Source organism: Paenibacillus rhizolycopersici (assembly GCF_014947195.2).
GTDB classification, from domain to species: Bacteria; Bacillota; Bacilli; order Paenibacillales; family Paenibacillaceae; genus Fontibacillus; species Fontibacillus rhizolycopersici.
Genome location: NZ_JADCNN020000018.1, coordinates 1 through 56,031, shown reverse-complemented (window position 1 = coordinate 56,031; position 56,031 = coordinate 1). Strand labels below are relative to the sequence as shown.

Below are 56,031 nucleotides of genomic sequence, written 5' to 3'. Positions count from 1 at the left end.
TGTTGTTCGCCGAAATGTCGTAGTAAATCGCATCCACGTCCGCTTCCCGTTGAAGCGCTTCGTCCCGGCGCCGATGAAACTCTCGGGTAAAGGGGGCTGCCGGACAGAGGAAAGGGAACCGGTAAGCATCGATGCTCTTTTTGTCCTCCGGAAAACGTTGGGCGGCCGCTCTGGCCCGTTCCCCGTCCGCCCCGCCGAAATTGAACAGATAATCGAATTCGAACGGAGCAAACCGATCGCCTTGCTCGCGGATACAAGCGATGTTGTCCGGGTTGAAGCGGGTCGGGAACCAGTCGTCATAGCCGCCGGGCACTCCCCGACCGAACGTCTGCGGCGCATTGCTCCAATCCGGACCGAGGATATGGAATAGCGGCGTCCCGATCCGCTCGCGGTACTTACGCAGCCACTTCGTCCGGTCGTAGCCGGCATTGATGCCGAACGTGGCCGCGCCCGCCTCCTCGTACAACCAGCGGAACAACTCCACATCGCCGCGGTCCCGCCGCTCCGCCAAAGTTCCTCTCGCGCACCACGGCTGTTGAACTGCCCAAGCCTTATAGAGACCGGCTGCTTCAGGCCAACCCCGGCCGCGTAGCAGCCGCATCTCCATCGCGTAAGGAACCTCGATACCTTTGCCGGCACCGATATCCTCGCAGGCGTGAATGAAGGACGCTTCCAGCCGGCCGCAATCGTTCTTGTAGAAGTTGAGCCACTTGGCATAACCCTCCGGATCCAGCGCCGCAAAATACAAACCGCCGCGTCCCTTGCCATAATAGGCAAAAAACTGCATCGCCGCGCCGGAGAAGCTCTCCGGATAAGGCATGTAGCGGAAGCCCATTCCATCCTGCCGGAAATGCTTTAACGGATTTCGGACCTGAAATCCCGTGGCAAAGCTGTGGATGACAACGTCGTCCTCGCCTCCGTCCGTGATCGCCCCGAGACCCGAAAGGATCGGATACTCCAAGCTGATGACAGGCGGTCCGTCTGCGGCGTTATCCACCCCGCAGCGAAATTCCAGCTGATCCGCATCCTCCCGCAACCGGATCGTTCCGGTAACCACCGGCCCTGCCTCGCTTTGCCAGCGGAGCAGGCACTCCCGATATCCCTCACCTTGCCGGACTTCGTAAGTAAATCCGCGAAACCCGCCCGAGGTACCGGCTTCGGTCTCCAGCCGAAAGACGTCGTCCCCGAGGCGTCCCGCTTCGACGTATTCCCGTCCATTTGAAGGATCGCGCAGGGAAACGATCGCGCCGTTCTCCTCTCTGAGTCCCACGTACAGATGGGAGTTTTCCAATTCGATCACTCAAACTTCCTCCTTTCGCCGTCGTTACTTCAACCCGGAAATTTTGATGCCGCGAATAATGTATTTCTGGAAGATCAGGAAGAGCACGATCGTCGGCACGGCCGCCAGGCTCGATCCGGCCATCAGCATCCCCATCTCCGTCCCGCGCTCCGAGCGGAAGGTGGCCAGATACTGCATGATTTGAAACAGGTTGACGTTCGTAACCGTCATCGTCGGCCAAACGAAGGAGTTCCAGTAACCTAGATACGAGCCGATGCCGACGATAACGAACACCGGATACGACATCGGCAAGAAGATATGCGTGAAAATTTTGAAGCGTCCCGCTCCGTCGATCAAAGCCGCTTCCTCCAGCGCCAGCGGAATATTGAGGTAAAACTGGCGAATGAAAAACATGTGTCCGGCAGAAGCAACGCCCGGCAGCACGAGTACCGCCAGCGTATCCAGCATCTGCAGCTTGGTCACGACGATAAACGAAGTCACCAGAATCGCCATGCCGGGGATGAACATCGTCATGATGACGTACACCCATAGCACCCGCTTGAAGCGGAACTCCAGACGGGCGAACACATAAGCGGCAGAGGCGTTAATCGCCAGGCTTAACGCGGCGAATAACACCGCCCCGCCGAACGTAATGATCATCGATTTGAGAAACATGTTGTCCTGCAGTATGGAGATGTAATTGCCGACCAACCACCGCTCCGGGAAAAACCGGAACGGCGTGGACAGCACCTCCGTTTTGGCCTTGAATCCGGCGATCGCCATCCACAGCAAGGGAAACAATGCGATACAGGCGACCAGAATGCCGGCGGCATGCAGGACGATTTTGCCGAACAACGCTTTGTTGTTATTCATCGTCTCTTAGTCCTCCATCCGGGTTGAATTTAACCGTCCACCGCTTTATCCGAATTCAGCACCTTGAAGATGATCGCGGAGATGCTGCCCAGCACGAGGAACAACAGCAGCGCCGAAGCGATGGAGTGACCTACGAGTACGTCGTTCCGGAAATGGTTGAAAATGTACAGGTTCGGTGTTTGCGTCTCGTTGAGCGGTCCGCCGCCGGTCATGACGAGTGGCAGCTCGAACTGCTGAACGGCCCCGGTGAAGCCGGTGATCAGCAGGTACAAAATGACGTTTTTCAGCAGCGGCAGCGTTATCCGCAGCATTTTCGTCAGCCCGCCGGCTCCTTCCAGTTCGGCCGCTTCGTAGTAGCTATCCGGGATGTCAAGCAATCCGGCCAGCATGATCAGCGTCGTAATTCCGAAGCCGAGCCATACGACCGGCACCGCGAGGCTCGCGAGCGCCGTCCGGATGTCGGCAATCCAAGCCAACTTCTCCAGCCCGAACAACCCGAGCAGGTAATTAGCCAAGCCGGCGTCGTAATCGTAAATAAACGCGAAGACGATCGAGGCGATGATGCCGGAGATGATCGTCGGAATGTAGATCGACGTTTTCACGAACCCGGACCAGCGTCTACCCATGCCTTTGATCACGTGAGCGAACAGGAAGGCCAGCACCAGTTGGGCCGGAACGACCATCAGCGAGAAGCGAAGGCCGATCAGTATCGACTTCGTAAACAGCGGATCGGTCAATACGTTCGCGAAATTGCGGAAACCGACGTAAACCGAATCCTGATAAAAACTCCAATCGTAGAAACTGACCTGGATGGCATACGCGAACGGGATAATGACGAATACGGTGAGCAGCGCCAGAATCGGCAGCAGCATCGCGTACGCCACTTTGTTCTCATAACGATGCTTGGCACGATGCATCCTTATTCACCGCCGTTAGCTCTCGGGTTCGTCCCTGCCAGTTTCTGTTTCTCGATGAAATTGTTGATTTCTTTCTCCGCGGTCGCGAGCGCCTTATCAACGTCCTCGCCTTTCATGGCCTTTTCAATCGCAGTGGCAAAGAACATGCTGATGTCCCAAGGATACACCGGCTCCGCTTCGGAATAAGGCACGATTTTCTCGGAAATCAGCTTGCGCCACTCGTCGGTTTTCGCGTCTGGATCCTGGTTCATCGCTTCGTCTACCGATTTGCGCGGCGAGAACTTGGAGAATTGGCTCGTTCTGAAGAAGTCGATCATTATATTCGGATCGCCGGCCAGCAGCCAGCCGATATATTCCGCAGCCGCTTCGGGATGTTTGGACTTACCGTCGACGACCAGCGTCCAGCCGCCCAGTGTAGCGGTCGTTTTGGTCTGATCACCGTCGATCGAAGGCATCGGGGCGACGCCAATATTGTCCAGCATGTTTTTGTATTCGTTGCGGAACAAGCCGATCGACCACGATCCACTGATCTGCATTGCGGTCTTCCCTTGCCCGAACGGCGCCGCATCCGCGTAACCGGCCAATTGCTGCTTCGGCATGATCCCTTCCTGGTACAGCGTCTTGTAGAAGTTCAGCAGCTCCTTGTAGCCGTCGACCATGACATCCGCTTTGGACCAGTCGTCCGTGATCGGAAGATGCCCGGCTGCGTTATATTGCAGGCCCCAACTCGACCATCCGAGGTCACCGGCGGTTTGGGCCGTCGATAAGCCGTACACGCCGTTTTTGGTGAGTTTCTTTCCATAATCGATCAACTCGGCCCACGTCACCGGCGGCTTAGCTGGATCCAGCCCGGCGGCTTCGAATAAATCTTTCCGGTAATACAACACCGCCGAAGGCTCAACCAGCATCGGATAAGCATAATACTTCCCCTCCACCGTGACGAAACCCTTGACATTGTCGTGCAGGTCATCGATCAAGCTAGGGTCCAGATAGTCGTTCAGCGGCAAGATCTGGCTTTGCTTCGCCGACGGCGCGAGATTGCTGTAGTTCATCGTCATCACGTCGGGCGCCTTGCCGGCCGCTTGCGCCGCTTTCAGCTTTTGCGCCCAGGCGTCTCCCGGCACGATCGTCAGCTTGACTTCGATATCGTCATGTGTCTTGTTGAATTCGTCCGTCCATTTCTTGAACCAGGCATCGGTCGTCTCCTCGAACTTATTAGCCCAAAACTCGATCTTGACCTTCTCCTTCGGAGCCGCGTTATCGCCGGTCGTCGTTTCCTCGGCGGCGTTTCCTCCAGCCGTTTCCGCATTTCCACCCGAAGCGGCATTCCCGCCGTTCCCCGCACCCCCGCAGCCGGTTACGAGCATGGCTACGATCAGCAGCAATCCCAATGTCCACGACAATCCTTTCAAACGACGCTGTTTCATTTGGTTAACCTCCCTTTTTTATTCGGCAAAACTTCTATTTAAACGCCTTCAGGCGCTTAAACCTTAGCGGAACACCCTTATGGGCTCAATCGCCGGGGCCGGATTCTTCCAGCGTGGCTTTGAACCAGAACACGTTATACGGATCCCAAAGCGATAAGGTAAAATAGATCGTCCGCCCGTCGTCCGCAAGAAACCGGTCATTCATGAAAGGCGCGTACAATCCCGGATAATCGGCAGCCGGAACCAAATCAAGCGCGTCACCCCACGGCCCCCAGGGGGTTAAGCCTTCTCGGAGGACGACGCCCTGGCCTTCCTTCAAATAAGTCATCAGCCACCGCTCCACCCCGGGGTTCCAGATCACGGACAGCTCCCCGACGGTGTCGTCCACCACGAGCTTGGCTTGGTCCATGTCCTTGCTCCATCTCGGTTCTCCTTGTTCGTCCTCGCCCGCAAAATATTCGTAGCTGCTGAGGTCCTCGAGGTTTTGTTCCTTGACCCGCATCAGCTTGACGCCGCCGAAACGGCCCGACGGGATCGTCCAGAAATAGATTTCTGCCTCCTCGCCGTCCCCGGTCTTGAACGGGCTCACCTGGATAAACCCGCTGTCTCCCGGCCACTGGAGCCCTTCCACGACCGACCAATGCTTCCCGCCGTCTTCCGATTTAGCCACTCCGGAGTGATTGACATCCCATGTTCCGGGATCCCCCCAATGTTGGACCGACATATAGTAAAGGTACATGGCTTTGTTTGCGGCCAAACCATGCGTAGGGATCACGGTCATCTCGTCGTAATCGAGCTTCTTCGACGGGATCAGTTCTTTGGCCAGCCCGACCTCATCCGTAATCATCCCGTCGAACGTGATCCCGTCGGTCGGATCGGTGTCCGAGCTGTAGGCCATGACGTTGGATCTCCAAAAGCTACCGCCCCCTCCCGTCATCCCATCCGGCCTTTCGCCAAACGTATCGCCGAAGACGAAGTAGGTTTGATCCCCCATCGTGAACATCGAACCTAAATCGGTTCCGTAAACGGCGTACCGATCCGTATGGTTCAGCGAATCCTTGCCGGTCAGCTGGGCGATTTGCTGCAGATTGGCAGTGTTCTTTAAAATAAACGTTTCCCCCACGGGCGCCGTCGTCCGAGGGATTCCAGACGGCTCCTTGCCGCAGGAAGCGGTCAATAGGAGCATCGCGGAGAGCAACATCAACGACAAGCTGCGCAACGGTATTCATCCCCTTATCGTCGTCCCCTTAGGGCGCTTGAAAATGGCTTTCTCGCTATTCTGCAATCGATTGCAGATTGTGGAAACATGCTCCTTCGCCTGGGCGAAATCGTTGGCTTCGCTTCCACCACGTTAAGCCCCCTTTCGATTCGGTTTTAACCATGATATATTGAAAGCGATTACATATTTGAATTTTACATGATCCTCCCGCCTAGTTCTATGTTGGGATTTGTGATTTTTTATCCATTCTTGCTATTGTGTCCCAATCAAGATCTCATCTCTAGCAGCGACCCTATCAAATTGCGGAAATTCTATATATGATTAGAAGATCATTAAGTTTCCATGGATGGAGGATTTGTTTCCAATCTTGCTACACAGGAGGAACGGATGGACAATCAGCCAATGACGCTTCAGGACTTGATTCATCGTTTATCGCCCAACGTTCGGAGAGCCTGGAATCACCGGGTCGACGAGATGACGCTGGCGCCTCGCATCATTTTTGACTATGAGCTGCTGTATATGGAAAAGGGGGAGCTCACCATCCGCGTGGAGAACGAAACGTTCGTCGCCGAGCCCGGGGATATTCTGCTGTTCAAACCAGGACTGGAGCATGCGTTCGTGGAATCGCGGGGAGAGTGCTGGATGCCGCACATTCATTTTGACGTGCTGTATTACGAGGATTTTGAACAGGTGCCGATCAATTTCAAAAATCGCAGCGAATGCACCGAAGAAGAGTTGGCTTGGCTCCGCCCCGACATCCTGGGGAGGGCCTTCGGATTTCCCAACGTCCTGCGCATCGGCAACCATGCCGAGGTGCACAAAACGCTGATGCAGATCATTCATGCCTACGAACGGCGCGACGCCGACTATCCGTTAATGCAGAAATCGCTGGTGCTGCGCATTCTTTATTTGTTGCAGAAAGGGCTGAAGGCGAACGACAATGCGCATCTTGTCATGCACCAACGCGCGATGGAACGGGCGGTCACCTATATCATGGAGCATTACAACGAGACGGTCCCGCTGGAGACGTTGTCCAAGATCGCTTGCCTCAGCTTATTCCATTTCTCCCGCATCTTCAAGCAGACGTTCGACCTGACGCCCCATCAGTTCCAAATCCGCTACCGGATCGAGAAGTCGAAGGAACTAATGATGTTTAACCGCTTGTCCTTGTCCACGATCGCCGAAAAGGTCGGTTACAGTAATGTATACTCCTTCAGCAAAGCGTTCAAACAGACCGAGGGTATGTCCCCCCGCCAGTTCATGCGCACGAATTCAAAATCGACCTAAGCCAGACTGGCCGCCCGGCAAGTCGTACGCCAGGCAGCCCGAGATGGATTGGAGGCGAAAACATCGTCCCACGCCACTTAAGGACGCAAATGCTCGCGCAAGAAGGCATAGGCTTTCAGACGATGCTCGTCGGGCCCTTCCTCGTGCCCCATGAACGGGTAAAGCAGCAGCTCCTTGCCCGCTGCGGGGTTACGGTTGTAGGCGGCAGCGATCGTTTCCGGCCAGCAGATCAAATCCTTGAAGCCCGCCGAGTATAGCACGGGAACCTTTATTTTCTCGGCTAAATTCAAATTGTCGAAATAACTCAGCGTCGTAAGTACCTGCTCCAACGCTCCCGGAGTTCGGGCTACGAACTCGGCGATTTCCGAGACAGAACCGGTCGAATTCATCAACGCGAATTCCAGGTGGCACAAGTTCGGGACATTGGCGACGGCCACGCGGGGAACTTCGCTTAGCGCCGCCATCTGTAACGCTAACCCTCCGCCTTGGCTCGTTCCATACACCCCGATCCGCTCCGCATCAATCTCGGGTTGAGCGCTCACCCATTGCAGTGCTTTCCAGGCGTCAATCGTCATGGCCAATCCGTAGAAGTTCTCCGGTTCCAGCACCCCTTGAGTCATCCAACCTTTGATAGTACCTCGGGCAGAGGACAGATGATTCCCCGTTTCTCCGGTCTGTCCCCGTGTATCCACTGCAAAAACAGCATAGCCCATCTGCAGCCAAATCGCATAATTCTCCGGATTTCCCCGGTGACATTGGTACCCTTGGTAAATCACCAGACAAGCGTGCTTACGCCCTTGCCTTTCCGTGCCCTTTGGGACCAAATACCAACCGTGCAGCGGCGTATCGTCGTACCCTTCAAACTGCACGCGCTCCGCGTCAACCCCCTGCATAAACGTGGCAACTGACTCCCGACGGTCGTGCAGCGGCTTGGCCACAACCCGTTCCAGGGTCCGGCTCCAAAACTCGTCAAAGTCCTCCCTTGCCGTACCCTCCGCCCGATAACGTGCCACATCCGCCATGCGTTCCTGAATCGCTCCCATGATCCGCCTCCTTTTGTGATGGAATAAATAGGCTGGTTTTATTCTACCAAAAAAATCCGCACCCGAGACATGGATCGTTAGATCGCCTCGAGTAGCGGATTTTTACGTCTGTTTATTCCATCATTTCGGTTTCTTCACAAACGGTGCAGCCTTCTCCAGCACCTCGTCTTCTGTCGGTGCGCTGACGTATCTGCCGTTAATATATACGAACGCTCTTTTGCCGCACGGACCGCAATACGATTTGCAGCCGACTTTGATCTCGGCGTCCGGCGCGAGCTTTTGCAGCTTCGGTACAAACGTCTTCATGCGGATATGATTGCATTTATCGCAAATCCGAATATCGTTAGCCATGCCTGGTCCCTTCTTTATCGTTAGCTAAAGCTTAGTGATCCCCGTGATTGCCTTTGGATGGGTTGGTGATAACGAAACCTTCCTCCGGGAAATACAAGTAATCGATCTTCACGCCGTCAAGTAACGGATCGGTACCTTCCACGATCACATCGATCTCCTTGTCGGTTTTGACGATTTGGTCGGCGTCGGCCGGCTTGGCCAAATCCAGTCCGTAGTGGGCATGGTCGCCGTGAGAATGGGTGATGAATACCTTCAACACCATTCCTTGGTTCTCTTCCTTCGCCAGTTCCTTTTGTATCACTTTCGCCGCATTGCGGGTAATTTTGACGTTCATATGATCTCTCCTATCGCACAAAAATATCTTCCTCTAACATTCCTATTGTAAAGAAACGCCGCCCAACAAGCAAGGCCAAACGCTAAGCCTTTGGGATTTTACGCTCCGCCCGGGTGACGAACCAATCCATCAACAGCATCGTCACGGCCATGTCGTCGATGGGAATCCACGGAAGCACATCCGGCAGAACCCAATAGAGCAGCGCCGGTACGACCAACAACAGCTTGTCGGTAAACGGTATTTCACCCGAAGTCAACAGCGGGAGAGTCCGACGAAAAATATGGGACCAATGACGAAGCGACCACCAGCTTTTCCATTTCATCTCCATCCCTCCCTGTCATCAGCTAGTCATTTCTATCCCCCTTAAGATACCCTATTTTAACATGTTTCATGGCACAAAAAAATCCGGGTCATCCCCGGATCCTTCTTTCATATCCCCTGGCTCCAACGGTTACAACAGGTACACAAGCAAAGCCAATACCACCAAATGCGCAGGATAGAAAGCCCTCCATACCCATCGGGGAAGCCGCCAGGTTTCGAGTTTTCGCCACAATCCTGGCCCATATGCAATCACGATCGTTGGCAGAATGCTGGCCAATTGAATCACCCATCCATAGGCGAACAAGTAGACAAGGTTCAAAAGCAGGTGCATCGTCACTGCTTTACCCTGTTCGGCATATTTGAAAATCAGGACTAACAGCAGCCCATACGCTCCGTAATCAAACGGAAGCACTTCCATCATTACGCAGACGCCGGCGATGATCACTGCGGATAGCGGTCCCGGTTTGGCTGCATCAAGCATACGTATAACCAAGGAGGAGACAAACAAGGTGGCCACAACGTTTAACCCGTTCGTATCGAAAGCCAATTGATAAGGAATTTGCGATAAGACAGCGAGCAGAAACAAACGAAGTGCGTATTTCCGGTAATTGGAGGTATGCACATGACCCTGGACAAGCGCATAGGCATAGATTGGAAAGGCAATCCGCCCGATAATACGCCACAGCACTTCTCCGGGAAAAAACAGCAGCCCGACATGGTCGATCAGCATGGTGATCATGGCGATCAGTTGCATGGCCTACACTCCTTTCGTCCATCCAAGAGGTTTACAAAAATTTTGATTTTCATTTATTCAAAACTTCAGTAGACTGAAATTACGCCGCTATGGCGCTTCCAACATAGATAGGGGAGTCATCATGTATTTGTTTATCGTGAATCCAAATGCAGGCAATGGCGAAGGCCGCCGAGTTTGGAACAAAATCAGTAAACTGCTGCGCCGACGGGGGATCCCTTACGAGCATGCCTTTACGGACAGCCGGGAGCAAGCGCATACATTTCTTCGGGGCCGATTGTCCGGCCAGGAGACTTGGAAAGCGGTGGGCGTCGTTGGCGGTGATGGCACGATCCATAGCCTGCTGCCTTCGCTGCGACACTCCGGTGTACCGTTAGCCGTATTCTCGGCTGGCTCGGGCAATGATACCGCCCGTGGATTTGGGATCCCGCGTCGTCCGCGTGCCGCGCTCGAGGTGATGCTAAGCGGACGATCGGTTACAGCCGATTTGATTACCGTCGAGGATCGCAGCACCTTAACCGCACTGGCCGTGGGCTTCGACGCCGAGGTGGCCCGGAACGTGAACCAGAGCCGCTACAAGAAAATATGCAATGCCCTTGGACTCGGCAGACTGGCATATATTATCGGCATCTTTCATACCCTTCTCACTTTCCGTCCGGGTCCATTGAATATTGACTGTGATGGGATTGCTTATCATTTCGAGTCAGCCTGGCTGACGGCCGTCAACAATGTGGACAGCTATGGCGGCGGACTGTCCATCTGTCCTGACGCCAAGCCGGATGACGGCGTTCTCGATCTCTGTATCGTGCATGATTGCTCGAAATTGAAACTGCTGCTATTGTTTCCCACCGTATTATTCGGTGCTCATACCAAGTTTTCGTTCGTCACGATGCTGAGGGGCCGGAACATTACGGTGTCCAGCCCGATCCCGCGCCTAGCCCTGGGGGACGGAGAAGATGTTGCCGCCACGCCGCTTAACGCATCGGCGGATCCGGGTGCCATTCAAATTCTGCGGCCCGTGCCGGAAATGAGCTAACACGTCCGGTCTGTGGTCAAAAAAACCTTTGGACGGGGCAAAGGACCACCCGCCAAAGGTTTTTTTATGGCTTACCCCGTCGGGCTGGACACCTGCCATACGACCGGTGTCAGCTCGATTTGCTCGCCCAGCCACTGGCGGGCGATCTTACGAAACAATTCCGCATCCCCGCTGCAGAAGAACTGGTGTACGGGTACCCGGTTGCCTCGAGCCAAACAACCGCGCTGATGTAGCACGGTACTGATCTCCCTTGCGGTTTCATCCGCTGAACTGATTAACTTCACTTTATTCCCCATCACCTGTTGGATGGGATCTTTTAGAAAAGGATAATGAGTACAGCCAAGGATTAGACAATCGATAGGGTGTTCCTTCATTCCCCGGAGCGACTGCTGTACCACTTGCAGCGCTTCTTTCGTTTCATATAACCCATGCTCAACTAGGGGAACAAACTCGGGACAAGCCTCACTGATGATTTCGGTTTGCGGATTAAGCTCTCGCAATGCAGCGGTATACGCCCCGCTTCGGATCGTCCCCAATGTTCCGATCACACCGATTTTACCGGTTTGGGTGGCGCTGATGGCTGCTCTTGCCCCGGGGTGGATCACGCCGATCACGGGGATATCCACTTTCGCTTTAATGAAATCGAGCGCGGCCGCCGTTGCCGTATTACAGGCGATTACGATCAATTTAGGTTGAAACTGAATCAAATAATCGACGATTTGCTCGGTAAACAAGCGGACTTCTTCAGGCGATCTTGGACCGTAGGGAGCTCGGGCCGTATCTCCGAAGTAAATGATCTTTTCTCTGGGAAGCTGTCTCATGACTTCCTTGCAGACGGTGAGGCCTCCCACTCCCGAGTCTAGTATAGCGATGGCTTGCTGCACGAACATACCGCATCCTTCATGTTTTAGTTTAATTCCCTCTCGTTAATTTATGACTCCGTTCTGCAAAGGGTACCTAAATCTTAACTCAATTTGCAGTGTGGAACAAGAAAACCTACTATGATGGCAAAAAAGGGAAAAAGACCCGGAAGCGGGCCTTTTTCGGGTGATCGTGTACGTACGAGTTATTTGTCTTCTTCGCTTTCGCTGGTTGCTGCCGCTTCTGAAGTTGCGACTTCCAGCACGTCGGCTTCAGTCGTTTCTTCCCCCGCTACAACGCCGAGGACCACCGTCTCCTCATCGGCCACGGACTCCTCATCCGCTGCAAATTCAGAGACTTGAGCCATATTCTCTTCCTCTGCATCCTTCGCAGGCAGACGGCTTTGAATTTCGCTGATCAAGCCTCCCGCCGCTTCCTTCACCTTACCTACTAGAACGGTGCTCTGCTCCGACACCTTACCGGCAACCTCTTGTGTCTTCTCGCCAACCTGACGAGCACCGTCGGCAATATCCTTGCGTAGTTCTTTCCCGGCTTTGGGAGCAAACAGCAGCGCCGTTACCGCACCGGCAACCGTACCGATGGCAGCACCCCATAACCAACCCTTATTTCCTTTGCTCACGACTCATCTCTCCTTTTCGGCATCTCTCCGCGAATGCCTATATCGATAATGCATTATAAGCAGCGACGGCCCGTCTGGTCACACCTGTATAGAATTATTTTTGGGCTTGTCCAGACCGGATCAAACACCTTCCTGATCAAGGTACTTCAGCACTTTTGCCGAGAAATCCTGCAAGACGTCGGGCAGTCGCTCCCTCAACCCGATCACCTCTTGCCGGTCCCAAGCGAAATAATCCTGCACTAGCGGTTTCCGCAGACGAACCAACTCAATCAGCGTGGCATGCAGCGTGGCATCTATCACTTTCTCGTCCAGCAGGATGTCTACGATATCTTCATAACTACTCGCATCGCGCATGATGAAGCCGTCGATCAAATAGCTACCCACATCCGTTACGATCTCGATGGCTAAATGCAGCGCTCGTTCTTCGGCATACCGCCCCAACAAGGTCGAAGCGGACAACGCGGATTCATGTAACGCCTGCAGCAATTCCGGTAGCAGCTCCAGCCTGCGTTCGATTTGTTCCCGGTTTACATAATACACGGGTATTCCCTCCTCCGGCCCAACCTAGAATTCGAAATCGACCGCAACCTGGCTTTCACGTACCTCGTTCATGTGCTCAATGACTTTTTTATGCTCCGGATGAACCTGGTAACCGTCCAAATCAGCGAGCGAGTCAAAGGTTGCAATTAACGCAATGTCATAGGAACGAGGGGAACGGATCACATCCGTGCCCACCTCCAGGCTTCTCAGTTGCTCCACTTTGCCCTGCAAGCCACGCAGCACCTCAACCGTACGTCCAACACTCTCCGGCGACGCATCTTTCAGTTTGAACAAGACGATATGTTTGATCATGGATGAATCCTCTCCTCACGTAACTTTTCAGTATCTATTTTCAGCATAACATAAAGGATACCCGCCGGAAAGTAAGCCCCACCCGAACTCTATCAAACTATTTTCATATGATATATTGTCTCTTTGACTAGAGATGAAGTCTGATTGAAAAGAGGTGAAATGGATTGACGATCCTGCGTTTTCTGCTGCACGAACCGCTGCGAAGGCGAATTCGTCTGCTGCAAGCCGAGCTTGAGCTGCTGGCCAGCCGGGTGGAGCATCTGGAGCAAGCGCTCGAGGCTGCCTCCTTTCCGGATTCCGATACCCGCCAGCGGATTGAATCCTCGATCGGTCTTCGCATCACGATCGAGACGGCCGGATCCGATATTAACGGCACACTTGTCGCGGTTCGCCCAGATGCATTGGAGTTGATCGATGAATCGGGGCGACAAGTTATCGCACCGACCGCAAAAATCACGGCGATGAAGGTGTAAGCGATAGTGTTATGCCGGGTTCCCTTTCCGGCAACCCTTAGTTGCCGGAAATTGGGGGGCCGCATTTTTTTGCAATGGGATATTGACAGCCCGGCCGCATTTTAATAAAATGAAATAGTCGCTCACGGGGCCTTAGCTCAGCTGGGAGAGCGCATCGCTGGCAGCGATGAGGTCAGGGGTTCGATCCCCCTAGGCTCCACCATACATAAAGTCTAACAGCTCATTTGGAGCTGTTTTTTATTTATACCACGTGTCAAAAGACGCCTCGGATCCTGATCTCCAATCAGGTTTTCCCGGGGCGTTTTTGTATCTGACTTCCTCACTCCGTGCGAAGATCTTCCATTTCAATCACCTCGTACAACCGGCTAAGTGCTTTCACCTGAGCCAGAAGCGTCTTGTTTAAATGAGCGGACATCTGATGGGCATATGTTAAAAACTCCTCGACCTGATGGGAATTTATTCTTTTCAGCGAACGTTTAAGCGCTACGGTTTCCTCCGAATAAACGCAGCTTTGCAACACCTGCATCAACCTGATTTTGAATAGAAGCACCCCGTCGTATAAGCGATATCCGTTCGCGGGATTTCGTTCTACCGTAAGAACCCCTTCCTTTTCCCAATATCGAATCGTTGATTTAGGGACTCCCGTTTTAAGGGAGGCTTCATGAATATTGAAAAGTTGTTCCCGGTCAAATTCTTTAGTTCCGTCGGTATAAAGCTCCAATTCGCGTATGAGTCCGGCTAATCTCTCTCTTTCTTCGTAGAGAATGATTTCCTTTTCCCTAACGATCCAGAGTGCGATGTCCCATTCGTTTTTTTGCAGGTGGATGAGTACGGTTGTGGTTACTTCCATTCCAAATGCAACAGACATCGCTTGGATGCATGCCAAATAAGCTTCATGCCGCTCTGTATAGATGCGATATCCATTGGCTGAACGCGCAGAAGGAGGGATTAACCCTTTCGCTTCATAATTCCGCAATGTACTGGCGCTGATATGAAACTTATCCGCAGTTTTTCGTGGACGCAAAGTCACGGCTTCACCTCTTAACATTCATAGACTTATAAGGTTTTAAGTTAATAATGCAGTGATTTCAGCACTTAATTATGCTTAACCTTTCAATTTGCTTCTATGTTATACAATGGCTTTAAACAAAACAAGGAGGAGATGTAGATGAACCCGCAAGATCTGCCCCTTTTCCACCCCGACATGTCGATCGAGGAGATTGGCGAAGAAGGGAATCGGTATATCGGCACCGTATGGAAGTCTCTTTATGACTCAATGCATGAGGAGCTAACGAAGGCTTTTCTCGAAATCGAGGATGCGGCATATGCGCTGTATTTAAACCAACTGATGCCGCCGTTGTTCAATCGCTTAATGGAGACCGGATTCGAGGTTATAGCCCCTGTGGAAGATGATGATTTCGTCATCGGTCAATGCTTGATTTTCAGAAATTCCCTTGAAAAGTGGGGCTCCGAGGAGAACAGATCGAGAATATTCTGGAACATTATCCATCGAAAGGGGACGCTTCCCCTCGGGACTTTGTTAACGGAAATTCCCCATTCCCATTTGAAATTCGACATTCCGGAAACTCCGAAGCTTTATACGTTGAGGGAGAGCGTTAAAGATCGTATTTTGCATGGAATTCGCCACATCAAAGACAAATGAAATCGTTGCGGGAGGAAAATCATGATCACAGGCCCAAACCCTAATGTGAAATATCCGATCCCTGGAAATTCCAATCTGCAGTTTATTAAAAATACCATTACCAAGCCGAATATTATTGCTGGCGAGTACTCTTATTATGAAGCCTCCAACGGGGAAGCGTTCGATGATCAAGTCTTGTACCATTATGAAGTTATCGGAACGAAGTTGATCATTGGCAAGTTTTGCTCCATCGCTCCTGAAGTTCGATTTATGATGGATGGAGGAACCCATCGAATGAATGGATCGACGTACCCTTTTAACCTTTTCGGAAACGGGTGGGAAGCCTTTACTCCTACCTTGGAGGATTTGCCGATTAAAGGGGATACGGTGGTCGGCAATGATGTTTGGATCGGCAGACACGCGACCATTATGCCTGGAGTAAAAATTGGCGACGGGGCCATCATTGCCGCCGAATCCGTCGTCGTTAAAGATGTGGACCCCTATACGATCGTCGGCGGCAATCCTGCTAAGGAAATTCGCAAACGCTTTGCGCCTGAAGTCATCCAAGCGTTGCTGGACATCCGATGGTGGGATGCCGACATTCAGGTCATTCATTCCTATATCGGCGCCATCGTCAGCGGGGATATCGAAACGTTAAGCAAGATGAAATACGCTCCATAAACTCTACATGAAGGAGGGAAATTCCAATAGCGCCACTTATCGCATTAGTAACGTCCTTCGTGATATTCCGTTCGGTCGGTTTGCTAGGTTGGACCTACTTTGATAGTTGGCACTCCTCGCTGCAAGCCGCAGTCGTTGTCATGTTGTTGCTTGCGGCTTCTGCTCATTGGGGAAAGAGGCGCCAGGATCTCAAACGTATGGTTCCTCCCGGCTTTCCCAACCCCGCTTGGGTAGTATCCGCAACAGGGGTTCTGGAAATCGCGGGGGCCATCGGAATCCTGATTCCCTCCCTTTCTCTCCTTGCCTCCATTTGCTTGGTTTTATTGTTAATCGCCATGTTTCCCGCCAATATTTATGCCGCAAAACAAGGGATAACCATCGGTGGACAGCCCGTACCGAAGTTGGGGGTACGCAGCTTGCTGCAGATTGTATTTATCGCAGCCATCCTCTTATCCTCACCGATCTTTGGGTAGTGAGACGGGGAATGGCTCCGTTAGGAAGAAAGAGGTTGATCCGTAGGGATCAGCCTCTTTCTTGAGATGTACTGTGGGTTCGCAAGCTGCTGCTCAAGGCTTAAAGCTCATAGTAATTACCGCGCCTTTACCATAGCGTTTACTTTCCCTCAAAAGCCCGTTGCAACTCCGCAAGGTCAAACTTCTTCATTTTCAAAAAGGCCTGCGTCACGCGATTGCGTTGCTCCAATGTTCCCTGGTTCATCATCTCGTCCAAGTCGGAAGAAGAGATTTGCCACGAGACGCCGAACCGATCCTTGAGCCAACCGCATTGTTCAGCCTCGGGAACGGCAGAAAGATTTTCCCAATAATGATCGATTTCCTCCTGCGTTTCGCAGTTTACCAAGAGAGAAATCGCTTCGTTAAAGCTGAACCCATGGTCATACGCGCTGTCCATCGCTGCGAACCAGGCGTTCTCCAACCTAAAATCAGAGAACATCACCGCCCCCTCTTGGTCCGGTTCTTGGCCGGGGCCATACTTGACGATCGTGCCCGGTTTCGCATTCCGGAATACGGAAAGATACAATTCACGTGCTTCTTCCGCCTTGCCACAGTTATCCCCTATGAACATCATGGACGGAACAATCGCTGGACGCGGCTCCCCCTCCGGATTTGTTAACATCAACTGCCATGTGAACCCATACTTGTCCTGAATCCAGCCATACCACTCGCTGAAAGGATATCGATCCAACGGCATAAGCGCAGTCCCGCCGTCAGACAGCTTGTTCCACACCTCATCAAGCATCTCTCTGGCGTTAGGGTCTCTGGAGGGGTCGAAATTGACGATGCACGAAATAGAAGGATTCGGTTGGAAGAACGGGCCTGCTGAGATCGCCATAAATGGAAACCCCCAAACCGTGAACGAAACCAACTCCGAATCACCCGAAGGGGTATCGTATATCGTCGTAGCACCCGTGATTCGGGAATCCGGAAATACAGAGCAATAGAACTCCGCCGCTTCTTTCGCCTCTTTGTCGAACCATAGATGCAAGGCAATGGATGAACTCATCTTTTTCCTCCTTTGCATGAATAAGGGTATTTTTCTTCATTCTAACACAGTTTATTCTCCTTGGCCTATCGATACCTAGGGGGCCTGGGGGGCCAACGTTTGCTTACGTATGCCTACGTTATCTTACGATTGCTTACGATTGCTTACGTTGGCCTCCTTTTACCCCCGGGTGTCTGCGGATGCCAACTATTAAGCCCATCCATCTAGTTCATATGCATCTAGCTCATCCATCTAGCCCATTCTACAATCCGCTAACGCTTGCCACTGATCTTATTTGCTCCAAAAATGGCACTTTACAATTCTAACGCTTACTACAGAGCCTATTCCCCTATTTCACTCCCATTTTTCTCGATTTTCGCGTTAATAGAGTGTCTCATCGTCGTTAGAATTTTTCCGAGACCAAATTTGGCGAGATAACGTGGCTCACAAGCGTTAGAGTTAGCAAGAGGGGGGCAGCTCGCATCAGCGTAGAGTAGCATCAGCATTAGAGTAACATCAGCGTAGAGTAGCATCACCATTAGAGTAACACCTGCATTAAAATTAGAGTTAGCATTAGCTTTAGCACCGGAAGTTGAGTTAGAGCTAGCCTTAGCCTAAGATCTCTCCTGCCATCCGTACTCCTTGCCCCTAACGGGCATTCGGAAGCCGGAACGTACGATACCGTTGTCTACCGTCCACGACTTCCAGCATCTTTCGGTCATACATAGCATGTAGAATGGCTCGTGTATGTTGCTTGGATAGAACGAGATGATCCGCAAGCTCTGCCGGAGTAAAGGGACGCAACAGTCGTCTGGCAAACCTCAAGGTTTCAGCTTCTGCCCAATGAAGGTCGGAAGAGGATATGGCATTGGACAGAAACTTGCCGACGAAGGATAGGACCAGCTGCTTGCAGACTCCCGGGTCTTCCCGAATGGATAGATAGGCAATCGGAAGGAACAACCAATCGTCTAGCGCCAGCAGAGCTTGCTTCATACACAAATCCTTAAACCGACCGGCTTCGATATCCCGAGCATGGCTTCGATAATCCTGAATCTCGATACAGCCTTTGGCGTTGCCCGGCCTATAGGCCAAATCGAGGTAGCGGAAGCCATTTATTAAAATCGCGAACCTCATACTCAGGATAGAGATCGTTGAAATTTCCGATGGTGGGATACCAAATGAATCGCAGAAAATCCGTGGTCCCCCGGCTCAATCCCTTTTGCAGAAACTCCCTCCTTCTCGGATTGGTTTCCTCATCGATCTGTCGTTCCAACCACTCCAAATAAACATCATCGAACTCACTCATCATTCACACTCCCTTTCTGAATCAATAAAAAAACCGCCTAGATCCCCCCTTGCTCCAAGAGCAAGTCTGATCTAAGCGGTATGTGCTTCATACCAAAACATCCACTATGGAAAATAATGTATCATAAGGAAGAGAAGTCTTCAAGCAGGACGTTTCCCGATTTTATCTCGCGGTAAGTCCCTCCAAACATAACTTCACCAAATTTTCAACGTAGCTTTCATCCAACCCATCGCTGAGGATCAAGAGTCTATAAAAGATCGGTCCATAGATTTGATCCAGGCATAACTCAAGATCGAGTTGGTACTTCAATTCTCCGCGTCGGATTCCCCGTTCAATAATCTGGCTTGCCTCAATCCTCCGGGGCTGAAAGTACCTAGAGCGATAAGTCTCAGCCAATCCGACATTAACCTGTCCCTCCCCAACCAGTTCCTTAATCACACTTCCTTCCCGGCTGGTCATAAACTGAACCAATCTCGTGACATGGATGATCAGGTCCTGGGATACCGAACCCGTATCTGGAACCGGAATTTTAGCCGTAGATGCCGATAGGAACCCATCCATGACTACTGCAGCTTTGTTGGGCCACCACTTATAGATCGTGGCTTTGCTGACTCCGGCCCGCTCCGCAATTTTCTCCACCGTGACCGATCCAAAGCCTTGTTCCAGCAACAAATCATAGGAAGCCGCAAGAATGGCGTTTTGCGTTTCCAGATTGCGCGGACGTCCTCTTTTGGTGTTCACTTGAACCTACTCCTTTACCGCAAAAAAACTATACGTTCATTATACTAAATATTCATCCTAGATCGAAAATATTTTTATTTACAAAACGATACGTTCAGTTTATTATTTGTTTATCAATAATTAGTGAACGATACGTTCAGTTTATTATTCAAGGAGGAGTTTTTATGATCATGGCGCACCAAACCCCTGAAAGAAAGCCGATTTCAAGCTGGATATTATTCTTGTTAGCCGCCGCTTGCGGACTTATCGTTGCCAATCTATATTATTCTCAAACTTTGATCGGACCGATCAGTGCCGCCACGGGGTTAACATCTGGGGCATCCGGATTCATTGTCACTTTAACGCAAATTGGGTATGTGTTAGGTCTGTTGTTTATCGTTCCGCTCAGCGACATCGTAGAAAACCGTCGTCTTGTGACCCTATTCCTGATCGTAGCGTTCTGCGCCTTGTTGACGGCATCCTTTGCCGTGAGTGCTCCCCTGTTCCTCGCTGCTTCCTTGTTTATCGGTCTGGGATCCGTGGTAGCCCAAATCCTTGTCCCCTATGCGACTTATTTGGCATCTGGACCCAATCAGGGCCGGGTGGTGGGAAATGTCATGAGCGGACTCTTGCTCGGAATCATGTTCGCCCGCCCTGTGGCCAGCTTCATTGCCGGCCTTTGGAAGTGGCAGGCGGTATTCGCCTTCTCTGCCGCAGCTATCGCACTTTTAACGATTGTATTGCACCGGGTACTTCCCGAACGCAAGCCGGAGCCCATCTTAAGTTACGGTAAGTTGATCATTTCTTTGGGAACTCTATTGAAACAAACGCCAATCCTCCGTCGCCGGGCCGCTTATCAAGCTTGTCTGTTTGGCGTTTTCAGTCTCTTTTGGACCGTGGTTCCACTCTATTTGGCGGACGAATTCGGCATGACGCAGCAAGGGATCGCCTGGTTCGCGTTGGCCGGCGTAGGAGGCGCAATTGCCGCACCGATTGCGGGCAGACTCGCAGATAAAGGCTGGACCAAGTTCTTGACGGGATTGGCCATGACCGTTGCCGCCTTCGCTTTTGTTATGACACATCTTGTTCCCGGTCATTCGATGACCTCCCTCGCCCTGCTCGTTGTTGCTGCGATTCTGCTGGACATGGCCGTTTCGGGAAATTTAGTCCTTGGACAGCGGGCAGTATATTCCCTTGGCAATGAAGCCAAGGGACGTCTCAACGGATTATTTATGGCTATCTTTTTCATTGGAGGAGCTGTTGGGTCGTCCGTTGGCGGCTGGTCTTATGCCCGTGGCGGCTGGAGTTTCACCTCCCTGATCGGCGTTATCGTACCACTGCTGGCTCTGGCTTACTTTTTTACTGAGAGTAGAGCCAGCCTCAAGGTGGGCTCCGCTCCTCGCTCCACGGATAGAAGGCCGCAAGAATGACCCAAGTTCCAAATTCGACGTTTAGGAGAGTGGCTGTACTCCAGAGTAGCTAATCATGCCGTTCGACAACAAGAGTCGTACCTCTTGCACACAAGCCTTCGTCTCTTTAACAGAGACGGAGGTTTATTTTTATTTTACGAAGAAGGGAATCCCATACGTTTGTTATTCACGTAAGTTGCTCCATCCACTCCCCCCTATCGTTCCTCCGGCACATTCCCTTCATGACCTTAGCCTCACTTTCCCTATGATCCAAAATAGAATCGGAAGTGCGATTCCGAAGATCATGGCGTACATTGGCCAAACCTGCATAAACTCGATCAGAAAGGCCATATTGGTCCAGATCATGCCGGAGAAAACGATGGCGATCAGTACAAGCGGAATAATCAACGTATCCTTGCTCCTCAATGCGAAGGCTTCGGACAGTCCTTGAATGGATACCTGCAACAAAAAAACCAGGCGGAAAAAGATCGAAGTGTACCAAAAAATCGTAATTACAATCTCGAATCGTTGAAAAAAATCGCCGATCGCGATCGTTCGTACCACGAAATAACTGGCAAACGTCAAATTGGCCATGACCCCCTCGCTGAGCGCCGCCGTGGTTATTAGCATCATAAGCAAGTACATGGTGCCGCTAAGGGCGGAACCCAAACAGACCGCCTTTCTCCAATTTACGGATTCGGGAATATGCGGAACTAGAAATAGAAACAAGACGGTTTCCAAGTAAGGAAAAGCTAACAACGGGAAGGAGCCTAGCAGTATCGGCTTCCAGCCATACTCCAGGAAAGGGGCTAGATTATGCCAATGGGTCTCGGACAACAGCGAGAGGGCAACCAACAAAAAAATCGCAGGCAGGAACAAGAATAAAATTTCCGAACTACGACCAATCGTTGGCACTCCCGACCTTAGGGCAAATACGACAGCAACAAGCATCAGCGCCAACAGAACGTAAGGAGGCGTTAACGGCATAACTGACGTCGTGATAAAATCGCTTAAATTTCGCAACGTGAAAATAAAGATTAAGTAAGGAAACAGAAAAACAAACAGGATCGACAGTACGGAGCCGGAGGTGTTGCCGAACAAACGACGAAGGTATTGGACAAATGAGTTCCCTCGCATTTGCCCGGCAAGTGCCGTCAGCAACGGGACGAGCAGATATTGAATACCTATGGCCACCACGACGCAGAGCCATGCATCGTGTCCCGCAACTGTGGCAAGACCCGATGGAATGAGGAGATAAGCGCTACCGATTTGATACATCGCCATCCACAATGCAAATTGCCGTACGGTTAAACCACGGTTGTTCATTCCGATACCCCTCAAGATAATAAATTGGCGAGCAGCTTGCCTGCCGGTCCGAATAAGGCTTGAATCGCCAGCGTTGGTGACGGAACTTGAATGTTAAGCAATTGAAGAACCAGGAGGACGATGCCTACGCACAGGAATGCCGCATGCACCACGATGTCCTTGAAATATTTTTTACGGTACATCCTACGGTATTCCCAGATCGATATAGCCACAGACGCGAATAAAATGGCGTAAAGCACGTTTTTCCTCACTCCTGTTTATTCTGCTTCATCCCGAAGGGACTGATGATTTTCCCGTTTCGCTGTATTTCCATATTCACGCTCACGGTAACATCCATTTCTTGAAACCGCCTGTCCCAATCGCCTTTCCATTCGTGCCATTTTGCCGGATAAGCCCGATGAAAAGCTTCGCCGAACCCAAAGATGTCCGCGCCCAGCGATTGCGCTTTCTGTATTCCAAGATTTAAGGTGTCCACAAACTGGTCTGCAGCTAGTTTCTGTAGCTTCAACAGGTCATCTTCTTTCTTGAGATCGATGTTATTGCAGCCCATCTCGTGAATATTGCTGACGATTTTGATCGAAGCCTCAAGGACCGGATTGTCGTTGACGACCCTTGGTTGAAGATTCGCGTTCGCATCAATGATTTCCAGCGTATATTGGAAGTTCGAATCCGGACAATCGATTTTATTAACACTGCTGACCACATGATTCGTCAAATAGTTATAGGCTCGACTTTCCGATTCATTCATCCACCCAACCAGGTGATCCTCCTGAAAAACACCTATGCCGCTATAATAATAGTTCGCATGCTGCGTGGATTTCTTTACATTATCCATCGTTTGCGCCCTATCGATCTGACTGCCCAGCTGTAATCCGGTAATAACAGGTTCGATCCCGTCCTTGCTTAAACTCTCCAGGAAATCCTTAGCCCGGCTGTATACTGTCGGGGCCCAGCTTTTGTAGGACAACTTTAATGCCTTATGCATATCCAGGGCAGGAAGAAGTTCCGTGGAGGTCACGAAGGATAACGCGTCTTTTGCCGTATGGTCCCTGACAATAACCAGGTCAAAGACAGGCCGTATTTCATAGTCGCGCAGCAGCCAGTCCATCGGCTCATTAATCCCTTGCTTGGCCGTGGCCTCATCCAAGAACAAAATTTGCAGATGGGACGTATATAATTTCCGTGATGACATGCCCGCCGTTTTTCGCAAGGCCTCACTGATGGATTCCGCACGTACCGAAAGTATGGACGTAGGCGTACGATCGGACGATCGGGTCCGTGACATCTGATTGGGATCAACGACCTGGAAGCTGACCTCATAATGGTGATCATCCATTTTATCGATCCCGATGGCTAACACGATAGAGAGTTCATTTAATTCATTGTGGTTCCAACAACCTGAGAGCAGCACGATCAACGCGAGGGATATGGGGAAGAGAACAAATCGTTTTCCCTGACGACACACGGGGATCATCTCCTTGGTTTCTACGGTCCTTTGGCTCCAGAATGATAGGGGAAACGGAGAATGGCATCCGCTTGCTTTCGCGACTTGAAGGGGGCGAAGGGCGATAAATAAGGAATGCCAAAGGAGTGGAGCCCGCTTAAATGCACGACAAGCATGATAAAAGCGACAGTCAACCCATAAATTCCAAGAGTTGATGCGATCGCCATGAAACCGAAACGCAGCATCCGGATCGGGATCGACATGGAATACGACGGAATGGCGAAACTGGAAATCGCAGTTATTGCAACCACAACAACCATGACGGTAGAAACGATGCCCGCTTCGACTGCGGCTTGTCCAATCACGATCGAACCGACGATGGACACGGCTTGTCCAATCGTTCTCGGCATCCGTAGCCCGGCTTCCCGCAAGATTTCAAACACCACTTCCATGATCAGCGCTTCGAGGAAGGCCGGAAACGGGACCCCTTCACGTTGTGCCATCAAATTCAATAACAACACCGTAGGAATTAAATCCTGATGATAGGTAGTCAACGCGATATACAGGGCAGGAGCTAATAAGCAAATCAACAGGCATAAATAGCGCAGTAACCGGGTAACGCTCCCGTATAGATACGATTGATAATTATCCTCGGCGGATTGAAGAAAATCGACGAACAAGGTTGGTGCTAGGAGAACGAATGGGGTTCCGTCAATAAAGAGGGCAATTCGGCCTTCCAATACACCCGCCGCGATCGTATCAGGACGATCCGTATTGTACATCATAGGGAAAATCGTAAGCTTATTGTCCTTGTTCAGCGTTTCCTCGATGTACTCGCCCTCCAGAACACGATCAACCCGGAGGTTGCTCAGTCTATCAATAAGTTCACTCACGAGCTGTTGATCCGCTAATCCGTGCATGTACATAAGAGCTAAATCCGTTTTGGTTTTACCGCCTGCCTGAATCGAATGTACGCGAACCCTTGCATCCTTCACCCTGTGACGTACCAAGGAGGTATTCGTGCGTATCGCCTCCGTAAATGAGTCCTGAGGCCCTCGGATAATCGGATGCGCCTTCGATTCGGCAATCGCACGTTCCTCTAACCCGGGAACCGAAACTAGCACGCCTTCGGCATACCCATCGATGAGGATCAGCGCTTGGCCAGATAACAATCCGTCACATGTATCCTCATAAGTGGTCACTGAGCTAAGGCTTCCTACGTTTAAGACCGCATCCTTGAGCCGTGATGGCGTCGCCTTCTCGTCGGAAGAGGCCTCCAGAATCGGACGTATCACATCCTGTTGCAAGCGTTGACTGTCGATTAACCCTTCGATATAAACTATAGCGACTTGCGTATGACCGGATGGCAAAAGCTGGCGAAACACAACATCCGAACTGTTGCCGAGAAGTTCACGAAGTCCTTCCAGGTTTTTCTGCAACGTTTCGAAGAACTCGACCGTTTGATGCATGTTCGCTAGCCCCTTTGTTCTGGTGAAGTAGTATGAGTATTACCATTTTTTTCATCTCCTACTCGGGCCGGAAGGAGCATTCGAGGGTTGACTTTTGGAAAATGCCGGATATACTATTACAAAATAACCCAAATTCGACGATTGGGAGAGTAGCTGTTGGTTCTAGTCCTAGCGAGCCGGGAGGGTGGAAGCCGGTACAGGGCATACAGCGAAGCGGACCCATGAGAATGGTTGCTGAACGTATACGAGGTAGGCAACCACGGCAAACAGGCCGTTATCCCTAGAGTGGTTAAACATGGAGTTTAACAACAAGAGTGGTACCGCGAGCGCGCAAGCCTTCGTCTCTTTGAATGAGACGGAGGCCGGATGGAATACAATTGCCGATGTACTGGATGTGATAGGGTTGCCGGCCCCGGATCGCATGTAAACGGCAAGAACATCGGCGAAACGGACCAACCGATCCCGAAGCGGCGCGGCCGATTATCCGGCCGCGCCGCTTCATGGGCAGAGGTCTGCCTCTGCCGTGCAACGTTTAAACGTTTAATTCTCTTTTGCGATATGCCGAATAAGTGGCAAAGACCAGCACCGCCACCAAAATGACGGATAGAGCGGCAATCCCTGCATGAATCCCTTCTCCCTTTACGATGCGTTCATAGCTGAAGTACTTAAAGGGAGAGAGCACGTTTAAAGCATCCAGTTCGTCTGTCAAGTCGGTGATTTTGGAAATGACGAAGCATCCCAGCAGGATCCCTGTGGCAATGGAGCCCGCGGTTTTAGGCCGTTTCAACAAGGCTGAAAGTGCCGTTCCCATCGATAGGAAGATGAACTGAACCAGCAACAAGCTGGTCATGAATTGCAGGATTTCCCCTGTGATGGCCTCTCCTTTATTGTAGGCGGAGACCATCACGAGCGAGGAGACCAGGGTGACGAGATTCAGAATCACCACTTGGACCAAAGAGGCCAGCAGTTTGGCCGTAATGACGTTTCCCCGCGACACCGGCTTCGCCATAAGGAATTCGACCGTTTTATCCCGTTCCTCTTTGGCGATGATCCCGCTCCCCAGCAGCACCGCATGAATAGCCACTGTCAGCTCGATATACAAAAATAACATGGCAAAGAATCCGCTCATTTGCGTGACATCAAACGACCCGATTCCAAGCAACGCCTTCATCGTTTGCGGTAAGGCATCAAATACCTCGCTGCTCGCGCCGCCGGCAGAATAGGCCGAATACTTGCTCATCCCGCTGACGACCAGCAAGAACAGGCACACGCCCCAGATGATCAGGCCCTTCCGGTGCGCCCTGAGTTCCCTTCTGAATATATTCATCGCAACTCCTCCGTTCGATCGAGTCCAAAGCGCAGTTTTTAGCTGACGGCATGGATATCTTTTTTCAGGTATACCGCGTAACTCAACGCCATCGCAACCACAACAATAACGGAGCCGGCGATTAGGTAAGGCGTCTCGTAACCGGCATGGGCCAGAATGTAGGAAGGCTCGAAATATTTAAAGGGCGAGACAAAACGTAAAACCTCTTTGTCCTCCCCGGTCGCGAGCAAGGCGCCAATCAAATATAATCCGAACACAACGCCCAGCGATAACGGAAGGACGCTCCGGAGTTTGGTAAAAAACACGGAGGACGCCATGCCGATCGCCAGGAACATGAGCTGAACAAAAAGTAGAGTCAAATTGATCATCAAAAATAGCTTTTGGCTGAAATCCTCTATTTTGACTCCGTTAGCGATAAGCGACGTTGCCGCGTAGAAGACGATATCCATCGCCGCCAAGATCAGCAAAGCTGCCAACAGTTTGGAGTTGACGACTTGCGCTCGCGACACGGGTTTGACCAGTAGAAAATCCACTGTTCTCTCCCTCGACTCCTTGGTCAGAATCGATACACCAAGGTTCATTGCCTGGATCGCGCCACATAAAGCGATAAAGGAGAAAATCATGGAATATAGCCCCAAGATCGAGGTGACCGTATCCAAATCAATGCCCAGCATGGCCTGAACGGATTCCGGGTAACTGCCGAGCAGCTTTTTGAAATCCAACGCATCGCTCGCTACGCTGGGATAAATGGACAAGTAGAGCGCAGCCAAGGCGATCATTGCGCAGGTCCAAACAATCGCTGATTTCCTCATTGATTTCAGTTCATGCAGTACCATATTCATGGCAGCTATTCCTCCTTCACATAGTAATGCATGAAGATTTCCTCCAAATCAGGCTCCACGATAGAGATGTTGGTCAGTTCAACCTCGGCAATTCTTTGCATCATCGCGTTAAGGTTGCCTTTAAAGATGAAGCTGGCCGCAGAGCTTTTCAACTCAAGATTACTGACACCGTCCATTTGGAAAGCAGTCGGATCGATCGCGAACTTTGCCTCCAAGCTAACTTTCTTGTAACTGTTGTCCTGCAGGTCGCTTATCTTCTCTTGTTTGATGATCCGCCCTTCCTTAATGAAGGCGACGCGGCTGCACATCTTCTGCACTTCACTGAGGATATGGGACGAGAAAAATACGGTCGCCCCTTTCCGGTTCTCCTCCGCGACCAGTTCAAAAAAGGTCTGCTGCATCAGCGGATCCAGCCCGCTGGTTGGCTCGTCGAGAATAATGAGTTTCGGCTCATGAAGCAGCCCCTGCACAATTCCAACCTTCTTTTTATTCCCGAAGGATAGGTCGTCGATTTTCTTCTTCAGATCCAAGTCCATTCGCTCTGCCAGTTCCTTGATTCGTTTAGTGCAATCCTTCTTGTAAAAGCTTGCGGAATAGTTGAGTAAGTCGATCACGCGCATGCCATCATAATAAAAGACTTCCGAAGGCAGATATCCGAGCTCCCTGCGGATCTCGGGGTGTTGAATGCAGCTCTTGCCAAACAGGGTTGCACTGCCGCTTGTCGGGTAAATGAGTCCTAACAGTGTCCGAATCGTCGTCGACTTCCCAGCCCCATTGGGACCGATAAAGCCGAAGATCTCCCCCTCTTCTACCTGCAGGTTTACGTCGGTAATGCCTCTCGAATTCCCATATTTCTTTGTGAGGTTTTTCACTTCAATCACGCTCATGGTACGCCCTCCTTCTCGAATAAACCGCCGCCACTTACAAATACTCCGGCCGATAAAACTGCGCTTTCAGCATGTCGATGCTACGGAAAAACTCCCTTGCAATGACCTCGATATCTATTTTGTTCCCCCTGGACATCTGACTGGTAAACCCCTCCGCCATCCAGGTCAGCATGTTCATGAGAAGCTGCAGATCGATACCTTCCTTAAACTTCGATTCATCCACACCGGACAAGGCGATCCGATTCCGGATGTCCTCCCCTTTGGCCAAAATCGCCGTAATGTCCTGCCGCACTTCCTCATTCGTTTCGAAATACACACTGGTCAAAAAAGACAGCACTGCCGCATGCCTCCCGATTACAGACACTTTAATGTTCGTGGCTTGCTTAATCCTTTCGAAGAAATCCGTCAGTGTTTCATCGAACTTCGAATTGATTTCGTTCATCACTAAATCGCTGCAGTAGTTGATCAAATAGAGATACAACGCTTTCTTCGTGCCGAAATAATGGAAGACCATCGCCTTAGAAATCCCGGCCTCCGCGGCGATGTCGTTCATCGACGTCTTCTTGTACCCGTTGGTACCGAAACACGCTAAAGCCGCATCGATAATGCCATGTTGTTTTTCCAAGGGCAAACTCCAAAATTTCTCCATATCTTCACCTCCCGTGCACCATGAACCGAATCGGTCGATAAGATCATACTGCCATAAACCGATTCGGTCAATAGTTTTTCGAGGCGATTCCTGAATAAATCTTTCTATCGATAAGTATGTTTTACTGGAAGGCATGAAAGCGGATACAACGTAATGTCTTTCACAACCTGAGAGGAGCCAAACCCAAAGAGGATACGAAAACAGGGAGGGAACAACATGTCATTCATGAAAAAGAGAAGTTGGGCCATCGCTTCCGTTTTGTTGTGCACGGCCTTGGGCGGGACACTGCTAGCCGGGTGTTCCGGGTCCGGTGACAAGTCGGGCAGTTCCGGAAAAACAACGATTACCGTGACGTACCGGGATGACGGAGCCGGAGAGAAAGGCTCGCTGTATCGTTGGCTAACGGAAATTGCCGCTGATTATCCAAATAAGGAGGTCGAGATCAAACCGGCGCCGATCCAAGCATCGGAAGGTGATTATTTTGCCAAGATTGCCTTGGCCTTAAAGTCCAAAGATACTGCGCCGGATATCGTAACAGAGGATACGTTTATCCTCAATTCCGACGCCAGTGCCGGCTATCTGGAACCGCTGGACGAACGGTTGAAGGGCTGGGAGGACTGGACGAACGGTTCGTTCATCGAGGCGATGAAGAAGGGCGTAACCGCCAGCGACGGCAAGGTGTACGGAGTACCGTATAATACCGACTCACGCGGGCTTTGGTACAACAAGCAAATCTTCAAGCAGGTGGGCCTCCCCGAGGATTGGACACCGAAGAACTGGGAGGAAGTGCTTGATGCGGCTCGCACAGTGAAGGAGAAGGCGCCGGACATCGTTCCAATCTGGATGAACATGGGAAAGGCGACCGGGGAAGCCACGTCCATGCAAACGTACGAAATGCTCTTGTATGGTACGGGCGAACGGCTGTATGACGATGCAAGCGGCAAATGGATCATTCAAAGCCAAGGGATCTTGGATGCGTTAGGGTTTGTTGAAACCGTGAACAAGGAGAAGCTTGGACCTCCGCTCTCCAAAGTCCTGAACGGGCAGGCCGGCAACACCGCTTCCCGCGAATATTTGCCACAGGGCAAGCTAGCCATCTCCCTCGACGGCTCCTGGATCACGGGAAACTATCTTGATTCCGGAGCATCCCCTTGGCCGGAATACAAGGATGTGTTAGGCTTTGCCCCCATGCCAACCAGCCAAGGCCAGGCACCGGGTTCCATCACCCTTGCCGGAGGCTGGGCCTTGTCCATTCCAAGCAACGCCAAGCATAAAGACGAAGCCTGGGAGTTTATCAAATATGCGCTAAATAAGGAAAACAGCCAAAAGCTGGTTACCGCTTCGGGTAATATTACCGTCCGGGCCGATGTCGCCAAGGATCCGGGGTACACAAAAATGCCGTTTAACGAGATCGCTACGGAATACTTACAGAACGCCGAGTTCCGCCCGGCGCAGGACAAATACCCGGAGGTATCGACGCAAATCCAAACGATGGTTGAGTCGGTTGCCACAGGTACTTCCCCTTCGGATGCAGCCCAAAAGTATGCCCAGGACGTGACCCGCATCGTAGGTGAGAACGGAGTCATCCAAAAATGAGCAGCATGGCGGCGGAAGGTTACTCCAGAAAACGAAATTCGTACGCATGGCTGTATTTCATGCTCCCTTCGATTGCAATCATGCTGGTATTTTTTATCTATCCGGTCTTTCTGACCTTCTTTTACTCGTTTACGAACCTCGCCTTAACGGGGGAATCCGCCAGAGAACTGAAATTCGTCGGTTTCGACAACTATCTCCACATGTTCAAAGACCCGACGGTTAAGATCAGCATATGGAATACGCTCGTCTTTCTGTTTGGCTCGGCGGTCATCGGGCAGCAGGTGCTGGGCTTTCTCATCGCCCTGCTTATGAAGCATAAGAATAAGACGTTCCGCCGGGTCATCGGCACGATTGTCCTGGCCGGTTGGGTCACCCCGGAGATCGTCTGCGCATTGTGCTTGTACAGCTTCTTCGGTGACGAAGGCACGCTGAACTCGATCATCACCTCGCTGGGAATTCCAGCCGTTACTTGGCTGTATACCGTTCCGATGCTGACCATCATCCTCGCCAACATTTGGCACGGCACGGCCTTCTCGATGCTGGTCTTTCAAGCGGCGTTGGACGATGTACCAAGCGAGGTGGAAGAAGCCGCGGTTGTTGACGGCGCCTCACGGTGGCAGGTCCTGACTCGGATCATTATCCCCTACATCAAGGAGACCTTTACCACCAACATGATGCTGGTCACGCTGCAGACATTGGGCGTCTTCGGGTTAATCTACGCCATGACCGGCGGGGGGCCGGGTACATCCACGACCACGCTGCCAATCTTTATGTACAACCAAGCCTTCGTGAACTATCAACTCGGGTACGGCACCGCGATCTCCTTACTGCTTCTGTTAATCGGGATCGTGCTCAGCTTGTTCTATACCCGCTCGTTGAAATAGTCCAAGTGCAAGGAGACTTCGTTATGAGCGCAAAACAACGGAAAATCATCTACCGAATCATGCCCTATGCGATCCTCACCTTCATCGGGATCTGCTTCGTCTTGCCTTTGTTATGGGTCGCGGTTGCTTCCGTCGACGCCAATGCAATGCAAACACTGAAGCTGCCGAAGGCGGTGACGGCGGACAATTACATCGAGGTCATCACCAGCCGCGAGAACCAGCGCGCATTCCTGATTGGCTTGATCATGTCGCTGGGGCAGGCGGTGCTTGTCGTCATCTTGGCGCTGCTCGCTGCCTATCCGTTGTCCCGGTACCAGATGAAGTACAAGAAGCCGTTTATGCTGACCATCTTGTTCATGACTTCTCTGCCGATCACCGCGGTAATGGTCCCGGTTTATCAGCTGTTCCTTAGCCTGAAGTTATATGACCAGATCTTCGGCGTGATCCTGTTTTATGTGGCTTCTTCCATGCCTTACGGCATATGGATGCTGAAGAACTTCATGGACTCCGTCCCACTGGATATGGAGGAAGCGGCTTGGGTAGACGGGGCCTCCGTGTTTATGGGGATCCGTAAGGTTGTTGCGCCACTGATGGTCCCGGGGATCTGTACGGTGGCGATCTTCACCTTCTCAGGCAGCTGGGGGAATTTCTTCGTCCCTTACATTTTGCTGCAAAATCCGGAAAACTTCCCGGCTTCCCTAAAGCTGTACCAGTTCTTTGGTCAATACGGGATGATTGAATACGGCAATCTCGCTGCTTTCTCCATTATGTACGCAATCCCGTCCATTGTGCTGTACATCTTATCCCAACGATTTATGTCCAAGGGGTTCGGTTTGCAAGGGGGAACGAAAGGGTGATGCGCGGACCTTTGCTTACCCTTCCTTGCCTTCTGTGCTACGCACCTGCATCTGTTGATAATGTTCAGCCATCGTCTGGCTGACTTCCGCCATGCGTTTGATCAAGACGTCAGGTTCCATGATCGTTAGAGCTTTCCCATACGGTAGCAAGTAATAAGGCACATAGGTGAGCAAGGAGGCGCTTTCCATCCGGAAAACCGCCTCCTCTTCGTTTCGCTGAACTAAGGTGTGACCAAACATCCAGTGACGCTGCAGCTCGTTTAAGGCTCGTTCGTGGCCTTGGATTCTCACCGTGAGTAAGGAGGCATCCTCCAACGACTCCGGCAACAAATTCCCTAACAAGAACGCTTTGGCGGAAAAATGGGAAGGCCGTTCGAACCGCTCCTCGCTACGTTCCAATCGTTTGATCCGGTCGACCCGAAAACTGCGAAGCCGCTGCCGCAACCGACAGTAGCCGACAGTATACCAGCTCCCCTTCCAGTGTACGATGCCGTAAGGATCGAACACACGGTCGACGGCGGCCTCATCTTTACCTCCCCGGTACGCCATCTCCAGCGAACAGCCTTCAGCCGACGCCAGTTCCAGAGTTTGCAGGAAGGACTGCTCCCTTTCATCCACCGGCGGATAGATCACCGACATGCCGCGACCGTGGCGTTCGATTTGCTCCAGCTGTTCTTCGTTCGTGTACAGCTTCAGCTTGTCCACCGCGCGGATTAACGCCTCACTAAACGGATATCCGGCTTCCCGGGCAAAAATCGAAGCATGCACCAGCGCCTTCTGCTCCTCCGCGTCAAACATCAGTGGTGATTCCGCAAATCGGCCGAGAATCCGGTAACCGCCGCCCGGCCCGGCATCGGCCACAATTGGCACGCCGCTGGCACAGAGCGAGTCGATGCATCGGTACACAGTACGGATATGAACCTCCAGCTCGTCGGCCAACTGACGGGCGGTCATCTTCCGGCCAGACCGAAGGAGCCATAGAATCGACAACATATGATCCGCTTTGGACATGCGCATCACCCTTTCCGGTGAAATGTTGCTTCTATTTTAACCGCCCTGACCGCTTTAGGCCAGCGGCTCCATTCCTTGTTCGATCCAGGACTCGTAAGTCGGTCCGTAGACATCGGGTAGACGAAGCCCGGCCTGACGTATCAATACGGTCATTTGTCCCCGATGGTGCGCTTGATGCATGAGTGTAAACCGGAGTGAGGCTCCGTTCGGCCACGGTTCACCCGCGATTTCCGTCGTTGCCAGCAGCTGTTCGTCCGTCCACTCAGATCGGACCGCCTCGATGAGCGCCTCGCTGATGCGATGGTACTCCTCCGCAATCTCTGCCGCTGATGCAGGAACATGCTCACCGCCAGCCGGGCCAGCGAAATTCAAACCGCAATGGGTCATGTAATGGATCGATCCAACCAAGTGCCAAGCAATCTGCCCTAAAGTTCTGCGTCCTTCCACAATCGGCTGGGATAATGATGCATCGGTTAGCGCTTCCATGATGCGTTCCGTCAATTTACTCTCCTCCGTCCAGGCTTCAATAAACTCTTCGATTTTGACAAACATCTTGTTTCCTCCCGCAAAATATAGTTTTGACTTGAGTATAGCGAGGAAACACTGACAGTTACGGTCAGTGTTATAAAAAAAACAAAGGCCCCGCTGCAGCAGGGCCTTTGTGGAGGTGTACGCCTCGATTATACGATAAGCGCTCTGGAAACGATGACCAACAGGATGAACAGAACCAGGATTGTACCCGTAGAAGTCCAGAAACCACCGTAACCTACGTTGCCTACGCCATTTTCATATCCCGACATTGATTTTTCCCTCCTTTTTAAATATAGAACATCATATTACGACCTGCTTGCGAACGATCGGGACATTCGCGGAGTTCAGCAAAAATGGGTTTTTCATGCCAGATTGTCTAAATAACCTGAGCTTCAGATCCGGTCCATTGCAGCCGCCTAATCACGACTTTTGCTCATTGCATATGATGAAACAAGTCAATCTTAAAAGCAGGTGGTGTTCTTGGGAGGAAAAAAAAGACGTCAGTACCAAAGACTCCAAGACAATGATATCTCCTCGGATGACCTGGCGATTATCGGAGCCGGGTTCACCGTGCTCGGGGATTTTTTCGATTTGCTCTCCCTGTTAAAGCTGAAGGAAGAAAAAGCAGGGAACGGCAGCGGCACATCCAGCAGCGATACCGAGGAAACGCTGATTGACGAATTCATGCTGCTCCGAAGCAAACCCGAAAATAAAAAAAGTCGAAAGAAATAAAAAGGGCGCAGGATCAACATCCTGCGCCTTTTGGGTATTACCGGGATAGTTTGGCTATCTTCAGCCTCCATCGACGCCACTTCATATACACGAGCAGCACGAGCAGCGCCCCCAACCCCATAAAAAAATACTTCAAATATTTCTCAACCAGGTCGATGGCGACCTGCCACTGTTCGCCAAACACAAATCCAATGCTCACAAAAGTAACGACCCAAAGAGCTGCCCCGGTGTATGCATACAAAGCGAAGGTTCGAAATGGGATGCGGATAATACCGACGAAATAACCGAAAAACTGTCTAACACCAGGCACGAAGAAACTGATCAACAGCATCTTGTTGCCATATTTCTCATAGACTCGTCTTGTTTTGTCCAAATGCGAAGGTTTTACCAGAATCCACTTTCCGTACCGTTCGATCAGCGGCGCGCCAACCCGGTGTCCGATCCAATAGGTGATGGTCACTCCGATCACCGCCCCTGCGTATCCGGCCAGCACAGCCGGCAGAAAATCAAGGAGGCCCTTATAAGCCAAATATCCGGTATAGGTCAATGTCGTTTGACCCGGCGGTAGCGGCAGCGCGATAAAATCGATGGGAAGTCCGAGCAGCAGGACAAAATAGCCGTATTGCTCAAACATCCTTTCTATCCAATCCAGCACGTTCATGATCTAATCTCCTTTAGTCATTCCAGGCGCTGCCAACGCCACTTGTGTCCTTTCTTCCATGTTATCAGTATATACGGAGATTTTCCAATCTAAAAGGGACCCCGGACGGGGCGAACCCCCGCCCCGGGCCCGGTATTGTCCCCGAAAACGAGAAGAAGGCCAGACCGGAAAGGGAGTCCCCGGTTTGACCTGTTTGTTTGGTGAATCCAGCAGCCGGGCTTAACCGAACCGACCGGAAATATAATCGTCCGTCCGTTTCTCGGACGGATTGGTGAAGATCTTGCTCGTATCGTCATACTCGACCAGTTCCCCCATCAGGAAGAAAGCCGTCTTCTCTGACACTCGAGCCGCTTGTTGCATGTTGTGCGTCACGATGATGATGCAATAATCCTTCTTCAGATCAGCAATCAATTCTTCGATTTTGGCACTGGACACCGGATCCAGGGCTGAAGCCGGTTCATCCATCAGGATGATGCTCGGACTAACCGCTATCGAACGGGCAATGCAGAGGCGCTGCTGTTGGCCGCCGGATAAAGCTAAGGCGGAGGTATGCAGTCGATCTTTCGTCTCGTTCCATAGCGCCGCTTTGATAAGCGATTCCTCGACGATTTGATCCAGCTTCTTCTTATTCCGGATCCCGTGGTATCGCGGCCCGAAAGCGATATTTTCATAAATGGACTTATGGAACGGGTTCGGACGCTGCCAGACCATGCCGATCTTTTGCCGCAGCAGCACGACATCCGTCTTCGGAGCATTGATATTGTCTTCCCCGATCCAGATTTCTCCCGTGATCTTTGCTCCGCTGATGAGGTCATTCATCCGGTTTAAGCTGCGCAGAAAGGTGGATTTACCGCAGCCGGAAGGACCGATCAATGCGGTAACTTGCCGGGAGGCAAAATCAAGCGATATATTCTTAACGGCTTGCTTCTCTCCGTAAAAAACACTTAAGTCTTTCGTTGATAATTCGATATTAGGCACTTGGCTTCGTCCTCCTATTTCGTCGCCGTAAATTTCTTGAGCATCACGCGTCCGAGCCAGCGGGCCAGCAAGTTAAATGCCAGCACGGTCAATATCAGTACGGCCGAAGCGCCGGCGGCGATTTCGGGTGCGTCCGGTGCCAAACCTTCGGAATTGATCTTCCAGATATGAACGGCCAGCGTTTCCGCCGGACGGAACGGATTTAGCGGTGACGTCGGACTAAGCGGATTCCAGTTGCTAAAGTCAAGCCGCGGACTGCTCATGCCGGCGGTGAACAGCAGCGCCGCAGCTTCGCCAAACACGCGACCTGCAGCCAGAATGGTCCCGGTCAGGATAATCGGCGTAGCGATCGGGAGCATGACCGATTGGATCGTTTTCCATTTGGACAAGCCCAACGCCAAACTGGCTTCCTTCTGAGCCTGCGGCACGCTGGCTAATCCCTGCTCCGTGATCCGCACCATCAGCGGCAGATTAAAAATCGTTAAAGCCAATGCACCCGAGAACAGGGAAAACCCAAATCCGAATACATTTACGAGTACGAGCAGACCGAACAAACCAACGACGATCGACGGAAAGGAGGATAACACTTCCACGATTAACCGGATAAAATCGGTGATTTTCCCCGGTTTGGCATATTCGCTCATATAGATCCCTGCCCCGATACCTAGCGGTACGGTGATGATCATCGTTAAGACCAGAAGGAATAAAGAGTTGAATAATTGCGGGCCGATCCCGCCGCCTTCCTTAATCGTTTCGGGCGGTGACGTAAGAAAGTCGAAGCTGATATGCCCCAACCCCCGAACTAAAATAAAGCCGAGTAAACCCGCCATAATGAGAACGATCAATCCGGCCAAAGCGACAATGACGGCCGTTGCGATTTTGTCTACAGTTTTTGCGCTCATCGTTTTGCTCTCCTTTCCAGCCACCGGACGATAAAGACGAATATGAACGTCATTAGCATCAAGATCAGCGCCAGCGTCCAAAGGACATTGTTTTGCGTCGATCCCATCACCGTATTCCCCATACTCAGCGTAATCACGCTGGTCAAGGTGGAGGTGGATTCAAAGAGAGAACGCGGAATATGCGGCGCATTCCCGATGACCATCTGTACCGCCAGGGCTTCCCCGAAAGCCCGGGCCATGCCCAATACGACCCCAGTTAATAAAGCCGGCATGGTTGTCGGCAAAACGGTCCGATACAAGGTTTGCCAGCGCGTTGCGCCGAGTGCGTAAGAACCTTCTTTCAAACCGGGAGGCAGAGCAGCTAGCGCATCGGTGGCAATCGAAGTTATCGTTGGCAAGATCATAATCGACAACACGGTCGCTCCGGCCAAGATACCAAGACCTTGTCCCGGGAAAATATCCCGGTAGAAAGGCACGATGACGCTGAGCCCCACAAAACCATATACAACGGAAGGGATCCCAGCCAGCAATTCGATGACCGGCTGCAGATATTTCTTCCCGAACTTTGGCATAATTTCGACCATAAATAAAGCTGCGCAAATGCCGAGCGGGGCCGCGATCAACGCCGCCAAAATCGAGGTGCCGAATGAGCCCAAAATAAACGGAAGGGCACCGAATACCGGAGGTTCCCCATCCGGTTTCCAGTTCGTACTGCCGAATATTTCGCGAAATGCGATCCCGTCTTGAAAAAAGGTGCTTAACCCCTTGGTTGCTACGTAATAAACCATCGAGAAGATGGTGACGACCAGCAATACGATACAAAACGAAGCGTAAATTTTGCCGGTCCATTCCTCGACGATATGCGGTTGTATTTTTTTTCTTCCGCCGGACTGAGCCATGAAACCTCTCCCTTTAATAACAGCACAGAAAGAGGCAGAACAGTCCGCCTCTTGCCGCGCCGATATGATGTTATCGAGTCCTATTGGTTACTTCTGTGTGATCTTGCCATCCACATCGCGTTGAACTTGCATTTTGCTTGCCGGAATATAACCAAGCTCTACAACGTCGCCGTTGTCGCCTTGTACGTCAGGGGAAACCATGAAGTCCAGGAACGCTTTAACAACTTCGTTTGGCTCGCCTTTGGTGTACATGTGCTCATAGGCCCATACCGGATAAGTTCCGTTTGCTACGTTCTCTTCTGTAGCTTCAACGCCTTCGTATTTCACAACTTTGACGGAATCGTCAAGGTAGGACAAGGCAAGGTAACCAATCGCCCCCGGCGTTTCGCCGACAAGCTTCTTAACCGTACCGGAGGAATCCTCTTGGATCGAACCTTGCAGGTCTTCCGTTTTTGTGCCCAAAGCATATTTCTCGAACGTTGCGCGAGTCCCGGAGCTCGAAGGACGGTTGACGATTTGAATCGCTTGATCGGGACCGCCAAGGTCTTTCCAGTTCGTGACTTTACCCGTGAAAATTTGTACCAGTTGGTCTTTTGTCAAATTGTCGATGGTGATATCCGGATTCACGACGGCAGCCATCGCCACGACTGCAACTTGATGGTCAACCAGTTCGCTGGCTTGAGCAGCTTCCAGTTTCTCTTCCGCGAAAACGTCGGAGTTCCCGATGTCCGCCTGTCCTCCGGAGACCTGCGTCAGACCCGTGCCGCTGCCTCCACCTTGAACTTGTATAGAAACTTTAGGATTTTGATCCATGAATTTTTTCGATACTTGGTCTACCAAAGGTTGCAATGCCGAGGAACCTACCGCCAGGATCGACCCGGAAAGTTCCGACGTTGCTGCGTTGCCGCCGTTGTTCGCGGATGCTTCATCCGTAGTGCTGCCGTTCGTTCCAGCCGTGTTGTTTTGTGCCGCATTGTTGTTTTGACCACATGCCGCCAGCGTCAAGCTCAACACCAATGTCAAAACCAATAGCATACTCTTTTTCATTGTCTTAGGTATCCCCCTTATGTGTTTTACAATTTGATTATAGAAAGCGAAGATCAATCCTGTGTTTTCGTTTTGTAAACTTTGTGTAAAATGATGAGACATACCTCATCTAGTTCTGATTATTCTGTGCAAAATATAAAAAAAACACTCTCGCGCTTAGCAGCGAAGAGTGCTTTAGTAAAAGAAACTATTCCGTGACCCCCGTATTTTTGGAGAGCAGGCCCTTCAGTTCTTTCATAAACATATTGATATCTTTAAATTGACGGTAAACCGAAGCGAACCGGACATAGGCCACCTCGTCCACCGGATATAACTGCTCCATGACTAATTCGCCAATCCCCCGGCTTTCAACCTCTGCGTTGGCCGAATGGCGCAGGGAACGTTCCACCTCGGAGACGATCGATTCCAGCTGCTCAACGGAAACCGGGCGTTTCTCGCAGGCTCGGATCAAGCCTCTCAGCATTTTCTCCCGACTAAATTCCTCGCGACTTCCATCCTTCTTAATCACGATCAGCGGCATTTCCTCCACCATTTCGAACGTTGTAAACCGACGACTGCATTTCTCGCACTCGCGGCGGCGACGGATCGAGCGGTTCTCGTTAGCCGGCCTTGAATCCAGTACTTTCGTCCCTAAATAATCGCAATACGGACATTTCAAGCTAGAACACCTCCCCTCTATATGCCATAATGACGGCCTTTTTTACTTAATGGCAATAAATTACTTTAAATTCATCGGATTGAAGTTGATAGTCCGGCACATAATACTGTTACCAACCACAAGGAGGTGAACAATCATGGCCCAAAATAATAACTCTTCGAACGACCTGGTGGTTAGACAAGCTTCCGGAGCTTTGGATCAAATGAAATATGAAATTGCTCAGGAACTTGGCATCTCTTTCCCACAAGACGGATATGCTGGTAACCTGACCTCTTACGAAAACGGTTCGATCGGTGGTTTCATTACGAAACGTTTGGTGACCTTGGCTGAACAACAGCTGGCAGGTCAATTCAAATAATCCGATCACCAAAGGAAGCATTGACTGGCAATTAGCCGGTCAATGCTTTCTTTATATTTTCGCAATAATCCACCTAAAACTCGTCGTAAATCTTCACATACTGCTTGTAATAATGCGAGACCCGCTGAACGTAATGCCTAGTTTCGCCAAACGGAATATTCTGTGCCGTCTCCAGCCGGCCATCCCATCGTCCGCTCTTCAGCCAGTTCTTTACATTCGTCGGCCCGGCATTATAGGCGGCGATCATAGCGATCGGGTTGCCTTCGAATTGCTCGGATAACGACCCCAGGTACCACGTGCCGATCCGGATATTCGTTTCGGTCTCGTTGCGGATGTCCTCTAACGTCGTATCGGGCAGCTTCGCTTTGGAGATGACCCACTCCGCCGTATCCGGCATAATCTGCATAATTCCAAGCGCACCTTTTCGGGACTCCGCCCCCGATTTGTAATTGGTCTCCACCTTGATAATCGCCGCAACGATAAACGGATCGAGACCGTTGTTTTTGGCATGCAGACGAATTTCTTCTTTATAATAAATCGGATAAAATAACGAAAGCCAGGTGGAATTTAAAAAGATGAGGCCCGTGAAGCCAATAAACAGGAGAAGCAGAACCCTCTTTTTGCGAAGCCACCTCATTTTAGCCCCTTATCCCGCCAAAAGACGTCAATCTGCCGCTTTGTCTCGTCTAGTCCACCGCTGTTATCAATCAAAATATCCGCCCTCTCCTTCTTTACTTCGATGTCCATCTGGGCGCTTAAACGCTGTTCGGCCGCTTCCCGAGATAACCCGTCCCTCTGGATTAATCGAGACATTTGAAGCTCCCGGGGCACGTATACGACCATAATTTCTTCATATAACGGATCGAGACCCGATTCGTAAAGCAAAGGGATATCCGCCACCACCAGTCTGTGCGGATCCTCTTGTTCCAGCTCGTCCAGACGCCGCTTCATTTCGGAACGGATGGCGGGATGCGTCAACGCCTCCAACGCCTTACGCTCCTCCGGATGAGAGAAGACGATTTCGCCAAGCTTTTTGCGGTTGAGCGTTCCATCGGGGTGAAGCACCCCTTGTCCAAAGCGTTCGCGGACGGCCGCCAGCACTGGATGGCCCGGCTCCATAATCTCCCTGGCGATCAAATCCGCATCAAGCACAGCGGCGCCAAGGTTGGCTAGCATGCGGGAAACCGTGCTTTTCCCGGTGGCGATGCCTCCGGTGAGTCCGATGTTCATTCCCAATACACCTCACTGTTTTGACTTGGAGCTTCGACCTAAATTTCATCTATCGTTTGTTTAGCGCCTCGCGTCTTATGACTTGTCCGGTATGCAGGCTGACATTTCGGGCAATAATGCGTTCCCCGTCCCCCTACAACGGTCTTCACCACCGGCTGTCCGCAATTTAGGCAAGGCTCCCCTTGTCGGCCGTACATCCGCAAGGAATGTTGGAACATTCCCATCTCTCCCTGTCCATTGACATAGGACTTGATGGAGGATCCTCCAGCTTCCACCGCTTCTGTCAGCGTATCTATGATAGCGGTGTGAAGTCGCTCCATCTGCCGCTTGGTTAGCTTGTCCGCCGGATGTTCCGGGTGGATTCCCGCCCGGAACAGGGCTTCATCCACATAGATATTCCCCAGACCCACAATGTATTCCTGGTTTAGCAGCGCAGGCTTGATCTTGGTAGACCGCCTGGATATCACCTCTTGAAAAGCCTTTGCCGTAAAAGAGGCCTCCAAAGGCTCCAACCCCAGTTTGGCCAAAGGCTTCTGCGCAAATTCCTCTCCGGGCAAGAACAAATGCATGGTACCGAACTGGCGCACGTCCTTGTAACGGAGTTCGGATCCATCTGTAAACCGGAAAATCACATGCGTATGCTTCTCCACCTCATCGCCGGTCTGATAAACGCCGTATCGCCCTTCCATCCGCAAATGGGAGACGAGTACCAGCCCATCCATGATGATGCGCAGAAATTTCCCGCGGCGGCCAATCTCTAATATCGTATGTCCGGCGAGCTCGACTTCAAACCGCTGGATATCATCCGGCCGTTGGATGATTCGCGGCAAGGAGACGTGGACGCTTTGGATCGTTTTCCCGACGATCAATTGGGTCAAGGTCCGTCGGACCGTCTCGACCTCCGGCAATTCCGGCATATCCTCTCACCTCATTCTAAGTTGTAATCCCAAGAACCTACTTCGCTTCGTACCAATTTAATCCGCTGGACACTTCGGCCTTAAGCGGCACGGAGAGCTCTAACGCTTTCCCCATCGTCTCCGGCACGAGCTTGCTCATGATCTCCAACTCTTCCGGCGGTACCTCGAAAACCAATTCGTCATGGACCTGAAGCAGCATACGGCTCTTGAGCCCGTGCTTGTGCAGTTCCTCGTCCATCCGCACCATTGCCAGTTTGATGATGTCCGCCGCGGAGCCTTGTATCGGTGTGTTCATGGCCGTACGCTCAGCGAAGGAGCGCAGGTTGAAGTTCGACGCGTTGATCTCTGGCAGATAGCGGCGGCGCTCCAACAGCGTTTTGACGTAACCGTCGCGCTTCGCTTCCTTCACGATGTCGTCCATATAACGTCGGACGCCTTGGAAGGCGTCGAAATATTGATCGATGAACCGGGCGGCTTCCTTACGCGTAATGTTCAGGTTCTGGGACAAGCCATAGTCGCTGATCCCGTAGACAATCCCGAAATTGACGGCTTTGGCCGAACGGCGCATATTGGCGTCAACCTGGTCCGGTCCAACGCCAAACACATCCATTGCCGTCTTGGTGTGGATATCCATATCATGCAGGAACGCTTCCTGGAGCCCCGGATCACCGGAAATATGCGCTAATACACGAAGCTCAATTTGCGAGTAATCCGCCGCCAGAATAAACCAACCTTCCTCTGAAGGAACAAAAACTTTGCGGATTTTGCGGCCCTCCTCGAGGCGGATCGGGATGTTCTGCAAGTTTGGATATTGGCTGCTCAGGCGTCCGGTTGCGGCGATCGTCTGCCGGAAATACGTATGCACCTTACCTGTTTTCGGCGAGATCTCCTTCAGCAGGCCCTCGACGTAAGTCGATTGAAGCTTAGCCAGTTGGCGGTATTCCAGAATAAACTGCACGATTTCATGGTAAGGTGCCAGCTTCTCCAACACTTCCGCATCCGTCGAATAACCGGTTTTGGTTTTCTTGATCACCGGCAACCCCAGCTTATCAAATAGGATTTCTCCTAATTGCTTTGTTGAATTGATATTGAATTCCAGGCCGGCGATTTCATAAATTCGCGTTACCAATTTATTGATCTGGGCTTCAAATTCCACGCCAAGCTCTTTCAAGGCCTCCTTATTGACGGCGATGCCTTGCTTCTCCATGTCGGCCAAAATCCGGGATAACGGCATTTCCAGTTCGTAGAACAGCCGCTCCATTTCATATTTCTCGAGCTCCTGCCGCTGTAGCGGCAGAATGCGCAGCAGGGCGTCCGATTTGCGAGCCAGATGACGGCTTAACGCGTCCGGCTCCGGCACCTTAAATTTGGCGCCTTTGCCGTATACCTCATCGTCGCCGGGCACCGCCGGCAACTGGTATTTCGCCGCCAGGCCGCTGATCGTCTGGTCGCTTTCCGTCGGATCAAGCAAATAGGCGGCCAGTTGCACGTCATGTTCGGCTCCGGCAAACGCGACACCTTGCCAGAACAGCACCAAGTCCGCCCGGTGCAGATCGTAACCCCGCTTTGGCACGTGCTCATCCGCCAACCAGGCGCGCACTTCCGCTGCCGCCCCCTCTTGTAACACGTCAAACGGCAGGAAATAATGGCGGCTGGCGGTGGACAACACCATGCCCATCATTGTAGCTTGATGCGGATTGTCCCCGTAGGATTCCACAATGATCCCTTCGATGTTCGCCAGATCGGCGTTCAGCTCGGACAGGTTTTCCAGGTTAACCGCGGTGACCTCAATCTCAACCATCTCCGCGGGAGCCGCTCCCTCTGAATTCCCTCCACCGGCAAAGGACATCCGCTCGAGCAGCGACTTAAACTCCAGCTTGCGCAGCATCGGAACGGCCGATCCCTCCTGGATGCCGTCAAACTTCATCTCCTCCCAAGAGCGTTCAACCGGAACCTCGCGGAAAATGGTGGCCAGCTGTTTGCTCATGCGGGCATCCTCTGCGTGGTTCACCAAATTTTCCTTCATTTTCCCTTTCATTTCATCGGTATGGGCCAGTACTTCCTCCACAGAACCGAACTGGTGCAGCAATTTCAGGGCTGTCTTCTCCCCAATCCCCGGCACCCCCGGGATATTGTCGGAGGTATCGCCCATCAGCCCTTTCAAATCGATGATTTGCAGCGGCTTAAGCCCGTATCTCTCCTCGATTTGCTGCGGATCATAAGGTTCGACCTCACTGACACCTTTGCGCGTTAATGCCACTTTAACCCGATCGCTGACGACTTGCAGCATATCCTTATCTCCGGTCACAACGAGTACTTCTTGACCGGCTTCCTCGGCCCGTTTGCTCAAGGTGCCGATAATATCATCGGCTTCGTACCCGGCCAATTCGAACCAGGCGATGCCGAAGCTCTCCAGGAGCTCGCGCATCAACGGAAACTGCTCGGACAGCTCAGACGGGGTTTTGTCGCGTCCGCCTTTGTACTCCTGGTAGCCTTCGTGGCGGAAGGTCACTTTCCCCGCATCAAAGGCCACCAGCATATGCGTGGGGCGCTCTTCTTGGATCAACCGCAGCAGCATGTTCGTAAAACCGTAAACGGCATTCGTATGCAAGCCGCTGGAATTCGTGAGCGGCGGCATGGCAAAAAATGCCCGGTAAATAATGCTGTTCCCATCTATAAGTATCAATTTTTCCATACGACACCTCGTCCACAGTTTTCTACCTTTTCTTATGATAACACAGGGGCCTTCCCGATAACACCAAAGCTCGCCTTGGAAAAGAAAAACCGGCCGCCGCTCGCACAATTTCGCGAGCGGCGGCCGGTTGACCGCGGGGGAGCAGGAATTATTCGTTTAGGTCCGGACGATGGCCGGTCACCAGGTAAACGGCGCTTTCGCCAATATTTGTCGCATGATCGGCGATTCGTTCGATATACCGACCCACCAGCGTCAGCAACATCGCTTGCTGGAGAGATTCCGGATTAGAGATCATAAACGCATACAGCTCATGGATCATTTGGCTGTACAAGTGATCGACTTCATCATCATCCTTCGCCATTTTATAGGCTAAATCGGTATTCTCGTCCAAATACGATTGCAGCGATTCCCGCAGCATCAGAATAACAAGCTCGGACATTTTCGGAATATCGATCAACGGCTTGATAAGTGTCTGACCTTCCAGCCGCGTAGTGACCTTGGCAATATCGATGGCCAAGTCGCCCATCCGCTCTAAATCGCTGGAAATTTTAAACGCTACGATGATCCGGCGCAGATCCTTGGCCACCGGCTGCTGGGTCACGATCAGACGCGAGCCGATCTCCATGACCTGCTCTTCCATTCGGTTCAACTCCGCATCGCGCTTCACGATCTCTTTCGCTTTGGCCGAGTCCAAAGCCTGCAGGGCGCTGATGGCCTCCGCCAAAGCGTGCTCGACATGCTCGCCCATTTGTCTCAGCAGTTGCCGCAAATCCTCCAGGTTCTGATCAAATTCCTTTCTTTGAATCATCTTGCTGCAGCCTCCTTATTATCCGAAACGACCGGAAATGTAATCTTCAGTGCGTGGATCCTGCGGCGTGGAGAAGAGCTTCTGCGTATCGTCCGCCTCTACGATCTCCCCGTTGAGGAAGAACACGGTCCGGCCCGAAATACGCGCCGCCTGATGCATGTTATGCGTCACCATGACAATCGTATAACTATCTTTTAATTGCTGCACCAGTTCCTCAATCTTGAGGGTGGAAATCGGGTCCAGCGCTGAAGTGGCTTCATCCATCAACAGAATATCGGGCTGTACGGCAATGGCTCGGGCAATGCAAAGACGCTGCTGTTGCCCGCCGGACAAGCTGAGAGCCGACCGTTTCAGGAAATCCTTGACCTCGTCCCACAGCACGGCCTGACGAAGACTCCGTTCCACGATTTCATCCAAAGCCGCTTTGTTCTTGATGCCGTGCAGCCGCGGGCCATAGGCGACATTGTCATATATCGATTTTGGAAAAGGATTCGGCTGTTGAAACACCATGCCCACCCGTTTGCGCAAGGCCTCCACCTGGACATCGTCGCCGTAAATGTCACTGCCGGCGATTTGCACGGTGCCTTCGATCCGTGTCCCAGGAATCATGTCGTTCATCCGGTTCAAGGTGCGTAAGAGCGTTGACTTCCCGCAGCCGGAAGGCCCGATGAAAGCGGTGATTGCCTTTTCCGGAATATCCAGAGAAACGTCCTTAAGCGCATGGAATCGGTCATAATACAAATTCAACTTTTGAATCCGGATAATGTTATCCATCTCAGTTCTCCTTCACAAATAAACATCTTTGCCCCGGCCTCAGGGCTTATGCCAGATTGACCGAGGAAATGGCGGGCAAACTTGAAGCACGGTACCCGCCTTCCCAGCGAGCCCGTGCCGGCGTTTCAGCTATTGATTTAGTATGCTCGAATGAGGAATTATTCCATGTAAAACAGTTTCATTTTAGCGCACTTATGTAAAAGTACATGAGTCTAATTGTAAACGTAGTGTAAAATCTTACGAAAGTGAGGCCAACTGCCGTAGCTCGCCTAACACGGTTCTCGTGCGACTGGCTGCCGTTTCCGAGGAACGGAACATCTCTTGGCCGCGCTCCTCTACGGTTCGGGCTGAATCCACCAGCGCTTGAAACGTCCCATCCGCGTTGCCCACTCTACCGTGGCTTTCCGCCATTTCTCCCGCAGTGGAGGAAGCGGTGGACGCCGTTTGCTGAATTAACCGGTTCACAATACCTAGCGTTAACCCGATTTCTTCGGAAAAGCTCTTCGTCTGCAAGGCAAGCTTGCGAACCTCGGAAGCCACAACCGCAAACCCTCGTCCATGTTCCCCGGCATGAGCCGCTTCGATCGAGGCATTCATGGCCAGCATGCCGCTTTGGTCCGCCAGGCTGCGGATATGGTCGGCGACCGATGAGATTTGTTTCGTCCGTTCCAACAGCTCCGCCATTTGTTTCTCTTGGGAGCGAGTCATGTCTAGCACACGGGCGAACGACGCCTTGACCGCTTCCAACTCATGACGTCCTTCCGCCGACAATCCGTTCATCCGTTCCGATTCCAGCAGGCTTCGCTTCGCCGACTCCGTCACTTCAACGATTGAGCGTTCGATCTGTACAATCCGATCGCGGCTCTCAAGGACCGCCGCCTGCCTGGCTTCGTCCGCTTCCCGCTGCAAATGCCGGGACATCTGCATCAAATCCTGAACTGTCAGGATTCCGTAATATTTCCCCTGATCGGTTAAGATCAAACCATCGTAGAAAGAGGCCCCCTCCCGTCCTAACGCTTGATCCAACAGTTCCCCGGCCGGTGTATTCAACTCGCAGATTAACGGTTCCCGCTGGGCAAAACGAAGCGCCGATACCTCATAAAATAGATCCGCAGCAAACCGACCGGCCAAATGGCGAAAGAAACGATCTCGCATCAACAGCCCGATCGGCTTGTGATCATCATCACAAACCACGATACATGGAAGCTCAGGTTGCCTCTGGAACTGCCCCAACACATCTCGGCAGGAAACCTCCGATCCGATCACCGGAACCCTATGGCTGTATGAGTGAACCTGTACCGCCGCAACCGCCACACCTTCCGTCGAGCGGCCGTCTTCCATCAGCAACGATTCCCCGTTATCCCCGCCTTCGACGTTCGCCGCCAAGTTCTCTGTCTCTTCAATTGCAGCACGCTCCAATACTGCGATGGCCTGATTTTCCAACCTGAACCACTCCCCCGTATTTATACGTTACGCACGATCTACTAGAATCATAGAGGGAGAGTGTTAGTACATTGTTTTCGGGACTTTTGTCCTATGTAAAAAAAGAACGTCCATCACGAAATTACATGATGGACGCTTTTTTCTTATTGACAACCAGTTTGTATCCGACGCCGCGGATGGAATCGATATGCACCGACTGCGGATCCAGTTCGAGCTTCTTGCGCAGCGAGCTGACGTGCACATCCACGGTCCGCTGCCCTCCGATATAATCGAAGCCCCATACGGCATTCATCAGATCGTCCCGGGTCATCACCACGCCGGGCTTGCGAGCCAAGTATAGCAGCACCTCGAACTCCTTTGGCCGGAGCGTGATCGCTTCCCCGTTCAACGTGACTTCGTATTTCTCCGGATAAATCGTCAAGGCGCCCAACGCGATTTGGGAGTTCTCCTGCTGGACCGGCTTGTCGCGTTCCTCCTGACCTGTCGATCGGCGGAGAACGGCGGCGACGCGAGCTAGTAGCTCAGCCACGCCAAACGGTTTCGTGATGTAATCATCGGCGCCGGACTTCAGGCCCTGCACGACTTCCTCCTCCGCATTTTTTGCGGTCAGGATAATCACCGGCGTCATCACGCCTTCGCTTCGCAGCTTCGACATGATTTCGAAACCGTTCATGCCCGGCAGCATCAAATCGAGCAATATCAAATCAAATTCTTGCTGCAGTGCGGTTTCATAACCGGTCTGCCCGTGATCCTCTACGACAACTTCATAGCCTTCGCTCGTCAGATTGTAAGACAAAAGCCGGGATAACGTCGGTTCATCTTCGATAACCAATAGACGTTGTGTCATAGTACCCCCCATTTATTCGCGGTACAAGTTCATGCTTTGAACCAATATCACTATGATGACAAGCCCAGCATATCACGGCATTGTTAACGCGGTGTAAAGTTTTTCAAAAAACAGTTTACACTTTATTGGTATGTTCCCAGGACCGATCTTAATCATCCAAGGCATGCATCAAGGGGAGTTCCAAAATAAACGTCGTTCCTTCACCGACTTTGCTCTCTACGCGGATAGTGCCGTGATGCAGTTCCACGAGGTGTTTGACGATGGACAGGCCCAGACCCGTGCCGCCCGAGCTGCGGGATCGCGCCTTATCGACCCGATAGAAGCGTTCGAAAATCCGCGGCAGATCCTTCTTAGGAATGCCGATCCCCGTATCGCTAACCGTAAACCGGACCCTCTCCTCGTCTCCGCCTTCGCCAACTATGATTGCCGATACGCGTACTTTTCCGCCTTCCAGCGAATAGCTGATCGCATTGGACAGCAAATTCATGAAGATTTGCCGCAGGCGATCCTCATCCGCCTCGATGAACAGATGCTCCGGAACGTCATGCGACATCGAGATTGACTTTTTGCCGGCTGCCGGAAGAAGGACTTCATACACGCTGTCGAACAGCTCTTTCAACTGCACCGGGGCGTATTCCAGCGGCACTCGCTTCGATTCGATTTTGGACAGCTCGAGAATGTCGCCAATTAATCGGTTTAACCGGTCTCCTTCGTCATAGATGATCTGCAGGAATGAGCGCGCGGTTTCCTCGTCCTTCACCCCGCCAGCCATCAGCGTTTCGGCAAAGCCTTTAACCGCCGCGATCGGCGTCTTTAACTCGTGGGACACGTTGGCGACGAATTCGCTACGTATCCGTTCCAGCTTCCGAATTTCGGTGACATCCTGTAACAGGAACAACATGCCGCGGTAGTTACCGTTGTCTTCAAACATCGGCACGCTGTCGAACAGCAGGATTTTTTCCTCGGGATCGTAGACGTTCCGTTCCTCCTGAACTGCTTCCTTGCGGGCAATGCCTTCTTCCATAAATTTGATGAACTCATAGTTTCGTTTGAGCACCTGATACGATTTGCCGAGCAGTAGCTCGCCTTTCATATGCAATATCCGTTCCGCTTCCCGGTTAATTAAGGCAATGCGCTCCGCAGCATCCACCATCAGAATGCCGCCGGTCATGTTCGCGAGCACGCTCTGCATCAAGTCCTCGTTATCCCGGATCCGCTTGAGCTGTTGCTGCAGGCTGTCTGCCATGCCGTTGATGGCAAGGCCCAATTGACCGATTTCGTCCTTGCGGGCCAGCTTGACCCTGGCGTCGTAATCGAATCCGGAGATGCGATGGGCGACGCGGGTGATCTGCTCCAGCGGCTTAGTCAACCCGGCGGCCACTCGGTAACTTACTAGACCCGCTATGAGGAATAGGATAAGCAGTCCGCCGAACATCCAGATCCACCCTTGGGCAAGCCCCTTCTCCACGGCTGCCAAACTCATCGAAAGGCGGATATAACCGTCAAAATCACCGACCGTTACGCGATGCGCTACGTACAGCATATTTTCCCCGATCGTATCGCTGTACCGGATCGCACTGCCCACGTTCCCACCTACGGCAGACTCGATTTCCTGCCGGTGGGCATGGTTATCCATTCGCTCCGGGTCGGACTCGGAGTCGCCGACGACGATACCGTTCAACGTAATGAACGTGACCCGGGAATCGGTCAGCTCTTTTAGCTGTTTCGCCTTTCGTTCGTAATAAGCGCTGGCCTCGGAATTCCCTTCCACGGGAACAAAATCGAAAGTCGCCTCAAGCAGATTAATTTCCCGGGCCATATTATCTTCCAAAGCCCGGATATGCGAGTTCTTAAACATCTGGGCCATCGTGATGCCGGCCGCCAGCATCGAGAGCCCGAGTAGAATCATTAGGATGAGTGTTAGGCGCGAGCGAAAGGTCTTCATGTTTATTTGAACACCGGATCCTTAAAGGCAGCCAGCTTCATCAATGAGTCCTGCTCAACGCCTTCATGTAGGCTGTCCCCATGCGAATCCATCGTTACGATTGCAGCGAAGCCTTCAACCTCCAGATGCCACATGGCTTCCGGAACTCCAAACTCCATAAAGTCGACGCCGTTGACCTTCTTGATGCATTCCGCATAGTACTGTGCCGCACCGCCAATCGCGTTCAAATACACGCCGCCATGCTCTTTCAAAGCAGCCAGCGTCTTAGGGCCCATCCCCCCCTTACCGATGACTGCGCGAATGCCGAACTTCTTCATGATATCCCCTTGATACGGTTCCTCGCGAATGCTCGTCGTTGGTCCGGCCGCCTTCACGTGCCAGCCTTCGTTGTCCTTCAGCATCACCGGCCCGCAGTGGTAAATGACCGCTCCATTCAAATCCAACGGGGCGTCATGATCCATTAAGTGTTTGTGCAGCGCATCTCGGCCGGTATGCATTTCTCCGTTAATAACTACAACGTCGCCAACCCGAAGGCTGCGAATTTGCTCCTCCGTCACCGGTGTTTGCAGCACGACTTCCCGGTTGGCGGGGGCCTGAGTTTCCTCGGATGCCGCGCCCGTTTCGGCTGTCTCAAGATCTCCTACCGGTACTTCGCTTCCGCGCTCATAGAGCCATCCCCGAATGGCGCCGGTAGAAGGATCGATGTCCACACCCTGGCGGCGGAACGCCCAGCAGTTGTATGCAACCGACACAAAGAAGCTGGCCGGAAGCCGATTTATCGCTCCGATCTTACAGCCCAGCAAAGTCACTTCTCCGCCGAATCCCATCGTGCCGATTCCCAACTGATTGGACGTATCCATAATATACTGTTCCAGCCGGTCCAAATCCGGATTCGGGTTGACGTCATCGAGCGGACGGAATAGCTGTTGTTTGGCTAGCTCGTACCCCGTTGTGCGGTCGCCGCCGATGCCGACTCCAAGAAACCCTGCACTGCAGCCCTGCCCTTGTGCCTGATAAACGGCATGCAAAATGCATTTGCGGATCCCGTCGAGATCTCGCCCCGCACGGCCTAACCCTTCCAATTCGGTCGGCAGGCTGTACTGTATATTTTTATTCTCGCATCCGCCGCCTTTCAAGATCAGTCGGATGTCGATCGTGTCTTTCTCCCATTGTTCGAAATGAATGACCGGCGTTCCTGGGCCCAAATTATCACCGCTGTTCTCTCCCGTTAAGGAATCTACGGAATTTGAACGCAGCTTGCCTTCCTTGGTCGTCCGCTGCACCGCGGCGTAAATCGCCTTCTTCATCTCAATCTGATTCGCCCCTACCGGCGTATGCACCACAAAGGTCAACATTCCGGTATCCTGACATATCGGCGAAACCTGTTCCTCCGCCATACGGATGTTCTGCGCGATAGTCGACATGGCCAGACCGGCCCGCGTCGCTCGGTTTTCCAGGGCCCGCCCCCGGTTTACCGCACGTCGTACGTCGCCCGGTAACCTTGTTGAAGCTTCCACAATTAATTCGTATACGCTTTCTTCAAACTGGTGCATGATCCATGAATCCCCTCTCCCTGTCATCTTGTGTAAACCATAACCCTATCGCATTCTTCAGATTTATAATAACATAAGAACTAGTTTAGGTTGACAATTTCTGTCCAAAATCCACTTCGATAAAAGCGAGGTTTCTCACTGATGAGCTACCCTTTCTCTGCTTATCTATACCGCCTGCGTTCGATTCATCGATGGAGCCTGATGCGCAGCACCGCCCCCGATAATGTGGCTGAGCATTCGTTTCATGTCGCGTTGCTGACTCATCTGCTATGCGAAATTGGGAACGCCCGGTTCGAACGGAGCTTAAATGCGGAACGCGCCGCAACGTTAGCGTTGTTCCATGATGCAACCGAGGTGTTCACCGGCGACATCCCAACGCCGGTCAAGCATCATAATCCACGGCTTCTGTCCAACTTCCGCGAAATGGAGGCCATCGCTGCGGAACGTTTGCTCTCCATGGTCCCGCCGGAACTCCAGAACGTTTATACTCCGTTGTTATCGCCGGGACAAGCGGAGGGCTCATCCGAAGATGCCGCTTTAATGGTGTATGTCAAAGCGGCGGACAGCCTGGACGCCTATTTGAAATGCGCCTGGGAGCTGACGACCGGCAATCGTGAATTCGCCGTTGCCAAAACGCAGCTTCTAGATAAGCTGCAGAGGTTGCAGCTCCCGGAAATCACATATTTTCTAGAACATTTGGCGCCCAGCTTTGAAATGACGCTTGATGAGTTATCTGAGACGGAGCAGCACGAGAGCGATTAGATGTTTCAGAGATAGAAGAACCCCCAAGCTTGCTCGGCACTGCCGAAAAGCTTGGGGGTTCTTTGTTGGAGTCCGTTTCGGCCCCATGGTTAACCGTTAACGATCTCTCCACCGTTGATGTGCAAGACCTGACCACTCATATACGATGAATCGTCCGAGGCCAGAAATACATAAGCCGGTGCCAGTTCCTCCGGTTGACCGGGGCGCTGCATCGGCGTTGTTCCCCCGAATTCGGACACTTGCTTCTCATTGAAGGTTGATGGAATCAGCGGAGTCCAAATCGGGCCGGGTGCCACCGCGTTCACCCGAATGCCTTTGCTTCCGACCACATTCATCGACAAAGCCCGCGTGAAGCTAACGATAGCCCCTTTCGTTGCTGAGTAGTCAATCAGCTGCGGGTTGCCCTTATAGGCCGTTACCGAGGCCGTATTGATAATCGAGCTTCCTTTGCGCAAATGCGGCATCGCCGCCTTGGTCAAGTAGAACATGGAGAAAATGTTCGTCCGGAACGTCTTCTCCAGTTGAGCAGCCGTAATCGCCGTAATGTCCGGCTGCGGATGCTGTTCGGCTGCGTTATTGACCAGGATGTCGAGGCGCCCTAACTCCTGCACCGTTTGCTGCACCGCCTGCAAGGCAAAGGCCTCATCGCCGATGTCGCCAGCGATCAGTAAGCATTTGCGTCCTTCCTGCTCGACTTCCTGACGGGTCACCTCCGCGTCTTCATGCTCATTCAAATACATAATTGCGACATCGGCTCCCTCTTTCGCGTAGGCTACGGCGACGGCCCGACCGATCCCGCTGTCACCACCGGTGATCAGCGCTACTTTGCCCATCAACTTGCCCGCAGCCTTATAATCTCCCTCATATACCGGGCGCGGGTGCATCTCCGCTTCAACGCCGGGTTGATGGTTTTGATGTTGGGGCGGTAAGGTCTGCTTTGCTTGTCCGTTTCCTGCCATTGCTGCATCCTCCTTCGGGTAATCCGTGAATTAGGTGCGATGGCACCTGAACGTTCCCTTCCCCTAATAGGATGACCTTGACGCCTCGGCTTATCCCTCTTCTATTTCCATTGGATCCCGAATCGTTCGGTAAACCACCTCACATCATGTTTGCGAAGAGAGTCATTTTTCTCCCTCCGTGCCAAAGTCAACTCGCTCAGCTTCGCATCAGTTATCGGCTCTCCTTCATACGCGCAGCGCACCAGTTCTCTGCAAGCTGAGACTCCTTCGTCATCGAAATGTAAATAGGCAAGGCTCATCAAGTCCTTTCCCCATTGATCCCCGCTGTTGTCATAAGGGAAATTCTGCCGAAACACTTGAATGAGTGTCACCTCCGGCACGTAGCGACAGCTCCCACCCTGCAGCCATAACCTCAAGGAAAACTCCGCCGTTTCCAGATCCTTGCCGATAAAACCGTCTTCCATCCCGCCCATGTCCCGAAAAGTATCCCGTCGAACAGCAAAGCATTCCCAAGACATCCAGGGGATCTCGTTCTCACCCGCGAACCGAATCGGATACCCGCGTACCGATCCCACCACCCCTCCGACATTCCTCCCTTTCGGAGCAGGGGAGTGCTTACCCATCTCAAAGGCTGGCGACACGCCCTCAGCTTGTCCACGCATCAACGGTGCCAGTAACCGTTCCATCCATCCGTCATCATAATATAAATGTGACCCGCAAAAAATCAGAACTTCTCCAGTGGCATAAGCAGCCCCGAGATTGCGTGCCGAAATTCCCGGATCACCCTTGACTCGCTTAAAAGGTCGGTCGAATCGGTAGCTCATCAAAAAGTCACAACACCCGTCAACCGAACCTTCGTCAACGATAATGACTTCATAAGGCAGTGTTGATTGCGACACTTTTAAAGATTCCATCGTGGTATACAAATCGATCCCATTGTTCTTGACCGTAATGATGATTGAAACGGAAGTAGATTCGGAAGACATACTAGATCTCCTTAAAATTGGTTATATTTAATAATTGAACCATTTCAGTAAATCCTATGATTCCATAATAACCCAATTCGTACTTGCAGTAAATACAAACAAAACCTGTAGTTTATTATCTTTCATTCGGCTTCTCACTAAGGTAAATACAGGAGGGGTGTTATGGATTACGAGGCATTGGGGAAAAGGCTGCGTCAAGAACGGCATAAAATGCACTTGACCCAGGAAAAACTCGCCGAACGCATCGAAGTTTCGGACGCATACATAGGGCAAATCGAACGGGGAGAGCGTAGCTTGTCCCTGGAAACACTCGTCAAACTGGCGAATCAATTAGGCGTTACCGTTGATTATTTACTTCACGATTCGATTGTGATCAGTGATGACCATTTTATGGACCAGATCCAACAGATCGTCATGAACCGGTCGCCGAAAGAGAAACAACTGGCGCTCGATATTATGAAATTAATGTTTACCCATTTGGACGATTTAAAAAAAGAGGATACCAATCTTTCCTAGTAAGAGACTAGCGCTGCTTTGCCGCGCACAGCATGAAAAAGACCTGTCGGCTATTACGCCGACAGGTCTTTTGGCTTATGTCTGAATCAAATAATGGTACTGTACACCATGAAGAAAACGATCAGCAATACTGCAACGGACAATAGGGCGCTTAAAGTGCGCAGTTTCCCTTCTTCCGCTGTTACAGTTTTATTCTGGCGAATCCCTTCCTGCGCCAAACGCAGCGGTTTAGCCAAGATACCGCTAAACGCTCCAATCGCCAAATACAAGATGACGATCACAATCATCCAAGGCACGGAGTAATCGCCTTGACCAATCAGGTAGCCGCCCGTCAGCAATTGGATGATGAGCCCGATTTGGGCATATCGGTTCAAAGAGATCACGGCTGATACCGTTCCTTCCTGAGCCGCGAGCGACAACTTGCCGATTCGGCCGAGCACAAACGGCAGGACCAGATAGAAGCCGAGCGCCAGTGCGCCGATAATATGTAGGAATAACATGACTTGGTACATTAACATAACCGTCCTTTCTGCGTCAATTACATTTATTATAATCTATTATAACTTTGGATGGAAATAAAAGAAACGTTTGTTGGGGCGGGCTAGGAAAACAACCT

At 51.8% G+C, this 56,031-nt stretch carries 61 protein-coding genes, 1 tRNA gene, 1 pseudogene and 1 other annotated feature (1 of these 64 only partly in view); of the genes and pseudogenes, 15 read left to right on the top strand and 48 right to left on the bottom strand.

Going from position 1 to position 56,031, the window contains the following annotated elements; all coding sequences use genetic code 11:
* From IM700_RS17385 to IM700_RS17365, 5 genes are all read right to left on the bottom strand, one after another.
* Positions 1 to 1,300, bottom strand: the 5' portion of a protein-coding gene (locus IM700_RS17385; RefSeq protein WP_193418433.1) for a DUF6259 domain-containing protein. It extends 950 nt beyond the left edge of the window; 1,300 of the gene's 2,250 nt are visible here — the first part of the coding sequence; its start codon is at positions 1,298 to 1,300; its stop codon lies beyond the left edge, outside the window.
* A 24-nt stretch (positions 1,301 to 1,324) separates the two neighbouring features.
* Complete coding sequence (locus tag IM700_RS17380; protein WP_193418435.1) at positions 1,325 to 2,152, bottom strand: carbohydrate ABC transporter permease; 828 nt, start codon at positions 2,150 to 2,152, stop codon at positions 1,325 to 1,327.
* A gap of 29 nt (positions 2,153 to 2,181) precedes the next feature.
* Positions 2,182 to 3,069 carry a carbohydrate ABC transporter permease gene (locus tag IM700_RS17375; RefSeq protein WP_193418437.1) on the bottom strand — a complete coding sequence of 296 codons (888 nt, stop codon included), beginning with the start codon at positions 3,067 to 3,069 and terminating at the stop codon, positions 2,182 to 2,184.
* 2 nt (positions 3,070 to 3,071) lie between these two features.
* On the bottom strand, positions 3,072 to 4,496 hold the full coding sequence (locus IM700_RS17370) for an ABC transporter substrate-binding protein (protein ID WP_193418439.1): 1,425 nt from the start codon (positions 4,494 to 4,496) through the stop codon (positions 3,072 to 3,074).
* Between the two features lie 85 nt (positions 4,497 to 4,581).
* Positions 4,582 to 5,715, bottom strand: coding sequence for a DUF4185 domain-containing protein (locus IM700_RS17365; protein WP_239484004.1), 1,134 nt, complete (start codon positions 5,713 to 5,715; stop codon positions 4,582 to 4,584).
* Positions 5,716 to 6,102: 387 nt separating this feature from the next.
* Here IM700_RS17365 and IM700_RS17360 point away from each other — a divergent pair, with 387 nt between their 5' ends.
* On the top strand, positions 6,103 to 7,002 hold the full coding sequence (locus tag IM700_RS17360; RefSeq protein ID WP_193418441.1) for an AraC family transcriptional regulator: 900 nt from the start codon (positions 6,103 to 6,105) through the stop codon (positions 7,000 to 7,002).
* A 77-nt stretch (positions 7,003 to 7,079) separates the two neighbouring features.
* On the opposite strand, the gene IM700_RS17355 is transcribed toward IM700_RS17360, so the two are convergent.
* The 5 genes from IM700_RS17355 to IM700_RS17335 form a co-directional block, all read right to left on the bottom strand.
* Complete coding sequence (locus tag IM700_RS17355; RefSeq protein WP_193418443.1) at positions 7,080 to 8,045, bottom strand: acetylxylan esterase; 966 nt, start codon at positions 8,043 to 8,045, stop codon at positions 7,080 to 7,082.
* A 120-nt stretch (positions 8,046 to 8,165) separates the two neighbouring features.
* Positions 8,166 to 8,396: a YuzB family protein gene (locus tag IM700_RS17350; RefSeq protein WP_155604996.1), complete on the bottom strand. Its 231-nt coding sequence runs from the start codon at positions 8,394 to 8,396 to the stop codon at positions 8,166 to 8,168.
* Between the two features lie 31 nt (positions 8,397 to 8,427).
* Positions 8,428 to 8,730 (bottom strand): iron-sulfur cluster assembly accessory protein, encoded by a 303-nt coding sequence (locus IM700_RS17345; RefSeq protein ID WP_155604995.1) that lies wholly within the window; start codon positions 8,728 to 8,730, stop codon positions 8,428 to 8,430.
* An 82-nt stretch (positions 8,731 to 8,812) separates the two neighbouring features.
* Positions 8,813 to 9,052: a hypothetical protein gene (locus IM700_RS17340; protein ID WP_155604994.1), complete on the bottom strand. Its 240-nt coding sequence runs from the start codon at positions 9,050 to 9,052 to the stop codon at positions 8,813 to 8,815.
* A gap of 129 nt (positions 9,053 to 9,181) precedes the next feature.
* Entirely contained in the window at positions 9,182 to 9,805 is a 624-nt protein-coding gene (locus IM700_RS17335) for a TraX family protein (RefSeq protein ID WP_155604993.1), read from the bottom strand.
* Positions 9,806 to 9,926: 121 nt separating this feature from the next.
* On the opposite strand from IM700_RS17335, the gene IM700_RS17330 reads away from it, so the two are divergent.
* Entirely contained in the window at positions 9,927 to 10,838 is a 912-nt protein-coding gene (locus IM700_RS17330; protein ID WP_193418445.1) for a diacylglycerol/lipid kinase family protein, read from the top strand.
* A gap of 71 nt (positions 10,839 to 10,909) precedes the next feature.
* On the opposite strand, the gene racE is transcribed toward IM700_RS17330, so the two are convergent.
* From racE to IM700_RS17310, 4 genes are all read right to left on the bottom strand, one after another.
* Complete coding sequence (racE, locus tag IM700_RS17325; protein WP_193418447.1) at positions 10,910 to 11,728, bottom strand: glutamate racemase; 819 nt, start codon at positions 11,726 to 11,728, stop codon at positions 10,910 to 10,912.
* A 176-nt stretch (positions 11,729 to 11,904) separates the two neighbouring features.
* On the bottom strand, positions 11,905 to 12,339 hold the full coding sequence (locus tag IM700_RS17320) for a YtxH domain-containing protein (protein WP_193418449.1): 435 nt from the start codon (positions 12,337 to 12,339) through the stop codon (positions 11,905 to 11,907).
* Between the two features lie 120 nt (positions 12,340 to 12,459).
* Positions 12,460 to 12,879: a HepT-like ribonuclease domain-containing protein gene (locus IM700_RS17315; protein ID WP_193418451.1), complete on the bottom strand. Its 420-nt coding sequence runs from the start codon at positions 12,877 to 12,879 to the stop codon at positions 12,460 to 12,462.
* A gap of 24 nt (positions 12,880 to 12,903) precedes the next feature.
* Complete coding sequence (locus IM700_RS17310; RefSeq protein ID WP_155604990.1) at positions 12,904 to 13,191, bottom strand: Dabb family protein; 288 nt, start codon at positions 13,189 to 13,191, stop codon at positions 12,904 to 12,906.
* A 164-nt stretch (positions 13,192 to 13,355) separates the two neighbouring features.
* Between IM700_RS17310 and IM700_RS17305 the strand changes: the two genes are divergently transcribed.
* Together IM700_RS17305 and IM700_RS17300 are read left to right on the top strand one after the other, a co-directional pair.
* Entirely contained in the window at positions 13,356 to 13,664 is a 309-nt protein-coding gene (locus IM700_RS17305; protein WP_193418453.1) for a hypothetical protein, read from the top strand.
* A gap of 126 nt (positions 13,665 to 13,790) precedes the next feature.
* Positions 13,791 to 13,866, top strand: a tRNA-Ala gene (locus IM700_RS17300).
* A gap of 117 nt (positions 13,867 to 13,983) precedes the next feature.
* Here the strand turns inward: IM700_RS17300 and IM700_RS17295 are convergent.
* Complete coding sequence (locus tag IM700_RS17295; RefSeq protein ID WP_336244914.1) at positions 13,984 to 14,694, bottom strand: MerR family DNA-binding transcriptional regulator; 711 nt, start codon at positions 14,692 to 14,694, stop codon at positions 13,984 to 13,986.
* 138 nt (positions 14,695 to 14,832) lie between these two features.
* Here IM700_RS17295 and IM700_RS17290 point away from each other — a divergent pair, with 138 nt between their 5' ends.
* Genes IM700_RS17290 through IM700_RS17280 form a run of 3 tightly spaced genes read left to right on the top strand, consistent with a single transcriptional unit; the run spans position 14,833 to position 16,460 of the window.
* A complete protein-coding gene (locus tag IM700_RS17290) occupies positions 14,833 to 15,327 on the top strand; it encodes a DUF6022 family protein (RefSeq protein WP_193418457.1) in 495 nt (164 codons plus the stop codon).
* Between the two features lie 21 nt (positions 15,328 to 15,348).
* Complete coding sequence (gene vat(I) / locus IM700_RS17285) at positions 15,349 to 15,987, top strand: streptogramin A O-acetyltransferase Vat(I) (protein ID WP_193418459.1); 639 nt, start codon at positions 15,349 to 15,351, stop codon at positions 15,985 to 15,987.
* A 59-nt stretch (positions 15,988 to 16,046) separates the two neighbouring features.
* Entirely contained in the window at positions 16,047 to 16,460 is a 414-nt protein-coding gene (locus IM700_RS17280) for a DoxX family protein (RefSeq protein ID WP_336244913.1), read from the top strand.
* Positions 16,461 to 16,599: 139 nt separating this feature from the next.
* Here IM700_RS17280 and IM700_RS17275 read toward each other — a convergent pair whose 3' ends face one another.
* From IM700_RS17275 to IM700_RS17265, 3 genes and pseudogenes are all read right to left on the bottom strand, one after another.
* Positions 16,600 to 17,508, bottom strand: a complete 909-nt coding sequence (locus tag IM700_RS17275; protein WP_193418461.1) for a VOC family protein — start codon at positions 17,506 to 17,508, stop codon at positions 16,600 to 16,602.
* 627 nt (positions 17,509 to 18,135) lie between these two features.
* Positions 18,136 to 18,793 (bottom strand): annotated as a pseudogene (locus IM700_RS17270) (transcriptional regulator).
* A 162-nt stretch (positions 18,794 to 18,955) separates the two neighbouring features.
* On the bottom strand, positions 18,956 to 19,534 hold the full coding sequence (locus tag IM700_RS17265; RefSeq protein WP_193418463.1) for a TetR/AcrR family transcriptional regulator C-terminal ligand-binding domain-containing protein: 579 nt from the start codon (positions 19,532 to 19,534) through the stop codon (positions 18,956 to 18,958).
* A 164-nt stretch (positions 19,535 to 19,698) separates the two neighbouring features.
* On the opposite strand from IM700_RS17265, the gene IM700_RS17260 reads away from it, so the two are divergent.
* Positions 19,699 to 20,943: an MFS transporter gene (locus tag IM700_RS17260; protein ID WP_193418465.1), complete on the top strand. Its 1,245-nt coding sequence runs from the start codon at positions 19,699 to 19,701 to the stop codon at positions 20,941 to 20,943.
* A 219-nt stretch (positions 20,944 to 21,162) separates the two neighbouring features.
* On the opposite strand, the gene IM700_RS17255 is transcribed toward IM700_RS17260, so the two are convergent.
* The 8 genes from IM700_RS17255 to IM700_RS17220 form a co-directional block, all read right to left on the bottom strand.
* The gene (locus tag IM700_RS17255) at positions 21,163 to 22,248 is read right to left on the bottom strand and encodes a GerAB/ArcD/ProY family transporter (protein WP_193418467.1); all 1,086 of its coding nucleotides are present in this window, start codon (positions 22,246 to 22,248) and stop codon (positions 21,163 to 21,165) included.
* An 11-nt stretch (positions 22,249 to 22,259) separates the two neighbouring features.
* Entirely contained in the window at positions 22,260 to 22,430 is a 171-nt protein-coding gene (locus IM700_RS17250) for a hypothetical protein (RefSeq protein ID WP_193418468.1), read from the bottom strand.
* Between the two features lie 65 nt (positions 22,431 to 22,495).
* Positions 22,496 to 23,713, bottom strand: a complete 1,218-nt coding sequence (locus IM700_RS17245) for a Ger(x)C family spore germination protein (RefSeq protein ID WP_193418470.1) — start codon at positions 23,711 to 23,713, stop codon at positions 22,496 to 22,498.
* Positions 23,714 to 23,733: 20 nt separating this feature from the next.
* Positions 23,734 to 25,161 (bottom strand): spore germination protein, encoded by a 1,428-nt coding sequence (locus IM700_RS17240; protein ID WP_193418472.1) that lies wholly within the window; start codon positions 25,159 to 25,161, stop codon positions 23,734 to 23,736.
* Positions 25,162 to 25,289: 128 nt separating this feature from the next.
* Positions 25,290 to 25,510 (top strand) — a binding site (T-box leader).
* Positions 25,511 to 25,693: 183 nt separating this feature from the next.
* Positions 25,694 to 26,488, bottom strand: coding sequence for an ABC transporter permease subunit (locus tag IM700_RS17235; protein WP_193419106.1), 795 nt, complete (start codon positions 26,486 to 26,488; stop codon positions 25,694 to 25,696).
* 38 nt (positions 26,489 to 26,526) lie between these two features.
* Positions 26,527 to 27,330 carry an ABC transporter permease subunit gene (locus IM700_RS17230; protein ID WP_193419104.1) on the bottom strand — a complete coding sequence of 268 codons (804 nt, stop codon included), beginning with the start codon at positions 27,328 to 27,330 and terminating at the stop codon, positions 26,527 to 26,529.
* Positions 27,331 to 27,335: 5 nt separating this feature from the next.
* The gene (locus tag IM700_RS17225) at positions 27,336 to 28,217 is read right to left on the bottom strand and encodes an ABC transporter ATP-binding protein (RefSeq protein ID WP_193419102.1); all 882 of its coding nucleotides are present in this window, start codon (positions 28,215 to 28,217) and stop codon (positions 27,336 to 27,338) included.
* Between the two features lie 34 nt (positions 28,218 to 28,251).
* On the bottom strand, positions 28,252 to 28,866 hold the full coding sequence (locus IM700_RS17220) for a TetR/AcrR family transcriptional regulator (RefSeq protein ID WP_193419100.1): 615 nt from the start codon (positions 28,864 to 28,866) through the stop codon (positions 28,252 to 28,254).
* 216 nt (positions 28,867 to 29,082) lie between these two features.
* Between IM700_RS17220 and IM700_RS17215 the strand changes: the two genes are divergently transcribed.
* The 3 genes from IM700_RS17215 to IM700_RS17205 are packed head-to-tail and all read left to right on the top strand — an operon-like array spanning position 29,083 to position 32,203.
* Complete coding sequence (locus tag IM700_RS17215; protein WP_155604974.1) at positions 29,083 to 30,462, top strand: ABC transporter substrate-binding protein; 1,380 nt, start codon at positions 29,083 to 29,085, stop codon at positions 30,460 to 30,462.
* A complete protein-coding gene (locus IM700_RS17210) occupies positions 30,459 to 31,346 on the top strand; it encodes a carbohydrate ABC transporter permease (RefSeq protein ID WP_193419098.1) in 888 nt (295 codons plus the stop codon). Before IM700_RS17215 ends, IM700_RS17210 begins: the two co-directional genes overlap by 4 nt.
* A gap of 23 nt (positions 31,347 to 31,369) precedes the next feature.
* The gene (locus tag IM700_RS17205) at positions 31,370 to 32,203 is read left to right on the top strand and encodes a carbohydrate ABC transporter permease (RefSeq protein WP_155604972.1); all 834 of its coding nucleotides are present in this window, start codon (positions 31,370 to 31,372) and stop codon (positions 32,201 to 32,203) included.
* 15 nt (positions 32,204 to 32,218) lie between these two features.
* Here the strand turns inward: IM700_RS17205 and IM700_RS17200 are convergent, their stop codons facing one another.
* From IM700_RS17200 to IM700_RS17190, 3 genes are all read right to left on the bottom strand, one after another.
* A complete protein-coding gene (locus IM700_RS17200) occupies positions 32,219 to 33,214 on the bottom strand; it encodes a helix-turn-helix transcriptional regulator (protein ID WP_155604971.1) in 996 nt (331 codons plus the stop codon).
* Positions 33,215 to 33,268: 54 nt separating this feature from the next.
* On the bottom strand, positions 33,269 to 33,766 hold the full coding sequence (locus IM700_RS17195; protein ID WP_155604970.1) for a DinB family protein: 498 nt from the start codon (positions 33,764 to 33,766) through the stop codon (positions 33,269 to 33,271).
* A 128-nt stretch (positions 33,767 to 33,894) separates the two neighbouring features.
* Positions 33,895 to 34,014 carry a sporulation protein YjcZ gene (locus tag IM700_RS17190; RefSeq protein ID WP_193419096.1) on the bottom strand — a complete coding sequence of 40 codons (120 nt, stop codon included), beginning with the start codon at positions 34,012 to 34,014 and terminating at the stop codon, positions 33,895 to 33,897.
* Between the two features lie 205 nt (positions 34,015 to 34,219).
* Between IM700_RS17190 and IM700_RS17185 the strand changes: the two genes are divergently transcribed.
* Entirely contained in the window at positions 34,220 to 34,477 is a 258-nt protein-coding gene (locus IM700_RS17185) for a hypothetical protein (RefSeq protein WP_244868363.1), read from the top strand.
* 37 nt (positions 34,478 to 34,514) lie between these two features.
* Here the strand turns inward: IM700_RS17185 and IM700_RS17180 are convergent, their stop codons facing one another.
* The 6 genes from IM700_RS17180 to nrdR form a co-directional block, all read right to left on the bottom strand.
* On the bottom strand, positions 34,515 to 35,138 hold the full coding sequence (locus tag IM700_RS17180; RefSeq protein ID WP_155604968.1) for a DedA family protein: 624 nt from the start codon (positions 35,136 to 35,138) through the stop codon (positions 34,515 to 34,517).
* 219 nt (positions 35,139 to 35,357) lie between these two features.
* The gene (gene pstB / locus IM700_RS17175) at positions 35,358 to 36,116 is read right to left on the bottom strand and encodes a phosphate ABC transporter ATP-binding protein PstB (RefSeq protein WP_193419092.1); all 759 of its coding nucleotides are present in this window, start codon (positions 36,114 to 36,116) and stop codon (positions 35,358 to 35,360) included.
* 14 nt (positions 36,117 to 36,130) lie between these two features.
* Positions 36,131 to 37,018 (bottom strand): phosphate ABC transporter permease PstA, encoded by an 888-nt coding sequence (gene pstA, locus IM700_RS17170; RefSeq protein ID WP_193419090.1) that lies wholly within the window; start codon positions 37,016 to 37,018, stop codon positions 36,131 to 36,133.
* Complete coding sequence (pstC, locus tag IM700_RS17165; RefSeq protein WP_155604965.1) at positions 37,015 to 37,917, bottom strand: phosphate ABC transporter permease subunit PstC; 903 nt, start codon at positions 37,915 to 37,917, stop codon at positions 37,015 to 37,017. Before pstC ends, pstA begins: the two co-directional genes overlap by 4 nt.
* Positions 37,918 to 38,004: 87 nt before the next feature.
* Positions 38,005 to 38,964: a phosphate ABC transporter substrate-binding protein gene (locus IM700_RS17160; RefSeq protein ID WP_193419088.1), complete on the bottom strand. Its 960-nt coding sequence runs from the start codon at positions 38,962 to 38,964 to the stop codon at positions 38,005 to 38,007.
* A 187-nt stretch (positions 38,965 to 39,151) separates the two neighbouring features.
* Positions 39,152 to 39,622 (bottom strand): transcriptional regulator NrdR, encoded by a 471-nt coding sequence (gene nrdR, locus IM700_RS17155; protein ID WP_068786490.1) that lies wholly within the window; start codon positions 39,620 to 39,622, stop codon positions 39,152 to 39,154.
* A 136-nt stretch (positions 39,623 to 39,758) separates the two neighbouring features.
* Here nrdR and IM700_RS17150 point away from each other — a divergent pair, with 136 nt between their 5' ends.
* The gene (locus IM700_RS17150; RefSeq protein ID WP_059046046.1) at positions 39,759 to 39,980 is read left to right on the top strand and encodes an alpha/beta-type small acid-soluble spore protein; all 222 of its coding nucleotides are present in this window, start codon (positions 39,759 to 39,761) and stop codon (positions 39,978 to 39,980) included.
* A gap of 73 nt (positions 39,981 to 40,053) precedes the next feature.
* Here IM700_RS17150 and IM700_RS17145 read toward each other — a convergent pair whose 3' ends face one another.
* From IM700_RS17145 to IM700_RS17100, 10 genes are all read right to left on the bottom strand, one after another.
* Complete coding sequence (locus tag IM700_RS17145) at positions 40,054 to 40,617, bottom strand: lytic transglycosylase domain-containing protein (protein WP_155604963.1); 564 nt, start codon at positions 40,615 to 40,617, stop codon at positions 40,054 to 40,056.
* Positions 40,614 to 41,210 carry a dephospho-CoA kinase gene (coaE, locus tag IM700_RS17140; protein WP_155604962.1) on the bottom strand — a complete coding sequence of 199 codons (597 nt, stop codon included), beginning with the start codon at positions 41,208 to 41,210 and terminating at the stop codon, positions 40,614 to 40,616. Before coaE ends, IM700_RS17145 begins: the two co-directional genes overlap by 4 nt.
* 38 nt (positions 41,211 to 41,248) lie before the next feature.
* Complete coding sequence (gene mutM, locus IM700_RS17135; RefSeq protein ID WP_155604961.1) at positions 41,249 to 42,127, bottom strand: DNA-formamidopyrimidine glycosylase; 879 nt, start codon at positions 42,125 to 42,127, stop codon at positions 41,249 to 41,251.
* Between the two features lie 37 nt (positions 42,128 to 42,164).
* Positions 42,165 to 44,822, bottom strand: a complete 2,658-nt coding sequence (gene polA, locus IM700_RS17130; protein WP_193419085.1) for a DNA polymerase I — start codon at positions 44,820 to 44,822, stop codon at positions 42,165 to 42,167.
* Between the two features lie 148 nt (positions 44,823 to 44,970).
* Positions 44,971 to 45,630, bottom strand: a complete 660-nt coding sequence (gene phoU, locus IM700_RS17125) for a phosphate signaling complex protein PhoU (protein ID WP_155604959.1) — start codon at positions 45,628 to 45,630, stop codon at positions 44,971 to 44,973.
* An 18-nt stretch (positions 45,631 to 45,648) separates the two neighbouring features.
* Positions 45,649 to 46,404 carry a phosphate ABC transporter ATP-binding protein PstB gene (gene pstB / locus IM700_RS17120; RefSeq protein ID WP_155604958.1) on the bottom strand — a complete coding sequence of 252 codons (756 nt, stop codon included), beginning with the start codon at positions 46,402 to 46,404 and terminating at the stop codon, positions 45,649 to 45,651.
* 237 nt (positions 46,405 to 46,641) lie between these two features.
* Positions 46,642 to 47,847 carry a methyl-accepting chemotaxis protein gene (locus tag IM700_RS23410; RefSeq protein ID WP_272491472.1) on the bottom strand — a complete coding sequence of 402 codons (1,206 nt, stop codon included), beginning with the start codon at positions 47,845 to 47,847 and terminating at the stop codon, positions 46,642 to 46,644.
* Between the two features lie 121 nt (positions 47,848 to 47,968).
* Positions 47,969 to 48,694, bottom strand: a complete 726-nt coding sequence (locus IM700_RS17110; RefSeq protein ID WP_155604957.1) for a response regulator transcription factor — start codon at positions 48,692 to 48,694, stop codon at positions 47,969 to 47,971.
* Positions 48,695 to 48,842: 148 nt separating this feature from the next.
* Positions 48,843 to 50,639, bottom strand: a complete 1,797-nt coding sequence (gene pnpS, locus IM700_RS17105) for a two-component system histidine kinase PnpS (protein WP_193419083.1) — start codon at positions 50,637 to 50,639, stop codon at positions 48,843 to 48,845.
* Between the two features lie 2 nt (positions 50,640 to 50,641).
* On the bottom strand, positions 50,642 to 52,192 hold the full coding sequence (locus tag IM700_RS17100) for a fumarate hydratase (protein ID WP_193419081.1): 1,551 nt from the start codon (positions 52,190 to 52,192) through the stop codon (positions 50,642 to 50,644).
* A 141-nt stretch (positions 52,193 to 52,333) separates the two neighbouring features.
* On the opposite strand from IM700_RS17100, the gene yfbR reads away from it, so the two are divergent.
* Complete coding sequence (gene yfbR, locus IM700_RS17095; protein WP_193419079.1) at positions 52,334 to 52,954, top strand: 5'-deoxynucleotidase; 621 nt, start codon at positions 52,334 to 52,336, stop codon at positions 52,952 to 52,954.
* Between the two features lie 89 nt (positions 52,955 to 53,043).
* Here the strand turns inward: yfbR and IM700_RS17090 are convergent, their stop codons facing one another.
* Complete coding sequence (locus tag IM700_RS17090) at positions 53,044 to 53,913, bottom strand: SDR family oxidoreductase (protein WP_193419077.1); 870 nt, start codon at positions 53,911 to 53,913, stop codon at positions 53,044 to 53,046.
* Between the two features lie 101 nt (positions 53,914 to 54,014).
* Positions 54,015 to 54,899 carry a glycosyltransferase family 2 protein gene (locus IM700_RS17085; RefSeq protein WP_193419075.1) on the bottom strand — a complete coding sequence of 295 codons (885 nt, stop codon included), beginning with the start codon at positions 54,897 to 54,899 and terminating at the stop codon, positions 54,015 to 54,017.
* A gap of 162 nt (positions 54,900 to 55,061) precedes the next feature.
* On the opposite strand from IM700_RS17085, the gene IM700_RS17080 reads away from it, so the two are divergent.
* Positions 55,062 to 55,415 carry a helix-turn-helix domain-containing protein gene (locus IM700_RS17080; RefSeq protein ID WP_155604951.1) on the top strand — a complete coding sequence of 118 codons (354 nt, stop codon included), beginning with the start codon at positions 55,062 to 55,064 and terminating at the stop codon, positions 55,413 to 55,415.
* Between the two features lie 86 nt (positions 55,416 to 55,501).
* Here the strand turns inward: IM700_RS17080 and IM700_RS17075 are convergent, their stop codons facing one another.
* Positions 55,502 to 55,927: a hypothetical protein gene (locus IM700_RS17075; RefSeq protein ID WP_155604950.1), complete on the bottom strand. Its 426-nt coding sequence runs from the start codon at positions 55,925 to 55,927 to the stop codon at positions 55,502 to 55,504.
* Between the last annotated feature and the right edge of the window lie 104 nt (positions 55,928 to 56,031).

Excerpts from the sequence above, each read along its gene's own strand:
- IM700_RS17380 (WP_193418435.1), bottom strand. The coding sequence starts at position 2,152 with ATGAATAACAACAAAGCGTTGTTCGGCAAAATCGTCCTGCATGCCGCC.
- IM700_RS17375 (WP_193418437.1), bottom strand. The coding sequence starts at position 3,069 with ATGCATCGTGCCAAGCATCGTTATGAGAACAAAGTGGCGTACGCGATG.
- IM700_RS17370 (WP_193418439.1), bottom strand. The coding sequence starts at position 4,496 with ATGAAACAGCGTCGTTTGAAAGGATTGTCGTGGACATTGGGATTGCTG.
- IM700_RS17360 (WP_193418441.1), top strand. The coding sequence starts at position 6,103 with ATGGACAATCAGCCAATGACGCTTCAGGACTTGATTCATCGTTTATCG.
- IM700_RS17355 (WP_193418443.1), bottom strand. The coding sequence starts at position 8,045 with ATGGGAGCGATTCAGGAACGCATGGCGGATGTGGCACGTTATCGGGCG.
- IM700_RS17350 (WP_155604996.1), bottom strand. The coding sequence starts at position 8,396 with ATGGCTAACGATATTCGGATTTGCGATAAATGCAATCATATCCGCATG.
- IM700_RS17345 (WP_155604995.1), bottom strand. The coding sequence starts at position 8,730 with ATGAACGTCAAAATTACCCGCAATGCGGCGAAAGTGATACAAAAGGAA.
- IM700_RS17340 (WP_155604994.1), bottom strand. The coding sequence starts at position 9,052 with ATGAAATGGAAAAGCTGGTGGTCGCTTCGTCATTGGTCCCATATTTTT.
- IM700_RS17335 (WP_155604993.1), bottom strand. The coding sequence starts at position 9,805 with ATGCAACTGATCGCCATGATCACCATGCTGATCGACCATGTCGGGCTG.
- IM700_RS17330 (WP_193418445.1), top strand. The coding sequence starts at position 9,927 with ATGTATTTGTTTATCGTGAATCCAAATGCAGGCAATGGCGAAGGCCGC.
- racE (WP_193418447.1), bottom strand. The coding sequence starts at position 11,728 with ATGTTCGTGCAGCAAGCCATCGCTATACTAGACTCGGGAGTGGGAGGC.
- IM700_RS17310 (WP_155604990.1), bottom strand. The coding sequence starts at position 13,191 with ATGATCAAACATATCGTCTTGTTCAAACTGAAAGATGCGTCGCCGGAG.
- IM700_RS17290 (WP_193418457.1), top strand. The coding sequence starts at position 14,833 with ATGAACCCGCAAGATCTGCCCCTTTTCCACCCCGACATGTCGATCGAG.
- IM700_RS17275 (WP_193418461.1), bottom strand. The coding sequence starts at position 17,508 with ATGAGTTCATCCATTGCCTTGCATCTATGGTTCGACAAAGAGGCGAAA.
- IM700_RS17260 (WP_193418465.1), top strand. The coding sequence starts at position 19,699 with ATGATCATGGCGCACCAAACCCCTGAAAGAAAGCCGATTTCAAGCTGG.
- IM700_RS17255 (WP_193418467.1), bottom strand. The coding sequence starts at position 22,248 with ATGAACAACCGTGGTTTAACCGTACGGCAATTTGCATTGTGGATGGCG.
- IM700_RS17250 (WP_193418468.1), bottom strand. The coding sequence starts at position 22,430 with ATGTACCGTAAAAAATATTTCAAGGACATCGTGGTGCATGCGGCATTC.
- IM700_RS17240 (WP_193418472.1), bottom strand. The coding sequence starts at position 25,161 with ATGCATCAAACGGTCGAGTTCTTCGAAACGTTGCAGAAAAACCTGGAA.
- IM700_RS17235 (WP_193419106.1), bottom strand. The coding sequence starts at position 26,488 with ATGAATATATTCAGAAGGGAACTCAGGGCGCACCGGAAGGGCCTGATC.
- IM700_RS17230 (WP_193419104.1), bottom strand. The coding sequence starts at position 27,330 with ATGAATATGGTACTGCATGAACTGAAATCAATGAGGAAATCAGCGATT.
- IM700_RS17225 (WP_193419102.1), bottom strand. The coding sequence starts at position 28,217 with ATGAGCGTGATTGAAGTGAAAAACCTCACAAAGAAATATGGGAATTCG.
- IM700_RS17220 (WP_193419100.1), bottom strand. The coding sequence starts at position 28,866 with ATGGAGAAATTTTGGAGTTTGCCCTTGGAAAAACAACATGGCATTATC.
- IM700_RS17215 (WP_155604974.1), top strand. The coding sequence starts at position 29,083 with ATGTCATTCATGAAAAAGAGAAGTTGGGCCATCGCTTCCGTTTTGTTG.
- IM700_RS17210 (WP_193419098.1), top strand. The coding sequence starts at position 30,459 with ATGAGCAGCATGGCGGCGGAAGGTTACTCCAGAAAACGAAATTCGTAC.
- IM700_RS17205 (WP_155604972.1), top strand. The coding sequence starts at position 31,370 with ATGAGCGCAAAACAACGGAAAATCATCTACCGAATCATGCCCTATGCG.
- IM700_RS17200 (WP_155604971.1), bottom strand. The coding sequence starts at position 33,214 with ATGTCCAAAGCGGATCATATGTTGTCGATTCTATGGCTCCTTCGGTCT.
- IM700_RS17195 (WP_155604970.1), bottom strand. The coding sequence starts at position 33,766 with ATGTTTGTCAAAATCGAAGAGTTTATTGAAGCCTGGACGGAGGAGAGT.
- IM700_RS17190 (WP_193419096.1), bottom strand. The coding sequence starts at position 34,014 with ATGTCGGGATATGAAAATGGCGTAGGCAACGTAGGTTACGGTGGTTTC.
- IM700_RS17180 (WP_155604968.1), bottom strand. The coding sequence starts at position 35,138 with ATGAACGTGCTGGATTGGATAGAAAGGATGTTTGAGCAATACGGCTAT.
- pstA (WP_193419090.1), bottom strand. The coding sequence starts at position 37,018 with ATGAGCGCAAAAACTGTAGACAAAATCGCAACGGCCGTCATTGTCGCT.
- pstC (WP_155604965.1), bottom strand. The coding sequence starts at position 37,917 with ATGGCTCAGTCCGGCGGAAGAAAAAAAATACAACCGCATATCGTCGAG.
- IM700_RS17160 (WP_193419088.1), bottom strand. The coding sequence starts at position 38,964 with ATGAAAAAGAGTATGCTATTGGTTTTGACATTGGTGTTGAGCTTGACG.
- IM700_RS17150 (WP_059046046.1), top strand. The coding sequence starts at position 39,759 with ATGGCCCAAAATAATAACTCTTCGAACGACCTGGTGGTTAGACAAGCT.
- IM700_RS17145 (WP_155604963.1), bottom strand. The coding sequence starts at position 40,617 with ATGAGGTGGCTTCGCAAAAAGAGGGTTCTGCTTCTCCTGTTTATTGGC.
- coaE (WP_155604962.1), bottom strand. The coding sequence starts at position 41,210 with ATGAACATCGGACTCACCGGAGGCATCGCCACCGGGAAAAGCACGGTT.
- mutM (WP_155604961.1), bottom strand. The coding sequence starts at position 42,127 with ATGCCGGAATTGCCGGAGGTCGAGACGGTCCGACGGACCTTGACCCAA.
- polA (WP_193419085.1), bottom strand. The coding sequence starts at position 44,822 with ATGGAAAAATTGATACTTATAGATGGGAACAGCATTATTTACCGGGCA.
- phoU (WP_155604959.1), bottom strand. The coding sequence starts at position 45,630 with ATGATTCAAAGAAAGGAATTTGATCAGAACCTGGAGGATTTGCGGCAA.
- pstB (WP_155604958.1), bottom strand. The coding sequence starts at position 46,404 with ATGGATAACATTATCCGGATTCAAAAGTTGAATTTGTATTATGACCGA.
- IM700_RS17110 (WP_155604957.1), bottom strand. The coding sequence starts at position 48,694 with ATGACACAACGTCTATTGGTTATCGAAGATGAACCGACGTTATCCCGG.
- pnpS (WP_193419083.1), bottom strand. The coding sequence starts at position 50,639 with ATGAAGACCTTTCGCTCGCGCCTAACACTCATCCTAATGATTCTACTC.
- IM700_RS17100 (WP_193419081.1), bottom strand. The coding sequence starts at position 52,192 with ATGCACCAGTTTGAAGAAAGCGTATACGAATTAATTGTGGAAGCTTCA.
- yfbR (WP_193419079.1), top strand. The coding sequence starts at position 52,334 with ATGAGCTACCCTTTCTCTGCTTATCTATACCGCCTGCGTTCGATTCAT.
- IM700_RS17090 (WP_193419077.1), bottom strand. The coding sequence starts at position 53,913 with ATGGCAGGAAACGGACAAGCAAAGCAGACCTTACCGCCCCAACATCAA.
- IM700_RS17085 (WP_193419075.1), bottom strand. The coding sequence starts at position 54,899 with ATGTCTTCCGAATCTACTTCCGTTTCAATCATCATTACGGTCAAGAAC.
- IM700_RS17080 (WP_155604951.1), top strand. The coding sequence starts at position 55,062 with ATGGATTACGAGGCATTGGGGAAAAGGCTGCGTCAAGAACGGCATAAA.
- IM700_RS17075 (WP_155604950.1), bottom strand. The coding sequence starts at position 55,927 with ATGTACCAAGTCATGTTATTCCTACATATTATCGGCGCACTGGCGCTC.